At 69.3% G+C, this 57,671-nt stretch carries 48 protein-coding genes, 1 tRNA gene and 2 pseudogenes (1 of these 51 cut by a window edge); 31 read left to right on the top strand and 20 right to left on the bottom strand.

The features are described from left to right. Nucleotides 1-1,026: the final stretch of a hypothetical protein gene (locus tag V3N99_08195; protein ID MEO3936727.1), read on the top strand. 1,983 nt of this gene lie to the left of the window's left edge; 1,026 of the gene's 3,009 nt are visible here — the last part of the coding sequence; its start codon lies beyond the left edge, outside the window; the stop codon is at nucleotides 1,024-1,026. A 4-nt stretch (nucleotides 1,027-1,030) separates the two neighbouring features. Then, on the top strand, nucleotides 1,031-6,100 hold the full coding sequence (locus V3N99_08190) for a hypothetical protein (protein MEO3936726.1): 5,070 nt from the start codon (nucleotides 1,031-1,033) through the stop codon (nucleotides 6,098-6,100). A gap of 26 nt (nucleotides 6,101-6,126) precedes the next feature. On the opposite strand, the gene V3N99_08185 is transcribed toward V3N99_08190, so the two are convergent. After that, the gene (locus tag V3N99_08185; GenBank protein ID MEO3936725.1) at nucleotides 6,127-7,155 is read right to left on the bottom strand and encodes a DUF3892 domain-containing protein; all 1,029 of its coding nucleotides are present in this window, start codon (nucleotides 7,153-7,155) and stop codon (nucleotides 6,127-6,129) included. Between the two features lie 3 nt (nucleotides 7,156-7,158). After that, the gene (locus V3N99_08180) at nucleotides 7,159-7,395 is read right to left on the bottom strand and encodes a hypothetical protein (GenBank protein ID MEO3936724.1); all 237 of its coding nucleotides are present in this window, start codon (nucleotides 7,393-7,395) and stop codon (nucleotides 7,159-7,161) included. A 1,348-nt stretch (nucleotides 7,396-8,743) separates the two neighbouring features. On the opposite strand from V3N99_08180, the gene V3N99_08175 reads away from it, so the two are divergent. After that, on the top strand, nucleotides 8,744-10,816 hold the full coding sequence (locus tag V3N99_08175; GenBank protein ID MEO3936723.1) for a potassium transporter Kup: 2,073 nt from the start codon (nucleotides 8,744-8,746) through the stop codon (nucleotides 10,814-10,816). Nucleotides 10,817-10,981: 165 nt separating this feature from the next. Here V3N99_08175 and V3N99_08170 read toward each other — a convergent pair whose 3' ends face one another. Beyond that, nucleotides 10,982-11,311, bottom strand: coding sequence for a VOC family protein (locus V3N99_08170; GenBank protein ID MEO3936722.1), 330 nt, complete (start codon nucleotides 11,309-11,311; stop codon nucleotides 10,982-10,984). 385 nt (nucleotides 11,312-11,696) lie between these two features. Between V3N99_08170 and V3N99_08165 the strand changes: the two genes are divergently transcribed. Next, entirely contained in the window at nucleotides 11,697-11,957 is a 261-nt protein-coding gene (locus tag V3N99_08165) for a hypothetical protein (GenBank protein MEO3936721.1), read from the top strand. A 349-nt stretch (nucleotides 11,958-12,306) separates the two neighbouring features. Here V3N99_08165 and V3N99_08160 read toward each other — a convergent pair whose 3' ends face one another. Continuing rightward, nucleotides 12,307-13,002, bottom strand: a complete 696-nt coding sequence (locus V3N99_08160) for a hypothetical protein (GenBank protein ID MEO3936720.1) — start codon at nucleotides 13,000-13,002, stop codon at nucleotides 12,307-12,309. 112 nt (nucleotides 13,003-13,114) lie between these two features. On the opposite strand from V3N99_08160, the gene V3N99_08155 reads away from it, so the two are divergent. Next, nucleotides 13,115-13,438: a hypothetical protein gene (locus V3N99_08155; GenBank protein MEO3936719.1), complete on the top strand. Its 324-nt coding sequence runs from the start codon at nucleotides 13,115-13,117 to the stop codon at nucleotides 13,436-13,438. 89 nt (nucleotides 13,439-13,527) lie between these two features. Here the strand turns inward: V3N99_08155 and V3N99_08150 are convergent, their stop codons facing one another. Both V3N99_08150 and V3N99_08145 read right to left on the bottom strand, forming a co-directional pair. Next, nucleotides 13,528-14,409, bottom strand: coding sequence for a PRC and DUF2382 domain-containing protein (locus V3N99_08150; protein MEO3936718.1), 882 nt, complete (start codon nucleotides 14,407-14,409; stop codon nucleotides 13,528-13,530). A gap of 99 nt (nucleotides 14,410-14,508) precedes the next feature. Continuing rightward, complete coding sequence (locus V3N99_08145) at nucleotides 14,509-15,285, bottom strand: hypothetical protein (GenBank protein MEO3936717.1); 777 nt, start codon at nucleotides 15,283-15,285, stop codon at nucleotides 14,509-14,511. Between the two features lie 297 nt (nucleotides 15,286-15,582). Here V3N99_08145 and V3N99_08140 point away from each other — a divergent pair, with 297 nt between their 5' ends. Next, complete coding sequence (locus V3N99_08140) at nucleotides 15,583-16,365, top strand: TetR/AcrR family transcriptional regulator C-terminal domain-containing protein (protein MEO3936716.1); 783 nt, start codon at nucleotides 15,583-15,585, stop codon at nucleotides 16,363-16,365. 708 nt (nucleotides 16,366-17,073) lie between these two features. On the opposite strand, the gene V3N99_08135 is transcribed toward V3N99_08140, so the two are convergent. Next, nucleotides 17,074-17,817: an ANTAR domain-containing protein gene (locus tag V3N99_08135; GenBank protein MEO3936715.1), complete on the bottom strand. Its 744-nt coding sequence runs from the start codon at nucleotides 17,815-17,817 to the stop codon at nucleotides 17,074-17,076. Between the two features lie 578 nt (nucleotides 17,818-18,395). Here V3N99_08135 and V3N99_08130 point away from each other — a divergent pair. Continuing rightward, a pseudogene (locus tag V3N99_08130) lies at nucleotides 18,396-18,948 on the top strand (recombinase family protein). A 98-nt stretch (nucleotides 18,949-19,046) separates the two neighbouring features. Further along, nucleotides 19,047-19,388, top strand: a complete 342-nt coding sequence (locus V3N99_08125; protein MEO3936714.1) for a hypothetical protein — start codon at nucleotides 19,047-19,049, stop codon at nucleotides 19,386-19,388. Between the two features lie 249 nt (nucleotides 19,389-19,637). Here V3N99_08125 and V3N99_08120 read toward each other — a convergent pair whose 3' ends face one another. Beyond that, a complete protein-coding gene (locus V3N99_08120) occupies nucleotides 19,638-20,405 on the bottom strand; it encodes a hypothetical protein (GenBank protein ID MEO3936713.1) in 768 nt (255 codons plus the stop codon). A gap of 362 nt (nucleotides 20,406-20,767) precedes the next feature. Here V3N99_08120 and V3N99_08115 point away from each other — a divergent pair, with 362 nt between their 5' ends. The 3 genes from V3N99_08115 (at nucleotide 20,768) to V3N99_08105 (ending at nucleotide 25,354) form a co-directional block, all read left to right on the top strand. Then, nucleotides 20,768-21,118 carry a hypothetical protein gene (locus V3N99_08115; GenBank protein MEO3936712.1) on the top strand — a complete coding sequence of 117 codons (351 nt, stop codon included), beginning with the start codon at nucleotides 20,768-20,770 and terminating at the stop codon, nucleotides 21,116-21,118. Then, the gene (locus tag V3N99_08110) at nucleotides 21,115-22,620 is read left to right on the top strand and encodes a hypothetical protein (GenBank protein MEO3936711.1); all 1,506 of its coding nucleotides are present in this window, start codon (nucleotides 21,115-21,117) and stop codon (nucleotides 22,618-22,620) included. Before V3N99_08115 ends, V3N99_08110 begins: the two co-directional genes overlap by 4 nt. A gap of 1,465 nt (nucleotides 22,621-24,085) precedes the next feature. Next, nucleotides 24,086-25,354, top strand: a complete 1,269-nt coding sequence (locus V3N99_08105; GenBank protein MEO3936710.1) for a DUF3761 domain-containing protein — start codon at nucleotides 24,086-24,088, stop codon at nucleotides 25,352-25,354. A gap of 78 nt (nucleotides 25,355-25,432) precedes the next feature. Here the strand turns inward: V3N99_08105 and V3N99_08100 are convergent, their stop codons facing one another. Continuing rightward, complete coding sequence (locus tag V3N99_08100) at nucleotides 25,433-26,080, bottom strand: hypothetical protein (GenBank protein MEO3936709.1); 648 nt, start codon at nucleotides 26,078-26,080, stop codon at nucleotides 25,433-25,435. Between the two features lie 944 nt (nucleotides 26,081-27,024). On the opposite strand from V3N99_08100, the gene V3N99_08095 reads away from it, so the two are divergent. From V3N99_08095 to V3N99_08080, 4 genes are all read left to right on the top strand, one after another. Then, nucleotides 27,025-27,465 carry a hypothetical protein gene (locus tag V3N99_08095; GenBank protein ID MEO3936708.1) on the top strand — a complete coding sequence of 147 codons (441 nt, stop codon included), beginning with the start codon at nucleotides 27,025-27,027 and terminating at the stop codon, nucleotides 27,463-27,465. Between the two features lie 488 nt (nucleotides 27,466-27,953). Continuing rightward, nucleotides 27,954-28,253: a hypothetical protein gene (locus tag V3N99_08090; protein MEO3936707.1), complete on the top strand. Its 300-nt coding sequence runs from the start codon at nucleotides 27,954-27,956 to the stop codon at nucleotides 28,251-28,253. 33 nt (nucleotides 28,254-28,286) lie between these two features. Continuing rightward, entirely contained in the window at nucleotides 28,287-28,520 is a 234-nt protein-coding gene (locus V3N99_08085; protein MEO3936706.1) for a histone-like nucleoid-structuring protein Lsr2, read from the top strand. A gap of 287 nt (nucleotides 28,521-28,807) precedes the next feature. After that, entirely contained in the window at nucleotides 28,808-29,326 is a 519-nt protein-coding gene (locus tag V3N99_08080) for a hypothetical protein (protein ID MEO3936705.1), read from the top strand. 123 nt (nucleotides 29,327-29,449) lie between these two features. On the opposite strand, the gene V3N99_08075 is transcribed toward V3N99_08080, so the two are convergent. Continuing rightward, nucleotides 29,450-30,589 carry an IS630 family transposase gene (locus V3N99_08075; GenBank protein ID MEO3936704.1) on the bottom strand — a complete coding sequence of 380 codons (1,140 nt, stop codon included), beginning with the start codon at nucleotides 30,587-30,589 and terminating at the stop codon, nucleotides 29,450-29,452. A 240-nt stretch (nucleotides 30,590-30,829) separates the two neighbouring features. Between V3N99_08075 and V3N99_08070 the strand changes: the two genes are divergently transcribed. From V3N99_08070 to V3N99_08060, 3 genes are all read left to right on the top strand, one after another. Further along, complete coding sequence (locus V3N99_08070; protein MEO3936703.1) at nucleotides 30,830-32,017, top strand: hypothetical protein; 1,188 nt, start codon at nucleotides 30,830-30,832, stop codon at nucleotides 32,015-32,017. Beyond that, entirely contained in the window at nucleotides 32,005-32,577 is a 573-nt protein-coding gene (locus tag V3N99_08065) for a response regulator transcription factor (GenBank protein MEO3936702.1), read from the top strand. The genes V3N99_08070 and V3N99_08065 overlap by 13 nt, the downstream gene beginning before the upstream one ends. Nucleotides 32,578-33,389: 812 nt before the next feature. Beyond that, nucleotides 33,390-33,818, top strand: a complete 429-nt coding sequence (locus V3N99_08060; GenBank protein ID MEO3936701.1) for a hypothetical protein — start codon at nucleotides 33,390-33,392, stop codon at nucleotides 33,816-33,818. 50 nt (nucleotides 33,819-33,868) lie between these two features. On the opposite strand, the pseudogene V3N99_08055 reads toward V3N99_08060, so the two are convergent. After that, nucleotides 33,869-34,219: pseudogene (locus tag V3N99_08055) on the bottom strand (recombinase family protein). 263 nt (nucleotides 34,220-34,482) lie between these two features. Between V3N99_08055 and V3N99_08050 the strand changes: the two are divergent. Beyond that, nucleotides 34,483-35,244: a class I SAM-dependent methyltransferase gene (locus V3N99_08050; protein ID MEO3936700.1), complete on the top strand. Its 762-nt coding sequence runs from the start codon at nucleotides 34,483-34,485 to the stop codon at nucleotides 35,242-35,244. A gap of 248 nt (nucleotides 35,245-35,492) precedes the next feature. Here V3N99_08050 and V3N99_08045 read toward each other — a convergent pair whose 3' ends face one another. Beyond that, nucleotides 35,493-36,038, bottom strand: a complete 546-nt coding sequence (locus V3N99_08045; GenBank protein MEO3936699.1) for a TetR/AcrR family transcriptional regulator — start codon at nucleotides 36,036-36,038, stop codon at nucleotides 35,493-35,495. A gap of 327 nt (nucleotides 36,039-36,365) precedes the next feature. Between V3N99_08045 and V3N99_08040 the strand changes: the two genes are divergently transcribed. The 6 genes from V3N99_08040 to V3N99_08015 all read left to right on the top strand — a co-directional run bounded on the left by V3N99_08040 (nucleotide 36,366) and on the right by V3N99_08015 (nucleotide 44,084). Next, nucleotides 36,366-37,496, top strand: a complete 1,131-nt coding sequence (locus tag V3N99_08040) for an ISAs1 family transposase (GenBank protein ID MEO3936698.1) — start codon at nucleotides 36,366-36,368, stop codon at nucleotides 37,494-37,496. A gap of 37 nt (nucleotides 37,497-37,533) precedes the next feature. Continuing rightward, nucleotides 37,534-38,316 carry an alpha/beta hydrolase gene (locus V3N99_08035; protein MEO3936697.1) on the top strand — a complete coding sequence of 261 codons (783 nt, stop codon included), beginning with the start codon at nucleotides 37,534-37,536 and terminating at the stop codon, nucleotides 38,314-38,316. A 525-nt stretch (nucleotides 38,317-38,841) separates the two neighbouring features. Then, the gene (locus tag V3N99_08030; protein ID MEO3936696.1) at nucleotides 38,842-39,231 is read left to right on the top strand and encodes a hypothetical protein; all 390 of its coding nucleotides are present in this window, start codon (nucleotides 38,842-38,844) and stop codon (nucleotides 39,229-39,231) included. Between the two features lie 1,805 nt (nucleotides 39,232-41,036). Continuing rightward, the gene (locus V3N99_08025; GenBank protein MEO3936695.1) at nucleotides 41,037-41,366 is read left to right on the top strand and encodes an Lsr2 family protein; all 330 of its coding nucleotides are present in this window, start codon (nucleotides 41,037-41,039) and stop codon (nucleotides 41,364-41,366) included. A 238-nt stretch (nucleotides 41,367-41,604) separates the two neighbouring features. Beyond that, on the top strand, nucleotides 41,605-42,741 hold the full coding sequence (locus V3N99_08020; protein ID MEO3936694.1) for an alkaline phosphatase family protein: 1,137 nt from the start codon (nucleotides 41,605-41,607) through the stop codon (nucleotides 42,739-42,741). Between the two features lie 95 nt (nucleotides 42,742-42,836). After that, nucleotides 42,837-44,084: an ATP-binding protein gene (locus tag V3N99_08015; GenBank protein MEO3936693.1), complete on the top strand. Its 1,248-nt coding sequence runs from the start codon at nucleotides 42,837-42,839 to the stop codon at nucleotides 44,082-44,084. Nucleotides 44,085-44,223: 139 nt separating this feature from the next. On the opposite strand, the gene V3N99_08010 is transcribed toward V3N99_08015, so the two are convergent. From V3N99_08010 to V3N99_07990, 5 genes are all read right to left on the bottom strand, one after another. Then, the gene (locus V3N99_08010; GenBank protein ID MEO3936692.1) at nucleotides 44,224-45,435 is read right to left on the bottom strand and encodes a site-specific integrase; all 1,212 of its coding nucleotides are present in this window, start codon (nucleotides 45,433-45,435) and stop codon (nucleotides 44,224-44,226) included. Continuing rightward, nucleotides 45,432-45,674: a helix-turn-helix domain-containing protein gene (locus tag V3N99_08005; protein MEO3936691.1), complete on the bottom strand. Its 243-nt coding sequence runs from the start codon at nucleotides 45,672-45,674 to the stop codon at nucleotides 45,432-45,434. The genes V3N99_08010 and V3N99_08005 overlap by 4 nt, the downstream gene beginning before the upstream one ends. Before the next feature lie 292 nt (nucleotides 45,675-45,966). After that, nucleotides 45,967-46,039, bottom strand: a tRNA-Lys gene (locus V3N99_08000). Nucleotides 46,040-46,276: 237 nt separating this feature from the next. Further along, complete coding sequence (locus V3N99_07995; GenBank protein MEO3936690.1) at nucleotides 46,277-46,576, bottom strand: hypothetical protein; 300 nt, start codon at nucleotides 46,574-46,576, stop codon at nucleotides 46,277-46,279. Continuing rightward, nucleotides 46,549-46,980, bottom strand: coding sequence for a zinc-binding dehydrogenase (locus V3N99_07990; protein MEO3936689.1), 432 nt, complete (start codon nucleotides 46,978-46,980; stop codon nucleotides 46,549-46,551). Before V3N99_07990 ends, V3N99_07995 begins: the two co-directional genes overlap by 28 nt. Nucleotides 46,981-47,212: 232 nt before the next feature. Between V3N99_07990 and V3N99_07985 the strand changes: the two genes are divergently transcribed. After that, nucleotides 47,213-48,013: a hypothetical protein gene (locus tag V3N99_07985; protein MEO3936688.1), complete on the top strand. Its 801-nt coding sequence runs from the start codon at nucleotides 47,213-47,215 to the stop codon at nucleotides 48,011-48,013. 37 nt (nucleotides 48,014-48,050) lie between these two features. Here the strand turns inward: V3N99_07985 and V3N99_07980 are convergent, their stop codons facing one another. Then, nucleotides 48,051-48,440 carry a hypothetical protein gene (locus tag V3N99_07980; GenBank protein MEO3936687.1) on the bottom strand — a complete coding sequence of 130 codons (390 nt, stop codon included), beginning with the start codon at nucleotides 48,438-48,440 and terminating at the stop codon, nucleotides 48,051-48,053. A 72-nt stretch (nucleotides 48,441-48,512) separates the two neighbouring features. Next, nucleotides 48,513-49,187 carry a Pr6Pr family membrane protein gene (locus tag V3N99_07975; protein ID MEO3936686.1) on the bottom strand — a complete coding sequence of 225 codons (675 nt, stop codon included), beginning with the start codon at nucleotides 49,185-49,187 and terminating at the stop codon, nucleotides 48,513-48,515. Between the two features lie 107 nt (nucleotides 49,188-49,294). Between V3N99_07975 and V3N99_07970 the strand changes: the two genes are divergently transcribed. Next, the gene (locus V3N99_07970) at nucleotides 49,295-49,819 is read left to right on the top strand and encodes a PspC domain-containing protein (protein MEO3936685.1); all 525 of its coding nucleotides are present in this window, start codon (nucleotides 49,295-49,297) and stop codon (nucleotides 49,817-49,819) included. Nucleotides 49,820-49,828: 9 nt separating this feature from the next. On the opposite strand, the gene eccCa is transcribed toward V3N99_07970, so the two are convergent. Then, complete coding sequence (gene eccCa / locus V3N99_07965) at nucleotides 49,829-53,854, bottom strand: type VII secretion protein EccCa (GenBank protein MEO3936684.1); 4,026 nt, start codon at nucleotides 53,852-53,854, stop codon at nucleotides 49,829-49,831. Between the two features lie 211 nt (nucleotides 53,855-54,065). Here eccCa and V3N99_07960 point away from each other — a divergent pair, with 211 nt between their 5' ends. Genes V3N99_07960 through eccB form a run of 4 tightly spaced genes read left to right on the top strand, consistent with a single transcriptional unit; the run spans nucleotide 54,066 to nucleotide 57,582 of the window. Then, the gene (locus tag V3N99_07960) at nucleotides 54,066-54,383 is read left to right on the top strand and encodes a WXG100 family type VII secretion target (GenBank protein MEO3936683.1); all 318 of its coding nucleotides are present in this window, start codon (nucleotides 54,066-54,068) and stop codon (nucleotides 54,381-54,383) included. A 33-nt stretch (nucleotides 54,384-54,416) separates the two neighbouring features. Then, nucleotides 54,417-54,725 (top strand): hypothetical protein, encoded by a 309-nt coding sequence (locus V3N99_07955; GenBank protein ID MEO3936682.1) that lies wholly within the window; start codon nucleotides 54,417-54,419, stop codon nucleotides 54,723-54,725. Between the two features lie 8 nt (nucleotides 54,726-54,733). Further along, a complete protein-coding gene (gene eccD / locus V3N99_07950; GenBank protein MEO3936681.1) occupies nucleotides 54,734-56,200 on the top strand; it encodes a type VII secretion integral membrane protein EccD in 1,467 nt (488 codons plus the stop codon). Then, entirely contained in the window at nucleotides 56,197-57,582 is a 1,386-nt protein-coding gene (gene eccB / locus V3N99_07945; GenBank protein ID MEO3936680.1) for a type VII secretion protein EccB, read from the top strand. Before eccD ends, eccB begins: the two co-directional genes overlap by 4 nt. The last annotated feature ends 89 nt before the right edge of the window (nucleotides 57,583-57,671 follow it).

The following is a 57,671-nucleotide window of genomic DNA, read 5'->3' as shown; positions in this document are numbered from 1 at the left end:
CAGCAGGTCGACGTGGCCTTCCACTCGGCGTTCAAGGTCACCGTTCCCGAGGGCTACAAGGCCGTCCGCGGCTATGTCCAGCACGTCAACATCAACAGGCTCGGCGACCAGCCGGGGGCCACCCTGGAACTGGTCGTCGCCGACCACGACCGGGTGCGCCTGCGTAGCGCAGAGAACCCCTACATCAATGCCTTCTTCGACATGGCGGGGGAGACGGGCGAAGTCCCGATGACCGTGCGCACGTTCGAGCGCATCGTCTCGCTCGCGTTCGCTGTCGCACTCGTCTGTCAGCGCACCGACTCGGCGTACGCGCAGTGGCAGCTGCGGACCCACGCCGCCATCGTCGCCGGCTACCAGCGGCAGCTGGCCTCCTACGAGGACCGCCTGGCGCGTTACGTGGCCTCGGTCCGCACCCAGTTGTCGGCGGCCGGCAACTTTGCCCACGACCCGTCGGTGACCCGGGACGAGATCAAGCGGGCGTTCATCGGCCTCTTGCTCGGTGAGCATCCGGCGGCGTGGCTGCCGACCCCGGTGCCGGCGCCGATGCCGCCGACGGCCACGCTGCCGGATCCGGTTGCCGTGAAGGCGTGGGGTGCGATGGTCGCGTTCTTCGAGCGCGCCTTCGAGTGGGAGAACCTGATGTTCACCTGTTACCCCTACTACTGGGGGCGTCCGGAGCGCTGGGAAGAGATGGCGCTGACGCAGGACCTCGACCCGCAGTTCGAGGAGTTCCTCAAGGCCGGCGCGGTCAGGGTCGTCGTACCGGCGCGGCCGGGGTTCGAGGCCGCACTTGCGCACTATCAGGAGACCGGCGACGTGTGGATGGGGGAGGAGATTCCCGACATGTACGGCGACAACTACCTCTCGATCATCGCCGAGATCAAGTCCGCCAACTTCGCGCCCGGTGACGAGGTGTGCCTCGAACAGTGGGAGGTCACGCTGCCCACGACGCTGGTCCTGCTGAGGGACGACGCGACGCTGCCGACATGGGCCGCGACACCATGTGCCCCTTTGGCCCAGCCGTAGCGCGGTGGCCGACCTCCGGAAAGAGATGGCGTCGCGCGTCGCCTGGTTCTACGAGACACAGCTGCGCCACCTCAACCTCGAGGGTTTTCAGGCAGTGCGCCCCGACAAACCCGGGCGGATGCTCGAGCTGGTCTCCGAGGAGGAGCAGCCTGGGGTCGTGCCGGGGCAGTTCGGCCGGACAACGGGCGGCGGGCGGGTGTACCGAGGCAGCCGGCGCCCGGTGTGGACCGACGACGACGCGGCCCGCCACGGCGCTTTCGCTGCGTCACTTGTCGGCCTGAACGCCGATTTCCTGGCCGGCAAGGAGCCACGCGAACTGTCAGCCGGACTGTCCGCGCTGAAGCAGGACTACGAGGCGAGCGCGTACGGATCGGTGACGGAGCCGCTCGGTGTGCTCGCAGGGCTGCCGCGACCGGAGCCCATTGACACCATGAGCATGGCAGTCAGCAGGGCGGAGCTGGCGGCGGCCAAACCGTGGCTCGTCCCGGAGCTGTACAACTTCGCCGAGCAGGAGGTGTCGGATCCCCGGAAATGGTTGACCAACCTCGAGGCATATGTCGCCGATTTCGAGACCGAGTTGCGGCTGAGCCTGGGAACGGCAGCCCCCGCGGTCGTTCTCGACCTCGATGCACCTGGGCCCTACCGGAGCGCCCTCGCCGCGATGCTCGCCGACAGCTCGGCCCGACGCGTCGCGGACTCCGTGCCCGTGCGGCTGGTTGAACTACGCAGGGACAAACCGCAGGACACGGAGGAGAAGTACTTTTACGAGCCGTCCCTCGCCACGGTGCAGTCGGCGATGGCCAAGGCAGAGGACTTTGCGCTCTCCCGCCGAACGAAGTATTGGACGCACGTGCTCCAGGACGCGCTCAAGGAGTGCGTGGTCCTCAAGCCGAACTCCGACATGGGCCAGTGCCTGCTGGTGCGGCTCTGCTACCGCTACGGAACGCTGCCCGCCGACCTCGGGGGCGGAGCCGATCTCACCTGGCGCCGTCGAACGGCGCCGGACGAGACCTTCACCAAGTTCCTCGCCGCTCGTGCGGAGGCACTGGGAGATGACGCCGAATCGAGGCGGCGACTGTCGGTCACCGGGACGAAGCTGCGCATCATCCTGGAGGAGTCCGCCGCCCATCCGCGCAGCGCCGACCCGAGCTTCTCCCCGCTGGCCGGCGCCATCCTGCAGCGGGGCCTGCTCTCGGCCAAGTACTGGCTCGACGAAATGCCACGGGCCACGGGCAACGACCGGCTCAACAAGCTCAAGCGTGACCTCGACTACGGCGACGACGAGGTCGACCACGAGATGGAGTTCTGGTCGGAGAACCACTACATCATGTTCGCGTCGTCGGAGTATCTACTCGGCCAACTGTGGGCGGCGGAGTCCTTCCAGCCTTGCGGGGTGATCGCGGACGACGGTGACACCATCGGACTACGGACGGGAGCCCAGCGCCGTGACCGCGGACGGGCCCGTGTCCTCAAGTGGCTGAACAACCGGCTGATGTTCGGGTGGATGGAGTTCAACTCCTCCGGCTACTACACGGAGCACCTGTGGGCGCTGCTCAACCTCGTCGACTTTGCCCTCGACGAAGAGGTGCGCACCAAGGCCGCGATGGCGGTGGACCTGATGCTCTTCGACGTGATCCGGTTCTCCCATCGGGGGTCCATGGGAGCGGCTGGTGGGCGGAGCCAGTTCAAGTCGAAGAGCTGCGGCTTCGACAACGGTCTATCCGACGTCGTAGAGATCCTGCTCGGCGTCAAGGAAGTGTTCGCCGAACAGGACGCGAAGATCGCTGCCAGTTTCGCGTCCTCGACGTACGTGACTCCGCTGGTACTACTGGAGATCGGAGCGAATCCACCGAACTATCCGTTCACGGACCGCTCACGGGTGTCGATCACCTTCGAGGAGTCGGGCAAGTACGGCATCACGTGGTCGCAGCACTCAACAGTGCGCGCCTCCCTGACGGCAGGTTACGCGAGCAAGCGCGCCCGATATTCCCCCTTCCTCGCCGAGGTCAACGCCGACATCGCCCGCGTGCACGACGGCTACGGGGCGCGGGAGGACGACACCGTCTTCTTCTGGGGCATGTCCGCGTTCTTCAACAAGCAAGTCGCGCGCAACACGGCCCATGTGGTGAAGGCGTTCGGGCTCGGGACCGCCGATGCGTTCTCAACACCCGGCACGCTGGTGAAGCTGGTCGGCTTCTTCCGCGCCCCTGAAAGCGCGCTGACGGGTTTCAGTGTCGCCGACCTGTCGGACGATGCCCTCGGCGCGTTGAGCGGTGAAGGCTCAGACACGGTCGACGAGAAGACCGCCGACGACCTGTCTCTCGTCCTGGAAGGCTCGACCCGCACCCGCGTGAACATGGTGACCTACTGCTCGCCCGGGGCGATGCAGTCCAGCATCCAGAACTTCAGGTATGGCCAGCTCAACTTTCAATCGAGCATCCAGCAGGTCACGCTTAACGGCGCCCTAAATGTGTTCGTCAACGCCGGCTTCGGGGGGCTCGACATCTCCGACCTCGCGTCGTTCGGAGCCGGATTCCTGGTCGGCGGACTGGTCGGCGGGCTCTTCCTGGGGCCCCTCGGCGCGTTGGGCGGCTCGATCGGCGGGGGGATCGCCGCGGTCTCCGAGGTCGAGGACCTGAAGGGCACCAACCCGTTGAACAAGAACCACCAGGACGGCCCCGAGTGGTGGACGGGCAACTGGGCGTTGCCGCGGGTGCTGGCTCACCGGGGCGCGGTCATCATGCTGTCCGAGTTCTACGACATCCAGGATTTCCTTGCGGAGACCGGATCTCACGCCTGGTTCCCGAAATCGGGCTTCGACCGGGTCGTGGAACGGCGCACGTCGGCGTACGACGATGCGAATTTCGCTTTGCTGGACATCGGTCACGTCGGCCCGAAGGGCTTCTGGCTGTTCGGCAAGGTCGTCCATCCGGCTACGCCGGGCTCGCAGGGGCCTCCGGAGGAGGGCTACGTCGGGGTCTTCTCCAACAAGCGGCCCACGTGGCTCACCCGGGACGACGACCCCTACCCGTACCGCATGAAGGAGGTAACCGGGGACGACGCCGGCAAGCGTCTGTGGAAGGACGCGCCGGACCCGTTCGTCGACCGCGACTGGTACGTCAACGGCAAGAACATATGGATCGTGCAGGTCGGCAGCCGCTCGGAGTTCGGCAGCTTCGAGGACTTCATGGACCGCGTCTCCTCCGCCCGCGTGCATGCGGACGACGTCGGAGACCTCGAGTGCACGTACGACGTCCCGATCCCGGGTGGCGGATCCGATCGGCTGCGTCTCACCAATGGGGACTCTCCCGAGTTCGAGCTGAACGGCGCGCCCCTCGCCACCGATCTGTTCCCGCGGTTCGAGAACCCGTTCGTGCGGAGCGGCCGTGTCGAGTGGGGGCAGCGCACGTATTGCCTCGATTGGAACGGCGCGAGCCTGCTGCACGACTTCTCCGACGCATCCCATCCGGTGCGAGTCGAGGCCCCACCCGTCGGGCCCGGGGATGCCGAGACCGTCGTGGCCCTGGTGCTGCACCTGCGGACCACCGACGAGGCGATGGAGGCGTTCACCGTTGTTACGGCCACTGTCGACATCGGCTGCCGCCGGGCGACCACGGACCAGGTGGTTGCCGCTGGCCCCGTGTCGGAGGACACCGACCATGACGCCGAGTGGGTGTTCTTCGACCTTTCGCTGCCACGCAGTTCCGACATGGTCCTGGAGCTGACGCACCCGCCTGGCGGCGGCGACCCGGCTGACCTGTCGTTCCTGGATCCTGAGCAGGCGTTCGAACCGGCACGGTTGCTCAACCCCCTGGCGGGGCCGCTCGGTCTGCTGGGTGACGTTGACCCGGCCTGGCACGGGACCTACTCGGTGCGGGCGCTGATGGGGGACCACCGTCTCCTCGACGCGTCGGTGGCCTTCCCGAACGTGGCGCTGGAGGGCGATCGGCGCGCCGGCGGCAAGCGGGCGTTCACGGTGCCGCTCAAGCTTTGGGCACCGTGGGCGGCAGTGGGAGGCGCGCTGGAGCCGGCCTCCTGGCTCCTCGGCACGCATCCGCCGGCTGCCTCGCAGTGGCAGGACCACCACGACGTGTTCGTCCGCGACGCGCAGCACCGTCTGTGGCACCGGCGAATGTCCTGCGGCGGCACGGTGGGATTCTGGCGCGAACTCGACACCGCGGGCGCCGCGCCGGGCAGGCGACAAGCGCCGTGGGACGCGGTCACCGACCCCAAGGGGGGGGGTTGCGTGTTCGTCGTCTCCGACGGCGCGTTGCTTGCCCGCGTCGGGGACGCGGACGGCGGTTGGTCACAGCCGTGGTCCGACCTCACGCCGACCACCCTCGAGGGGCCGCCCCCGTTCGGTCAGGTTTCCGTCGGCGTCCCGCTCGACGCCGGCAGCACGGTGACCGCGGTGCCGGCCACCGGCCCTTTCAGCGGAAGCGCCGACCTGTACGTGACCGGCAGCGACGGTGCGGTGTACTACCGCCTCGGCTGGACCCTCGGAGACAGCGGGCCCTGGCAGCAGTTGGGCAACGTCGACTTCGCGCCGGCGCCGGGCGCGCAGGTCCGGGTGGTCGGCCGACAGGTGGTCGCCCGTTCGACTGACGGGCGGTTGTGGGCGCGCGACCGCGAGCCGACGGCGCTGTTCGGCGGAAGCTGGCAGACCATCGACGGCCCCGGGTTCTTCGTCGAGCACGTCGCGGCTGGCGGGGACGACGGCAACCAGCTGCTAGCGGTGCGCGGACCGGGAGGTCGCGTGAGCGTGGGCACGCGGACCGCGAACGCGGCGGTCACCTGGGTGTCGCCCGGCGCGACCGACGACTGGGTGCCCGGGGTGCGCACCGACCTGGCGTGGGCGGTGACTGGGCCGGGGGATCAATGGCTGTTCGCCGGCGGGGCTGACGGCACCGTGCGCGCGCTGACGGCCGCTGCGCCCGTGTGGACGGTGGTGGGCGGCGCGTCGCATGCCGCCGCCGCCGGGTCGCTGCTGGCGGCCACCTCGCGCGCCCCCGGCCAGGTCGAGGTGTTCACCCAAGGCCCGGACGGCTCACTGTCCTGGACGTGGTGGTCCTAGCCGCCGGCCGTTGCCCGGTGACGCGCTCAGAGCTCGTCGGTGTAAGTGGGGCACAGCGGCAGTCGCGAGAGGTTGTCGGCCGTGGTGTCGTCCGGCACGGTCGCGATGTAGGGGTAGTAGTAGATGTCGTCGGCTGTCCGGTGAGGTTCGACGATCACCACCTCCGCCACGGTCCCGTCGGGGGCCTTCGTGAAGAAGGTCTTCTGCTTGCTGCGCAGGAGAAAGATGACAGTGTCGCGCGTGAGCTTCCAGAAGGTCGCGCCGTCGTAGCCGCCGACCACCGAGATGAAGCGGGCATGGTTGGGGCCTCGCTGACTGCGGTGGTAGGTGTACTCGACGCTGGAGATCTGCAGTCGGTCATTGGGCGGGATGACGTCGACCGGGATGAACTTCGGGATTGCGTCATAGCTCAGATACAGCCGCCCGATGTAGACGCCGTGTCCCTCGCCGGCTGTGCCGGTGTGCACCAGGCCCCGGAGCACGGGGATGTGGACACCGTCGTCCTCGATCCAGAAATTGACTGAGCGGGCGTAGCTCTTGGCCATCTGGATCTCGAACTTGGGCCGGTAGTCGTAGTGCGGTGCCGTCGGCCTGTCCGCGAACAGGACGCGGAAGTCCGCCACCCGGCTCTCACCCGAGTGCGGGACGTTGGCCGGGAAGCGGCCCGAGTCGTCGGCCAGTGCGGTCAGATACACGGTTTTGGCATGCTGGAACTCCGACTCCGTGACCACCGAGGTCACGGGGTGGATCTCCGTCTTGTCCGAATGCGACTTGTCCTCCGACCAGGTGCCGACCACCGTCACGTGACGACCGTTCAGGCTGCCGAAGTAGATTTGCTCGTGGAGGTTGTCATCGAAGTAGTCGCTGGGCTCGACCTCGCACTCGACCTGGCCGTTCTCGTTGCGCGTCCCGTGCGAGTTGGTCAAGAGCCACTCGCTGCCGGCGTCCGGGCGCACCATGAGGATCCAGTCGCCGTCCATGGCCCTGTCGGTGTTGGTGACGGTGCCGTGCAGGACGGCGTAGTCGGCCAGTTCGTTCCACCCGAGGACGCCCATGCGTCAGGCCGCCCGGAGAAGCACGCGTCGGTGTCTGCGGGCGACGATCGCGAGCAGAGTCGCGGCCACGAGGAGCCCGAGCACGATGCCCGCCTCCACCGCACCGTTGCCGTGGTCGGGATCCCATCCGAACACCTCGAGCCAGCCGTGAAACACGGCGGTGAGGACACCGAGCAGTCCGGAGACGACCGCAAGAGCGGTCTCGATGTGCACGCGCGCAGCTGTCGGCGTCGATCTCATCGATCCGTCCCTTTCGTCTCAGGCCAACGGTCCAGTCACTCGATTTTGGCCCGCAACCGGAGGTCCAGTCAATCCTTGTCGATGATAATTTGCGCGAGGCCTGCGCATTCATGCGGTACGCCGGAAGTTGCGGATACGCGGCGCGCCGTCACCCTTCCGATGATGCGAGACGGTCGCGGGCCCCACGTGCCGCGGAGCGAGCCGCTTAGCGGAAAGAACAGAAGGTCCTCGCCTGCGCCTGGCGCGACGCAACCCGGGGCGAGATCACCTTCATCAGTCCGCACGACCAGAACTTTCGGTTTCCGGTCATCATCGCCGGTGGGCTGGCCGCCTTCGTCAGTGGCATCAACCGTGGGTAGGGGGTGACGACTCGAGCTTGGAGGTCGGCGTCGATAAGTGCGAGGACGGTTGTCTTGTGCTTCCCCACGGTCCGGAGAGCTCTATGGACAGCGGGTCCAATGCGTCGTCGAGGACCGCGTCGGCGATCGCCTAAGCCTCGATCCAAGTGGGCCGTGAGGCGCTGACAACTAGAATGGAGGTGAAAGACCTTCATCGCCGTCCTGTCGCAGCATGGCGGTGCAGCTGAGGGCAGCCGATCCCGGGAGGGACCGTGATCGTTGGGGAGCAGCCCTCAGAAAGCCGGGACATCCCAGTACTGCCAGATGGTGTGGGTTCAGCGAGCGTGACGGCGAGGAGTACGCGAGGAACCAGCGCCAGTACGTCCCTTAGCTTAGAAGTGAAGTGCATGGTCGTGCCTTTCGGGAGTGCTCATGGACGGCGCTCCCGGACGACCGATCGCCCGACCGTGGCCCCGGAGGGGAACACCCATGTCGATACCTTCACCGGTACCACCTCCTCGTTCTCCCGCACGGCCTTGAGAAGGCTAGTAATCGCCCTTTTCCTGTTGCGTCTTATCGCCGCGAGAGCGGCCGTCCCACACCGCCGCGAGTGCGGCCGTCCCACACCGCCGCGAGTGCGGCCGTCCCACACCGCCGCGAGTGCGGCTATCCCACACCGCCGCGAGCCGGCGCACCAGAGTGCACGCTCAAGGAGCCGGGCGCCGGGCGCCGGGGAGCCGGGAGCCGGGAGCCGGGCGGCGGGGAGCGCCAACTAGTTCAGCTGCTCTATCAATGTAGGATAGGAGACGGTATGGCCCGATATTGCCGCCCACGGAGCTGACGCCCGTGCCTTCCAATGTCTACGCTGTTTCTTCAGTGACGGTCCACGGTGGCGGGGCCAGTTGCATGCCGATCTGCGCGCGGCTCGTCCCCTGTGTCAAGTCACTGGAACACGCTGGGGCGTGCCACGCCCGACCGGCTTGTGGGGCCTGCTCTCCCTATACTCAGGTGTGACCAGCTCAGCGTCATCGCCCGCCTCCTCGGCCGCCTCCTCGCCCGGCTCCGGTCCGGGGCACGGTTCCGAACCGGACCAGCAGCACGGGCGGGTTCGCGGCGCGGACCGGAACCGGGCCGCCCGGACCTCGGGGGACAAGACGGGGCGTCCGCCCGAGGGGCCAACGGGGCCCGAACACGGCGGCCCCGTCCGGCCCGCTACCGCGGGGCTCGTCCTCGGTGCGCTCGGCGTCGTCTTCGGGGACATCGGCACGAGCCCCCTGTATGCGCTCCAGACGGTCTTCTCCCTCGACCAGGGTGAGGTCAAGCCGACGCCCGACGACGTCTACGGCGTCATCTCGCTCGTCTTCTGGTCGGTCACCCTCATCGTCTCGGTGAAGTACGTCCTCGTCGTCATGCGCGCCGACAACGACGGCGAGGGTGGGGTCATGGCCCTGGCCGCGCTCGCACGACGTCTGCTCAGCCCCACCTCGAAGCGCACGAAGGTCGTCATGACCCTCGGTGTCCTCGGCGCGTCCCTCTTCTACGGCGACTCGGTCATCACCCCCGCGATCTCGGTGCTCTCGGCGGTCGAGGGAATCACCGTCAGTAACCCCGGTCTGGCGTCCTTCGTCGTCCCAATCGCGGCGACGATCCTTACCGTCCTCTTCGCGGCTCAACGGTTCGGCACGGGCCGGGTCGGGTCGCTGTTCGGTCCGGTCATGCTGGTGTGGTTCGCGGCCATCGCGCTGGCCGGGCTCACCCACGTCGTCGGCGACCCAGCCATCATCCGGGGCCTCTCGCCGTCCTACGCAATCAGCTTCGTCGTCTCGCACCCCGGCATCGCCCTCATCGCCCTGGGGGCCGTCGTCCTGTCGATCACCGGTGCCGAGGCGCTGTACGCCGACATGGGCCACTTCGGACGGCCGGCCATCAGCCGGGCGTGGTTCTGGGTCGCCTTCCCCGCCCTGGTCCTCAACTACCTCGGGCAGGGGGCGCTGATCCTGAAGGACCCCAAGGCGATCAGCAACCCGTTCTTCCTCCTCGTGCCGGGCTGGGCGACGATCCCCATGGTGGTCCTGGCCACCGCAGCCACCGTCATCGCCTCGCAAGCGGTCATCTCCGGCGCCTTCTCCATGTCACGGCAGGCCGTGCAGCTCGGGTTCCTGCCACCGCTCACCGTCAAGCAGACGTCCGACGAGGAGCAGGGACAGATCTACCTGCCGTTCGTCAACGCCGCGCTGTTCGTCGTCGTCCTCGTGCTCATGGTCACCTTCGGCTCGTCGGCGAAACTGGCCACGGCCTACGGCGTCTCGGTCACCGGGGCGCTACTCATCGACACCCTCCTGCTGCTCAGCGTCGCCCGCATCCTCTTCGGCTGGTCGACGTCGAAGCTCGTGCTCGCCGGTGTGGCGTTCGGCGGCACGGAGGCCGCGTTCCTCAGCGCCAACTTCACGAAGATCATCCACGGCGGCTGGCTCCCGCTGCTCATCGCTGCGGTCATGTTCACGGTGATGACGACGTGGCAGCGCGGCCGGGAGCTCATCATCCGCAACCGCACCGAAGTCGAAGGCTCCCTCATGGAGTTCATCCGGCAGCTGCCGGACCAACATCTCGTCCGGGTTCCCGGCACCGCCGTCTTCCCGCACCCCTCGAGCGCGACGACCCCGCTCGCCCTGCGCGCGAACGTCGAGCACAACGGCGTGCTGCACGAGCACGTCGTCATCGTCTCGGCGCAGGCCCAGAACGTGCCGCACGTGCCACTGGACCAGCAGGTCACGGTCGACGACCTCGGCAACCCCGACGACGGCATCATCTTCGTCAGCATCAAGTACGGCTTCGCTGACCGCCCCGACCTGCCGGAAGGCCTCACCATGGCGGCAGGCCAGCACCCCGAGACGCACTACGACGCCGACACCGCGTCCTACTTCCTCTCCCGCGCCACCCTGCGGGCGGGCCGCGAGCCAGGGATGCAACGGTGGCGCAAGCTACTGTTCATCGGCCTGGCCCACAACGCCGCCGACCCGTCGGTACGCTTCCACCTGCCCCCCGACCGCACCGTCGTCATGGGCTCCCGCGTCGACCTCTAAAAAGAAGGTGCCCACACCTACGCGTGCAAGCGCCGACCGCGTCACACCGCCGCGAGTGCGGCCGTCCCACACCGCCGCGAGTGCGGCTGTCCCACACCGCCGCAAGGCGCGGCCGAGGGCCACCTCGATCGAGCAACGCTTGCCACGGGGACCGCAGCACGTTCGTCACTTCCCGCGCAGGCCGATCGGGTTGCCTTCGGCGTCGACCAGGACGCACACCCGGGCATCCGGACCGACCTGCCGCGGCGCGTCGCGCTCGGTGGCTCCGGCCGCCAACAGGGTCGCGCGGGTCGCGTCGAGGTCCTCGACGTCGGCAAACGCCACCGGCCCCCCGCCTGCGCCGGACGGATTGAGAGCGACCTCGAAGCCGTTGACGTTGAACCCCACGTAGTACGGCTCGTCAGTATGCGGCGTCCCGAAGAGCGCCGTGTACACGGCCTTGGCGGCACCCAGATCGGACACCGGGACCACCAGACTACGAATCGTGGCACTCATCGTCGTTCCTCCTTGGTAGCCGTCATCTCGGTGACCGCTGTTCTGATCCCTGACCGACATGCTACGAGCCAGTCGTCGGTCAGGTTCGCGAATCCTGACCAGTGACCAGCGGGGTGGGTACAGCCGCACGTCGAGGCGGACCGTCCTTATCCCCGGATGACCTAAGGCGAGATCAGGATGGCCAAGAACCGTCCGAACCACAAGGGCGGCCGACCCAGAAGAGATGCCCCGTCAGCCGGAGAGGCGGCATCGAGGAGGTCCTTCCGCCGCGAGGGCGGCTGTCCCACCTCGCCGCCTGTCGACCACGGACGACCGAGGGCGGTGGCGTGCACAGGTCGCTGCCTGACCGCCACACTGCAGCGCAATCCCGGCGCACACTCGAGGAGTGGTCCTGTCGAGTGAGGCACGCGGTGCGCTGGAGTGGGTCGGCGCGGACTTCGAGATGCTCGCCTCCAGCGCACCGCTCGGGGCCTTGGGCGCACCCAGCAAGGGGACCAGGTGGACGAACCGCGAGCTGCTGTTCCACATGTGGTTCGTCCAGCGCATCGCCCGGGTCTTCATCCCCATGATCGGGGGCTTCTCGCGTCTCCCCCCGCCCGTGGGGAAACGCTACGCGCAACTCCTCGCCGCGATGAGCAGCCCGTAGGAGTGGGTCAACTACGCCGGGTCAAGTCCCAGGGGCTGCTCGACCGCCGGTGGAGCCCGAAGCAGGTCGCTCAAGAGCTGAGGGTCAGGCAAGCCGGACCGTGTCTGTGGAACGATCTACCCACCTGACGGGCGACAGGCCAGTGGTCGCTCCGTCGATAAGGTCTCATCAGGCTAGGGGATCACCCAGCGGCGGGAGCAGGTTCCGTCGACGACAAGGTCGCATCGGCGGACCACGGGCCGACGCCGTCACCCCTGCGGTCAAGCAAGACGCAGGGGTGACGGGTGAAGGGCGCACCTGGGGGTGCGGACCTCGCAAACCGCCCGTACGGAGGTTCTCGGCAAGATGGTCAGGGTCGCAGGCCGGCTTTGTCGACCTTGCGGTGGAAGCGCATTCCGGCCAGACCGCCGAGCAGTGCGCCGACGAGGCTGGCCACCGCGACGATGGCCAGGGCGACGAGGCCGCCCTTGGTCAGAGTGCCGCCGTCCGCCGGTATCCGGGGGAAGCTGTTCAGCTTGGACAGCACGTCGTACTTGCTGCCGGCGATGGCCGCGATGACGGCGACGATGACGGCGATGACGACGGCCCACACCCAGACGGCGAGGCCCTGTTTGAGGCCGTTGAACCGGGCCATCCGCCCGGCGACGTACCCGCCGCAGTAGTAGGCGACGAACAAGATCACGAGCAGGATGACGGCGCCGGCGATACCGACGGTCTGGGCATTCGCTGTGGCTGCGCCGACGGTGGCGCTCGGGTCGGTGTTGGTGCTGACCCCGACAGCGGCGCCGGCCGCGGCCACGAGTGCGGTCAGCAGGACCGCGGCCGCGGTGGCGGTGAGCCATCCGAAGAAGGCCGAGCCGATCTTGACGCCTCCGTACGCTTCCTTCTGCCGCTCGACGGCTTCGCCGACCCCGACGGCGCCGCGGTCGTCGAGGTTGGTGTCGTTCACGGGCTCACCCCGGGTGACAAAGCGGGTCTCGGGAGTGTCGGGATGGGTGTCACCGGTGTCGGTGCGGCGCGGGTACTGCGGGTCTACGGTGCTCATGGCGTGTGCTCCTGGGATGGTGGTCGGCGGGATGGGCCCCGACGAGGCGAGGCGGTTTCCTTCGCTGGGCCGAACCTGGCAGGGACGGCCCGGGGGCGTCCTGTTCGCATCTATGCGGTCGGTCAGCGGTGGGAGCGGCGCAGTCGCCGACTGCGTCGCGCGCCGTCGGTCGCGGGGGTACTCCCCACGCTCGGCTCAGCCGTTACAGGCCGAGCTTGCCACCGAGGCCGCTGAGCCCGCCGCCGCCCAGCTTGCCGAGCAGGTCTTGCGGGTTGATGCCGAGCTTGCCGAGCAGGTCGGCGTGCTGGTCGGTGTCGACCTGGTCCGGCAGCTCCGTCTGCGCCTGGCCGGCGGTCTCGGCGTCGCCGGGGTTACCGCGGCTCTAGAGGAGCTCGATGATCTGCTGCTTGTCGATCTGCATGACGTGATCCTTTGATCGGGAGAGGGAGAGAAGGGGCGGAGACCAGTGGCGGGGCGGGCGACACCTGTGGGGTGCCCGCCCCGCCGCTCGATGCCAGCCTGGTGTCAGCGCTGGGTGGTCGGGTCGACCTGATCGCCCGTGCTGCCCTCGACACCGGCGTCGGTGCTGGTCTCGATCTGCTCCTTGCGGACCTCTTCGGTGACCTGACGGTCCTCCGTGACGGTCTCCGTTCCCAGCTTGACCCGCTCGACCGGTACGGCCTGCTTCTCGACCACGACCTGCTCCTCGTGCAGGACCAGCTCGTGCTCCTCCTCCGAGATCGCGGGGCCGTCCATCGCCTTCCCGATGGTGGCCTGGTCGGCCTCGGTGATCGGCTCGCGCTCGACCCGGACCTCCTCGCGGGTCACCGGGACAGTCACGGTCTGCTGCTCGGTGACGACGTACTTGCGCAGCCGTGCCTTGCCGGTGGCCACCTTCTCGGTGCCGACCTTGAGCTGCTCCTCCGAGCGGGTCGTGGCCTCGTCCGTGGTCAGCCCCGAGGTGTCCTGACCCTCGGTGCGGCCCTCGACGTCGTCGTACACGCCGTCGCCGTCACGGTCCCCACGACCCGACCCCGCGGCGCTGCGGTCTGACTCCTGGTCGTACAACGCCGTTTCCTCCGACTGGGCGGGCTGGGTGAGGCCGTAGTGGCGGTAGAGCTCGGCCTCCTCGTCGGGGGTGATGCGACCGTCGGCCTCGACCTGCGGTGCGTCCTTGACCTGGTCCTTGCCGTAGGGCACCTGCAGGCCCTGCGAGGTCAGCTGCGCCTGGTCGACCGGGACGAAGGACTCCTTCGTGCCGAACATCCCCGTCTTGACGGTGACCCAGGACGGCTGCCCGCTCTGGTCGTCGAGGTAGACCTGTCCGACGCCGCCGATCTTCTCGCCGTCCGTGCCGTAGACGTCCTTGTCGAGGACGTCGTTGACGTTGCTCTGGTCAAAGCTCATGTGCTCACTCCTGGTGTGGTAGTCGAGACGGGCTGGTGGTCGTGCTGGTGCAACTTGGTCGTGCTGGTCGTGCTTGGTGGTGCTGGTCGAGCTGTGGGCTCAGGCCCGGTGGGCGCCGGAGGCGGAGGTGTCGGGCTGCGCCTGGTCGTAGGCGCCCTGGGCGCGGCTCTTGGCCTCGACGGCCTGGTCCTTGACGCTGGGGGCGTTCTTGACCTGCTCCTTGACCTTCGGGGCCTCAGCCTCAGCCGTGGTCAGGTATGACTCCCACCGCGACTGCATGGGCTTGATCAGCCCGCCCCCGACACCGACGATGATGACGCCGGCGAGGGTGGCGAGGACCGCGACGAGCACGGGAGTGGTGACGGTGGTCGCGATGCCGACCTGGTTGAGGGCGGCGATGATGCCCAGACCGAGGATGAAGACCGCAGCGATGTTGGCCAGGGTCTTGCCGTAGGACAGACCGCCGAGGCTGCCCTGGATGAGGGTCTTCGCGGCGGCGGCGATCGCCGAGGCGATGACGATGATGATGATCGCGACGAACACCTGCGGCAGGAACGCGATGATCGCCGCGAGCAGGTCACTGATCGGGTTCGGACCGAATGCGGAGAACGCGAGCTGAAGGGTGAAGAGCATGACCGCGTAGTAGACGAGCTTGGCCAGGATGTCGCTCGGGTCGTACTCGCTCTTCGCGAGAGCCTTGCCCACCCCGCCCCGCTCGATGGCCCGGTCGAACCCGACCCGGGTCAGGACCGCGCTCACAGCCTTGGCCAGCGCCTTCGCGATCAACCAGCCGATCAGCAGGATCACCAGGAACAGCACCAGTTTTGGCACGAACGTGGCGATCGAGGTCAGGGCACTGGTCAGTGCGTCTTGCATCAGAAATCTCCTTCATGAGGTCGGTAGCGGGATCCGCGGCGATCGCAGCGGGTCCCGCCCGGGCCAGCCAGGCAACCCCCCACGGGTCAGGCGGCGCTTACACCGTATACCCCGCCGTGTACGACGTAAACTGATCATGATGGGGACTGTCTCTGCCGGCGCTGTCCCCATCCGGGGCATACGGTCGGAAGACGGAGCACCCCGGACAAGCGTCGTAAACTGCGACCAATGCGAACCGGAGGATGTGCCTTCTCACGAGACATTCCCTCGGAGGCCACCCCCAAAACGTAGGACGCCATGCACCCGAACTCAGATCCTGCGCCGACGTCGACCGATCGGCCCGCGCCGACGGAGCCCACCGTCGACGGCCGGGGGGAAGGCCGGGTGCGCCTGTCGCGGGCAGCGATCATCACCGCCGCGATCGGCATGATCGACGACAGCGGCAGCCTCGAGTCGCTGACCATGCGCTCCCTCGGGTCCCATCTGGGGTTCGAGGCCATGGCGCTCTACCGTTACATCAACGGCCGGGAAGACCTGCTCGAGGGGATCGTGGACACCCTGGTCGAACAGATCGGGACCCACCCGCAGGACGACGGCGAGCACGGGCCCGCCCTGACCGACGAGTGGCAGGGAATGCTGCAGTGGACGGCCCACTGCGTGCGCCAGATTGTCCTCGACCACCCGGCGATCTTCCCCCTCATCGCGACCCGGAACCCCGCTGCCCCGTGGCTGCGCCCGCCGCTGCGCAGCCTGCGCGTGGTCGAGGACCTCCTCGCTGGGCTGACCCAGTGCGGCCTCTCCGATCGTCAGGCCGTGGCCACGTACCGGATCTTCTCCAGCTTCCTGCTCGGACACCTGCTCCTTGAGGCGGCTACCCGGGGCGCCTCGACCGCGCCGGTGGACGAGCCCCTCAACGAGGGAGATGCCGAGATCGCGCCACCCAGCCAGGACCTGGAAGTCTCCAGCTACCCCACCCTCGCCCGTACCGCCACCCTCCTCGCCGAGGACCACACGCAGGCCGAGTTCGAGAGCGCCCTCGAGGCCCTCCTCGACCGTCTAGACCGCGAGCTCTCCCGATAGGACCCCTGGCCCACCCGTCGACACCGACTACCCTGAGCGATCTTCACCCGGGGGACAAGCAGCCGCACGACCACCCGCTTCGTTTGGTCGCACCTTCGGGACCTCGTCTTGCGAACTACCGGGGACACTGTTACGGGGACGGAGGGGGACCACACCGACGGCCACGCCTTCGCCTCTTTTTGAATCAGCGAAGCCGATCTCATGACGCGGTTGATGTCCACCACACCAGTGACGCGATCGTGGCCTTCCGGATCAGAACCGTCGCCGCCTTTGCACCTCCGCCGTTGCGAACTGCCTCCACGATTCGACCGGGTTGAGCATCCGCGCACCCCTGCGGATGTTGCGGCCCGCTCAGCAGATCGCCGTCGGCATCCCCAGTCATGGACACCTCGACCGTCACCCTCTCATTTACATCGCCGAACCCATCCCTGCCGCCCCCTGGCCGACCCACCCTGGCGGTCCGAGTCGAACAGTGGCCCCGAGCCGTGCGCGTGGGTAAATGGGGTGGTGGATCACGGCGTGAGCGCGGGTCAGCGCCGGTCTCTTGGGGTAGGACCGTCTCAAGACCATCCTCGGCGCGGCCGTGGCGAGGTGGTCCAGAGCCAGGGAGTCCAAACACGGGCTCCCCGGCTTGGCCCTTACACCGTTATCTCGCTGCCCGAACTAAGCGGCATCCAGGGGGGCAGCGCGGCGAGCCCAGGGTCATGACTACGGGGCGTCGGGGGCTTGTCTGCGGATGGTGTAGTTCGGCACTACACCGGTGTCCGTGATCTCGATGGCGAGGTGATGCAGCTTGCGGTTGCTGTGCTGGCTAGCGACCCGCAAGACGTTGAACGCGTCGTCCCGGCTCAGCTTGCGGTGCGCCATGATGATGCCGACCGCGATGCCGATCTCCCGGTTGCTGTGTAAGGCCTTCTGGAGATTCTCGACGGTGTCTGCGGCGTCGACCCGGTTGATCACGTCGACGGCGTGGGTAGCGAAGACGAGGCCCGTGACGAGAGCGTCCTGATAGAACACCCCGGCCTCGTCACCGTAGATGTTGAGACTCGAGCGGTGCTTGTCACACGCGAGCTGGTAGGACAGGCAGCTGTTGATGCCCAGGCTGGCCGAGACCTGGGGACCGAACTGGGGCCACCGTTCGTCGTGGAGCAAGTCCTGGGGGTTGTAGAGGTCCTCCAGGACCGTGGCTTGCAGACACGGCCCGGACTGCAGGTCGTACTGGATCTGGTCGGCGGCCAGCGCCCGCGGGGTGGAGGCCGCGTCAGTGACGAACCGACCACGACGCAGAGTGGTGATGCTGACCGCGGACGCGCCGGGGATCTGCTCGTGGGCAGCCACGACCAGCGCCTCCAACGGCGCCCCGGGCGCGGCCATGAGGGACTCATCCAGTCGTCGCAACCGCTCGGCGACGTCACGAAAGTCAAGCGAGCCAGCGACGGCTTCGTACGCCATGGGGCCCTTCTCTTCCGTCTCAGCTGGTCTGAACGTCACGAGCGAACCCATCCTACGAGCACCACCGATGACAGGCGACCACGAGTGCGGGGTCATTCGATGGGTTTGCTGCGCCAGTTGGCGAAAAGCGGGGTCCCACGCCTGAGGGCCGGTGTCGTCAGGCTGGTCTCGTGCTCGATGCGGGTCAACCCGAGGGGGCTGGCCCAGACAGCGACGACGGTGGTGGGTCGTTCGATCACACCAGGAGGCAGCTCACCGAAGGCGAGGCGGCAACCCCCGCGGGTGGCCCACCTGCGGCGATCCGCTCCCCGTCCCCCCGCGAGTAGAACACTCTTCGGCCTGAGAGTGAAATGGACCTGCCCCACTCCGCCGCGAGAGCGGCTGTCCCACACCGCCGCGTGTGGACCACTGAGCACACTGGCGGCAACGTTCGTGCCATGTCGGTCGTCCGCACTCGGGTGTCTGTCTGGGGTGCACCCCAGACAGACATCGGTTGGACGAGCCGGGGGAGCGTACGGACGAGTCTGAATCGGCATTCCTGGACGGTTCTGCCGTAAGATCTAGACATGTCTGGATAGATGGTCGGCTACGTGCGGGTCAGCAGTGTCGACCAGCACCTGGACCGGCAGCTGGCCGCGATCGGGTAGGTCGACGAGGTATTCGAGAACCGCCTCAGTGGCAAGAGCCGGGCCGAGCGGACGGACCTGACGTCGTTGTTGCGGGACGTGCGCGCCGGTGACACGGTCCGGGTCGCGTCGATGGATCGGCTGGCCCGCTCGGTGGTCGACCTTGCCCAGCGTCGAGGAGCTCACCGCCCGCGGCGTCGTCGTGGAGTTCGTGACCGAAGGGCTGACGTTCAAGCCCCCCGAGGCGACCGGTGCTGGCCGCGGGGGAGAGCATCTAGCCACATTCCAGCTGCACATTCTCGGCGCGGTCGCGCAGCTCGAGCGAGCCCTGATCCGGGAGCGACAGCGTGAGGGCATCGAGCTGGCGAAGGCGCGTGGCGTCTACCGGGGGCGGACCCGAGCACTGAGCGAAGACCAGGTCTCTCAGGCCCGACGCCTCGTCGACGAGGGGGTCCCCAAGGCGAAGGTCGCGCGGGACCTGGGCTGCTCGCGGCAGTCGCTGTACGACGCCTCGACGGCCGCCGGGCGTACGCCGACGTCATCGCTCCCGCGGCCACTTTGTCAGCGCCTCGACCTCGCGGGGGGCGAGCGAGCAGACCGGCGATGGACACGCCGGCGCCCGCCACCGACGGACCCACCCTGGCGACGGCTGGGACGGGGCTGCCCCACACCAGCGGGCCCAGCCGTCGCCCGCGTCCCGGTAGCCGTCCTCGCTGGTGGGTGGTGCAGGTCGGGGCCGACTCACCCGACGACGCCGTCGTCCTGCTCGGCTCCTACGCCAGCGAGGCCTCCGCACGGAAAGCCCTCTACCGGCAGAACCAACACCAGCGCGAACCGTCGGTGGTCCACCAGGTCCGGACCCCCGCCGAGATCACCAGATACCTGGAGTGGGACCCCGAGGTCGGGCACGGCGTGATCCGCCACGGACCACCACCGCCACGATGACCGCAAGCCCCCTCCAGCACCGGATGGCCAACAGCAGGCCACGATGGTCGCGGATGACTCCAGAGTTCGCCGTCTCTGGACGTGGGGTGGACGTCGGTGGACGTGGGGTGGACGTGGTCCGGAGGTGGGTTGGGCCGGGGTCGTGAGCGCTGCACGGACAGCCATGGGACGAGGAGGAGATGAGCGCCATGCCGGTGCGCGCCGGAGCTGCGGGCCGGGCGCCCAACTTAACGGTCAAGGGCGTTGGCGTCAGCGACCGACGACGAGCCCGACCGGTCGCCCGGCAGGGGTCGCCTCCTCGAGCCCCCGCAGCCGGGTCCGTAGCGTCGGCGTCGGCGGGCAGCGGCGCAGGAACGCGGCCCAGGGCGCCGCGAGACCGGCGTCGGCCAGGGCTGCGTCGCCGGCGTTGAGCATCGTCTGCTCCCAGCGCCCCTCCCAGATCGGGATCGCGTAGCTGAGTGCTCCGACGGCGCCGATGCCGAGCGCCAGCCACGGCTGACCCTCCTGGACGTTCTGCACTGTCGCGATCACCACCACGACGACCCGCCCCCGCCAGGCGAGCGAGGTCAGCGGGAGCCGCCGCCCGACCCGGGCCGCGGCCAGGGCCACAGCCCGCAGCAGCTGCCACGGCAGGGACCAGAACTTGATCACCGGATCGGACCGCACCCAGCCGCCCCGGGTCAGCGCCGCCGCGTGGCCGATCACCGCAGCCGCCTGCGCCTGGGGGAGGGCACCGTCGACGACCGCCTCCAGCAGCCCGGCGGAGACGACGACCGTGCGCCGGCCCATCCCGGCCGCAACCACCGCCGCCTCGCCCTCCCGTACGCGCAGCTCGACCAGGGGCGGACCGAGCCCGGCCCGGCACAGGATGGTCACCGCCGGCGCCAGCAGGCGCAGCTCGTCGTCCCGGGCGGGACGCGACATCAGAAGCAGCCGCGCACCGACGGCCTCGCCTCGACCGGACAGCAGCGCCGCCGCAGCCAGCAGCCCACCGACGAACAGGGCAGCCCCAACCACAGGGGGAAGGACGGACCCCCCCTCGACGTCACCACCGTGCTGACCAGCAGGCCAGGGGTCACCGCTAGCGCCTTCGCGATCCGCCGCGTCATCGACACCCACCTCCCCTCCCAGAGAGTCTAGCCCGAGTGGAACCGAAATTCGGTCCCGAACGGTCCGAGTGACCACCAGCAGCCGGGCCTCGGCTTTCGGGTGATGACGCCAGTGTCCACACCCGCACTGACACCTATCGCTTCTCCACCGCCGCCAGGACGCGGCAGCGCACCCAGCGTCGGGGCTGGCTCGATGAGGGACGAGACCCACGCCCAAGCCCACGGCACCCGACTGTGACCCCGAGGGCACTGCAACGAAGGAGCATGCACATGACCGGCCAGGACACCTTTCCCGCCCACGACACGTGGCGGGAGGTCATCGCGCTGCTGGTCGAGGCGGCCGACCGCGGCTACCGACAGGCCGCCACCACCCCGGCCCTGCACTCCACCGCCCTGTGGGCGCACAGCATCGCCGCGGCCGCGACCGGACTGCTGCCGCCCGAGCTGGACCACCTCCTCGACGACGTCGTGCTGGGCGCGCAGACCACCGGGCTCGACATGGTCGGCCTCATCCAGGTCGCGGAGACCGCAACCCGACGCCACCCCATCGAGCAGTTCCCTCCCGGTGCCACCGGCGTGGTCATCGCCCTGTGCGACCTCGTCAGGGAGGCACGCGCATGACCAGGCCGGGTGACGTCCCCGCAGGCGCCGCCGCTGCGGGGGTGGATGGCCGCAGTGTGGGCGAGCTGCTCCTCGACGCCGACCTGACCGCCCGGGCCGCGCTGTGGGACCCCGACCCCGACCGGGCCATGGCGCGGGTGCGCAGCTGGGGCGAGGTCGTCGACGCCGCCGCCGACCTGTGGTCGGCCATTCCCGACCGCACCGGTGACCCGAGTATGCGCCGCATCCACGGCATCACCCAGGGGCTGCACCACACCCACCGACAGGCCCGCTGGCCCGGCGCGGGCGACGGCGACCCGGCACTGGAGGCGGTGGCCACGGCCCTGGCCCGCGCGGCCGAGCTCGTCAGGGCCCGCCGCCACCCCACCGCAGCCCTGTCGGCGGTAGGGCACGCCGACGCTGAGGCAGCCCGGACCAGGGTGATGCACGTGCTGTCCGTCTCCGGGCACGCCGTCGCGGTGTCGCTGGACCGGCACGCCCGGGACCTGCAGCGACGCCTCGACGCCCGCCACACCCTCCCGCCCGGCGAGTCCCTCCAGCGGGCCCGCGACGCCAGCCGCCGCATCGCCACCACCGAACGGCTCGCCGCCTCCTACCTCGACACCCGCTGGCCCACCGCCCTGACCAGGCAGCATCGCGAGAGCCGGGGCGGGCCGGACAGCCCAGCCAGCACTGGGCACCCCGACCGTGGGCAGGTCACCCGCCTTGAGCAGGCCCTGGCCCGCTGGAACCTCCAGGCGCACCGCACCCTCACCGGGCCCCCCACCGCAGCGAACCTTGACTGGATCGCGCAGGTCCAAAGAACTGTCACGGCCGCCACCGGCATCATCGGCTCAGCCGCCGCCAGCCGTGGCCTGCTCGACCCCCAGCAGCACACCCACCGGCTCCTGCCGGCCCTGACGGACCTCGAGCACGCCTGGGGCAGACTCGCCGCCGACCTCGAGCCCATGCTCGGCCGGCACCGACGTCTCGACCCCGATCTCCTGCTCGCTGGCAACGACGTCCACGCCGCCCTGCGGGACATCACCCACCACCACGCCAGCCTCGCCAGCCCCGCCGCGATGGCCACCCGGGTTGACCTCGCGGCCGTCACCGGCGCCCTCCACCGCGACGTGAGCGTCGCCGTCGACCTGGCCCACGTCGTCCGCGACACGCTCCAGGACCCCGCCCTCTCGGTGGCCGCGCGAGGCGCCCAGGCCATGGCCGCCGCCAGCAGCGCCGCCCCCACCCTCGCCGCCTGGGTCAACGCCGGCGATGTCCACCACGACCGTCAGATACCCCCGCCCCCACCCGTCCGTGCCGTCATCACCCGCCACGCCCAGCAGATCATCGGCCACGCCATGACAGCAGACTCCGCCAGCGCCGCCCTCCACGCCGCAGCCACCCGCAATACCCCTCCTACGCCCACCGGGGAGCCGCGCCCGTCCAGCGGCCGGGGGCACGAGGACCGCAGCCGTACAGTCCCCCGAATATCGGCGCTCAACATCGGATGCGAACGCTAGGTGTTGCGAGGCTGACTGCTCTCTGCCACACCGGCAACGTGAGCAGCTGTACGGACCTCACCCGACGTAGTCGCGAACGGCGCCGCAGTCGGGCGAGACCACCCCGGGTGCGCAGGAGGTGCAGGACATCGGCATCGGCTGGTCCGCGACGTCGGTCCCCGACCACACCCTGCACGACTACGCTGCCCAGGTCGACGACCTCGGCCGCGGGATCCGCGCCTACCGGCGCGCCGAGGGCGGCCGACCCCTCAGCACTACTGGACCTGACGGACCTGTCGGACGGGGTGCCCCCGACAGCGAGACGGGCCCACCGCTGATGACATCTACGACTAATGGGATGCGAAGAATCGCCGCAGCGGGGTCGCGCTGGTCTGCGGATGTGCGAGTCCGAGGAGGATCTGGGTCGCGCTGTCCGTCGCGCAGGCGGGGCCCATCAGCCGCCCTCTGTGCGGGACCGACCTCCACGACCCCCACACCACCACCTCAGCGAGGTAGCTACTCGAGGTAGACCGATGGTGACGCACCTGGCTCGGGGGGAACAGGCGCGCCACCATTGACTGTCTGAACGCCAACATTGCGCTCCGCAGGCGACCGCGCAACATCGGTGCGGCGTCACCAACGCGCCACCGTGACCTTGGGGGGACGCGGACGTGTCAACGCCGCTCCCGGGACGGCCGCAGTCAGGCACCGAACCCGCAGCGGAGACCACACACGCTCACCTCGGCGGGATCCGGATCGGCGCTCGCACAGCGCCAGCCCCTCTACGACCTGATCGTGGTGTCCAGGGGAGACCGTGGTCACAAGCGGCGCCAGCCTCGACACGCAGGGGGACGAGCGCCGTGCACAGTGCACCGAATGGATTCTTTGTCAGCCCGAGGTCTTAGCGAGCAACTCCTGGGACTGCGCCACGAGTGTAGGGTCGAGCGCTGTTCGTTGTTGACGACTACCCGCGCTAGAAGCCGCACTTGCTCAAGGCTGAGCGACGGGTGGGAGCTTCTGGTTGGGTCGTAGCCGGCGACGTGATCTGCCACCTTCACGGCCCTTTGACATTCCGCGCTGGCGGTGGGCGTGGTGGTCATGACAACCTCAGGTGCCTTGTCCGAGCAAGCGGAGACGAGGAGCATCACCACACAGCAACCGACGTACGGGACCAGGCCGGGAACTGGACCCCTCTGGGCTTCCGACGGCGCCGGCGACCAGGAGGAGCGTAGAAGCTGAGAGGTCCGATCCCGCTGCTCAAACCAACGCCGCGTGTGCTGACGTGGACGCTGGAGAGCGCCGCCCCCAAGCCGATTCCAAAGCCCATACGGCGAAGACTAGGGGCAGCAAGCAATCTGTTCGACAAGCGAGCCACAGCTGCGGCGCACTCCTTCAGGGGGCCTGGTGCGTTGCGGTGGTTCCTCGCGCTCCACAACCGTCGCGGCTACGCTCCGGGTGAAAAGCACGGTCTAGGGTCGGGGGCGTCGTGAGTGTTCAGGCTGGTTGGTATGGCCACCCTCAGGGTGGGATGCGCTACTGGGACGGTCAGCAGTGGACGCCCTATACGGACCCGGCCGTCATCGTCTCGAGTGCCGCTGCCGGCCCACAGGACACGACTGCGGAATGGTCGCCGTTGATCGCGGCCTCGACGCCGTCACGCACCGGCTACTTACCTCGTCCCCTCCAGGGCCTGGGGTGGGGTGGGCTGGTAGCGACGCTTGCCCTGGGCCTGGCCAGCAGCGGAGTCAGTGGTGGTCTGACGCTCGTGGGCCTTTTCGGGCTCGTGGTGGCGATGGTCGTCCTGATCCGCGGTTCCGTGGGCTGGGCCCGCCTGCACGGACGAAGAGCGGGGATCGCCACCATGGCCGTGGCACTGCTGGCCATGTTCACAGGCGGGGCGATCGCGGCCCCGCCCTCACCCGGTAGCGGCACGGCCGTAGCGCCCACCTCGGCGTCGACCACGACATCAACGACGATGGCGGGGCCGGTGGAGACGACGGCGCCTCCGACGACGACCGCGACGACGGCCACGACGGCGCCGGCCGGTACGGGCGTCGGCACGGTGGTGGTGATGGCGTCGGGGGTGGTTCTGCCGAACCCGCATCGCACGCCGGGCGCGTTGAATCCCAGAGTCACTCAGGCGAGCATCCAGCAGACGATCTGCGTCGCTGGGTGGGCGGACACGGTCCGTCCGGCCACCAACGTGACGCAAGCGATCAAGTCCGCCCAGCTCGCCTCCGGGTACGGCTACCACGGTGACGTCAACGCTGGCGACTACCAAGAGGACCACCTCATCCCGTTGGAGCTGGGTGGAGCACCCGCCTCAGCCGCGAACCTGTGGCCGCAGCCGTCTCAGACGCCTACGAGTGCTCAGGGTGCGGGGGTCCTGGTGGGAGCGACGAGCAAGGACCGACTGGAGGACCAGCTTCACACTTTGGTCTGTGCGGGACAACTTACTCTCGCGTCGGCGCAAAAAGCGATCGCGAGTAACTGGTGGACCGCATATCAGAGGTACGCAACGATCACGCCAACAGCGAAACCGGCGCCGCGTCCACTGGCAAGCATCCCGCCGAAAGCTCCTGCTCGGACCACCCCGCCTGCCCTTGCTCCAGCACCTGCACCACCGCCGCCGGCCCCGCCAGTGCTGCCAGGTGGTGGCGCGACCGCCCAATGCAACGACGGCACGTACTCCTACGCGGCCCACCATCAGGGTGCGTGCTCCCACCACGGCGGGGTGCGGGTGTTCTACAAGTAGCTCCCCACCAGTGCCGCGTGCCTACGGTGAGAACTCGGCCCGACGCTGCAGCTCCGTGACCCACGCCGCCCGCCGCGTTCAGTGTGTCCTTGGTGTCGCGTCGGCCAACTCATCGATGTCGACGGCGTTCAGGACGGTAGCGATCTGGGGGTGAGCGTTCAGATCGATGGGAACGAGCTCGTGGGATGGGCCCTTCTGCTGCCAGACCAGCTCGGTTGCGACGTCGTTGACGGCATGCGCGGCGTCGGCGTCAGCCCACCGGACCCCCGCCAGCCGGGAGCGCTCGACCCGGGCCGCCATCACCGCTTCGGCCTGGACCCGGCCGTAGGTGTCGACGGGGGTGGCGCGTACGGCGACCACCCGAACTGAGTGCAGCCCGGGGACGACCGCGAACGCTTCCTTGAGGGTGACCAGGAGGTACCCGCACACCATCTGCAGGTAGAGGTCCGACGACTGACGCTTCGTCAGCTTCTTCAAGGACAGGTTCCCGGAGTCGGTCAGGGTGGGACGCCGCTCGGGAACCGCCGACGGCGGTGGCACCAACACCACCAACGTCGCCTCGCGGCCTTCGACCCCCAGTGGTGCGGCCGCGGCCTCGTTGTCCTCGAACGCTGTGGCTAGGGCTGCCATCACGGTCTGTGGCTCGCCCCCGTTGAGCGCGGTCCACCAGTGGTCCGCATCGCGATGCCACTGCTCGAACTCGTCCCGCCAGCGCGCGGCGACCACGTCGGCCTCCGCCTGCGCGGAGACGTCAGCGGCCGCGACCGCGGCCTTACGCTGCGCGGAAAACGGCCGGGTACCGGTCCGTGCCGCAGCCCGGTGCCGGGCCCGGATCGGCGTGAGATCTACCTGCGGTGGAGGTGTGGGCGTCTGCGGGGTCGCTGCGTCGAACTCGGCCCGGTGCAGGTCCAGGATCTGCTGCAGCGAGTCCGCGAGAGCCTTGGCCTGTTCCGCCTTCTCCGCCCGGCGTCCCGCAGCCGCCAGCTGACGAGACGCTGCCGCACTGCCCGTCCCTTGTGGACGTCCCGACCCTCCTGAGCGTCCACGCCTGCTCGTCCCACCCACGCTCGTGTAGTACGACACCGGCCCGACCCCCGTCGAGATGCCGGTACGCCCAGAGCCGGCATGCACCCGCAACGCGCGCGGGCCGACGCTGGCCCGCACCCCCCGCGAAGAAGCCCGAACACGCACCCCCGGCATCACCCGGATCGAGAACCCCATCGACTACCTCCACGACTCGACACAACTTCAAGACCTCCCCCAGCCCCCAGCCTCGACTGGGCAAACCTAGACCGCAAGACGGCCTGGCAGTCAAGATCAGGCATAATCCTGCCTCAACCAGGCGCCTTCGGTTCGCGCCGGTCCCGACTCCAGCGGGGAGCACCAAAGCGCAGATAGCCCGAGCAGGTCCGGGCAGGGCAGGGGAGGCGAAGCCGAGAAGTATTGGGACGCGGCGAAGCCGTTGTAACAGGGAGGCTCTGGTCTGTGTGTGAGCGAGTCCGCGCCGGATCCGGGTCCGGGTCCGGCGTGTCCGCCGTTCCGACAGGGCCACGCCCAACTCGACAGGCGGCCACACCACCCGCGTCAGCTTCTAGGCCCGCGCTGCAAGGACACCATCACCGCGGCCGCTCCTGCTGCGTCTCGCGCTCGGCGCCACCCACAAAATTATCGTGCCTACCCGGCCCGGGCGCACCAGCATCGACGGCCAGCGTGCCCTCGCCAACGAAGTCCTCGCCGTCCGCAGCACCAATCCCGACATCGAGCTGCTCGGGGCACTGTTGTACGACGTCGAGACCAACGCCACCGTCATCCGCCGCAACGCCATCGACGACATCACCACCGTCCTCGGAGGAGCCGCCCCCGTCTTCAGCCACGTCATCCGCCACGCCCTGTCCCCGGTGGTGGAGTCCGAGGAGAAGGGCCTCCTCATCCACGAGGTCGCCGAACAGGTCGACATTTCCGAGCCCTACTGGAAAGCCCGCAAGGAAGGCCGCCGCCCCGACCGGGTCCCCGGCTCCGCCCCCGCCCTCGCCGAAGACTTCGTCCTCCTCACCCAGGAGATCCTCACCAGCATCGACCAGCACGAGAAGACCACCGAGGTCTCCGCATGACCACCCCCGACGCTGCTCACCCGACACCAGCTGTCACCCCTCCACGCGCCAGCGACCCAGACCACCCCTGGAGGCTGGATAACCCGAGCGGGAAGCCACCGCAGACCGCGTCACTCCCTTCGCCCTCCCGACGACCACCACTGACAGCCGTGCCTGGCCTGGCCCGCGTCGACTCCACCACCGGGACCCCTCGCACCGCGCGACTCCCCGGCCCGCCAGTGCGCCGCCCATTGCCAGCCCCAAACCCGGCACTCACGCCGAACGCCAACCACCCCACACCTGATGATGCCGACGTTGCAACCCCTCACCACGACGCCGTCCTGGCCGCCTCACAGGCACGGGCAACTGTCGGCCGGGTGGGCGAGGTCGCCGGCCACAGCAGGGGAGGGGACCCCTCGAATCGTGGGATACGTCCCGGGCGTCGGCCCACCAACGCCGAGGCTCATGTCCCCCGTCCCATCACCCTTTCCCTGCCAGCCGCCCTGGTCGTGCAGCTCAAGACCCATGCCCGCGCTGAGCGTCTCTCCCAGCCGGAGGTCCTGCTCGACGCCCTCGCCGCCACGCAGGACCACCTGGGCGACCTCATGGCCGTCCGCACCCCCGCAGCATCGTCAGACGGTCTGTTCCTTCGCCGCGCGACACCACGCACCTCAACTGAGCCCATGGCCACCCTCTCGATGCGGATGCTGGGGTCCAACGTCGACGTCATTGACCAGCTCGTCACCACCCACGACGCCCCCTCACGATCCGCACTCTGCGCAGCAGCCCTACGCGACTACCTGGCTTAGCTCCCGCCGGGGTCATCTCCACCACAATGGGGCATGGCCCAACGCACCATCGTCACGATCACCGACGACCTCGACGGCAGCGACGACGCGGAGACCGTGGTGTTCTCCTTCAAGGACACCGTCTACTCCGTCGACCTCTCTAGCCGGAACCAACAGAAGATGCTGAAGGCGCTCGAGCCCTTCATCACCGCCGGCGCTCTCGTGTCCCGCCCCTCACGCGTCGCTGCGCGATCCACTCGATCACACGCCCGGCGTCGACCCCGCTGACCCACGCCACACCCCGGCCGCACCGGACAGGCACACCTAGTAGATTCCGGCGCCTGTCGAGGTCCTGAGTACACATCGCAGCAGAGGAGGCTGTCGGTCGAGATGGCGTCACAAACTCATTCCGGGCCGGCCGAGCCGGCCGGGCCGGCGGCGACTCACGGCCACAGCAGCGCCGGTGAGCGCGGCTCGTGAACGGGGCTGACCCGCGACACGACCAGTCCGACCAGGCCGACCTGGCCGACCAGGCCGACCGGGACGGGAGCCAGACCGATCAGCGGGAGTCTGGGATGCGGCAAGTCGGTGACGTTGACGGGTGCGGCCGGTACGGGATCCTCGAGGCGACCCCCGACGGGCTCCTTCTTTGCTCGGACTGTGGGGGAGCGTTCGCCCACCTGGGCCTGCACGTGGCCCGAGCCCACGGCTCCACCGCCGCGGCGTACCGGCTCGAGCACGGTCTGTCCCGTAGCCGCGGCTTGGTCAGTACCGAGATCCGTGTGAAGCAGGCCGCGAACGCGGCCGGAAGCACGGCCACGCAGCAGGCACTGGCCGGATCGCGGGACGCTGCCCGGGCGGCCGCGGCCCGGATCGCGGGAGGGCTGCCGGTTTCGCCGGCGGCCGCCGCGCAGCGGAACGCCCGGATCGCCGCGGCCGGTCGGGCGACCCGGACGGGGCGGGTCACGACCTGCACCGGGTGCGGGGTGGAGTTCTGTGCGCTGGTCGGGTCGGCCCGCCGCCGGTTCTGCAGCCGCTCCTGCGCCAGCCGCACCACCCGGGCGACCACCCGTCAGGCCCCCCAACAACCCTGACTGTGAGCCCCCGGGGGTGAGCTGACCGCCGCCACGGCAAAAGTTGCCCGCGGGCGACGTGGCCACGTCCGGGCGGCGCCCACACCGGCTCGGGTTGGGACGATGTGGACGCCAGAGATCACCCTAAGGGCCAACCTCCCACCGGTCGGGCGTGCCCGATATTGCCTCCCGATAGTGTCCTGCACCGGAAATACGTGTTAGAAGTCGTCCGATGGATTCGAGGATCTCTTCAGCGGGTTTGGTCCAGATGAAGGGGCGGGGGTTGTCGTTCCTTGCCGTGGCCCAGGCGCGGATGTCGGTCTCGAGGGCGCGGACCGAGGTGTGGCTGCCGCGGCGGATGAGCTCGTCGGTGATGAACCCGAACCAGCGTTCTACTTGGTTGAGCCAACTGGAGCTGGTGGGGGTGAAATGCATGTGGAAGCGGGGGTGCCGGGCCAGCCAGGCGGTGATGGCCGGTGTTTTATGGGTGCCGTAGTTGTCACAGACCACGTGCACGTCGAGGTCGTCGGGGATCTCGGTGTCGATCTTGGCCAGGAACTTCTTGAACTCGATCGCCCGGTGGCGTCGGTGGATCGAGGTGATGACGGTGCCGTCGGCGATGTTGAACGCGGCGAACAGGCTGGTCACCCCGTGTCGGACGTAGTCGTGGGTGCGGCGCTCGGGCATCCCGGGCATCATCGGCAGCACCGGGCTGCTGCAAGCCAAGGCCTGGACCTGGCTCTTCTCGTCGACGCACAAGACGACCGCGCTCTCCGGAGGATCGAGGTAGAGGCCGACCACGTCGTAGACCTTCTCCACAAACAACGGGTCCTTCGACAGCTTGAACCCGTCGACCCGGTGGGGCTTGAGCTCGAAGGCCTTCCAGATCCGCCCGATCGTGGTCTTGGACAGGCCTGAGCGTTGGGCCATCGAGGCCCGCGACCAGTGCGTGGCGTTCGTCGGGGTCTGCTCCAACGTGGCGATCACGATCTCCTCCACCTGATCGACGCTGATCGACGGTGGTCGACCCGGTCGCGGCTCGTCGACGAGCCCGTCCAGGCGCTCCGCGACGAAACGGCGACGCCACTTCCCGACCGTCGCTTCCGAGCAGTTCAGCTGTGCCGCAACGGTTTTGTTGTTCGCCCCAGCCGCACACGACAGCACGATCTTAGATCGCAACGCCAACGCCTGGGACGACTTCGCCCGCCTTGACCATCGCACCAGCTGCTCACGCTCGTCCTGCGCCAGAGTCAGCTCGCTCATGGGTCGGCCCGTTCTCGCCATGGGTGAAAGTCTACTACTTATCTTGCGAATTTCCGGTGCAGGACACTAGCTAGCAGGGATGTTGCGGAGCGGCCGCTGCAGATCGTCGCTCGCCGGCTCGGTCGCTCGCCGAGCATGCTGCGGAGCCGTTCTCCCTACGCACGGACAAGTTGGCACGCGTAGCGAGATGGCAGCCGCAGGCAGTCTTCTAATCCCGTAGGGGTAGAGCTTCCTGGGCTGGGTAGCGCCACACTGACGGTGATGGATGCGATGACCGTTGCCGCGCCCCTAGGCGCGCCGGAGGTGGGACCGGCTGAGAAGAACGCGACCCACTGGCTTGTGCGCTCCCTTGCGCTCCTGCGTGTTGCTCAGGTCGTGCCCGCGCTGGTCCCCCTTTTTGCGGCTCCACAGTCCTACCGCTCCTATCCGGCAACGATCTGTGTGTTCGCCCTCGCGGTCGCGTGGAACGTGTCCTTGTTCTGGTCGGCCCTGCGCCGGGGTTGGTTCACGCTGTCGTGGATGCTCGCCGACGCAGGTCTACAAGCGGTGCTGGCGGTCGTCGTTGGTCTTCTGTGTGCGGACGGGCAGGCGACGCAGACAGCGAACTGGTCTCTGGGGCCGGTCATCGGCGCGGCGATCCTGGCCAGCCTCTTCCTGGGGCGGTCTGCCATGGCTGCAGTGACTGGGATGCTGATTGCCGGCTACCTCATTGGTGCCTCTCGCGACTTCAGCGAGCACTGGCCCGACGCTATGAGCAACGTCGGCTTCCTCGCGGCGTTTGCGTGGGCTGGCTTCATGGTGGGCCAGAGGTTGTTGTCCGATGGACGCGCAGCAGACGCTGCGACGAGGGAGGCGTCAGCCGCAGAGGCGGCGCGTGCGCGGAGTGAGGCTCGCTACGACGAGCGGGCGCGCCAGTACCAACGCTTGCACGACACCGTGCTGTCCACTCTGGAGGGTATTTCCCGTGGGGGGCTCGATTACGCCGAAGACAGCGTGCGTCGCCGGTGCTCGTCCGATGCCAACCTTGTGCGGTCGCTCAATGCGGCTGTGGACGATGCCACCGAGCTGTCGCCCCTGCCGGTGGTGTTGGCCGAGGTCGTCCACGAAGTTGAGGCCTTCGGGCTGAAGGTCCACTCCTTCACCGACGCCGTCCCGCATGCGCTTCCAGCGCACGTCGTCGACGCCGCTGCGGGAGCGGTGAGGGAAGCACTCAACAACGTGGTCAAGCACGCCGGGGTGAGGGAGGCGTGGGTGTGGAGCGTGGGTGACGAGACCGGTGGGATCCGGATCCGCGTCACCGACCGCGGCACCGGTTTCGACCCGGGGCAGGTCGCGGCTGATGGTGGAGTCGAGGGATCGATCCGTCGGCGCTGGACGGCCGTCGACGGCACCTTGAGCATTGACAGCGATTCGATGGGCACCATGGTGGAGCTGGCGTGGACCCCGTGATCCGGGTCGCAGCCATCGACGACCACCCACTCATCCTCCAGGGGTTCCGCGGGTGGATCTCGAAGGAGCCGCGGTTCGTCTACGGCGGTGGGTTCCGGACCGTCGCTGAGTGCCTGGTATCAGGCCCGCAGCCGGACGTGGTGGTCCTCGACGTGCACCTGGATGACGGCTCCCTCCCGGTGGCCAACGTCCGGGCACTGACCCAGGCCGGTGCCGTCGTCGTCATCGTGTCCGCTGACGAGGAGGACACCACTGTGCTCGGTGCCATCGAGGCCGGCGCCGCCGGTTACCTCCGCAAGAGCGCAGATCTCGCGGCCCTGACGCAGGCTGTCCTGCAGGCTGTGGAGGGCGGGCAGCCGATCAGCCCTGAGCTCGCGTTCATCATGAGCCGCGACCGGCGCGCTGGACGACCCGAGCTCACGGACCGGGAGCGAGACGTCCTCGAGTACTTCGGCTCCGGACTCACCTGGGAGCGGGTTGCTGCCCGTCTGGGGATGAAGCACCAGACAGTGAAAGTGCACCTGCGCAACATTCGAGCGAAGTATCGGCGCCTGAGCTGAAAGTTCTGCCGCTGCCAAAAACTAACCCCATAGGGGTAGCGTCGCCGGGGCCCTCCGGGGCCCCTGTGGCGGTAACCTGTGGGAGTGGGTATCAACACGCCACAGCACGTGCTTTCAGCCGTTTGGCTGAGGCCAGCGACAGAAAGGTCGAGGATATGGCAGACGACAAGTACGACAAGATACTCCTAAAAGTTCAAATAAAGGGGGTCAGTTCGCTGAATAATAATGAGGTCGAAGATCTCAAAAAGCTCATGAAGGAATCGAGTTCACGGGGCAATAAAGCCCGCGAGCTCCTCAAGTAGAAAAAGTAGTCACGCCGATGGCCCTCTTGCCCGGACAGTCATGGAATAACTCTTGCCCATATTTGTGGAACCACTGTGGCCGCAACGGAATCCACTGCGACGGTTGTAGTGCTGATGAGGAGCAGCGCAGTGGGTTCTCTGGACCGCCTTGGGTGCGAGGTACCGATGCCGACCATCGGCATCGCGTGGTTCGCGAGACCGCTGATAAGCCAGGTACCGATGCCATGTCGAGACTCCTGGAACGTGGAGATGGTTGGTTTGATTAGTTTTTACAATCATCGCGCAATACTCTGTCTGCATCCTTAGTTAGTTTGCAAGTAAGTAAGCTAATAAATAGTCGGATGGATGGGTGCGCACCCTTACCGCTCATCATTCACCCGCCTGCTTTGAATCCTGCCTGGACGTTTGGCTAACCCCAGCGCGCCACCAGTCAATCGCGTGATGAAAGCGTATGTCATGTCCATATTGAACGGATCACCCTACCCGCCCGATCACCCCTTCAGTTCATATGTGGCTGCACTCCGCCGGGGGTCGAGTGCGCACTGGTTTTCTCGTACTGCAACCGTTGAGGAACTCAGAAACTATTTGTGGGGTGTGATGCGGCTGCGGCACGACAACACCCGTCATAGCAAAGACGGCTTCGCCTACACCAACGCAGGGACGGTCGAGTTCGTCGCAGCACGTAGTCGGCAGGGAGTGATAATTTCGTGCTTCGCGTTGAACGAGATTGGAATCCAGCGCATCAATGACGCAATGTCTGACGAGCGTGCGGCCATGACCGCGCAACTGCAGCGTGGAACCTACGCTGGAAACCCGGTCGGAGCATGGTGTGTTGTTACTGAAAATGGTATTGATACCGAGGGGTCGGAGGTCTTCGACTTTATCAACGGCTCAACCATCTCTTCCCTCGACAAAGGCTTTTCGGCTCAGTACATCTAGCCTCGGCAATTCACCGGGGTGGGTGAGGTCGGGCTGCTGGTGTCGAGCTCCATGAGCCGGCCGACCGGGTCTGTGGGGTCGTGCACGGACCCGCCGATGTTGAGCTTGACCTCGCCGGCGGTGAGCTCCTCGACGATGTTGCGCACGTCGGTCAGGGACCGTGCGAGGCGATCGAGCTTGGTCACGACGAGAGTGTCGCCGGCGTGGCAGGCAGCTGGCAGGCAGTCAGGCCTCGCGCAGGCCGGGTCGGGCCCGGTTGGTGCCGGTCAGGCCGTGGTAGACGTAGACCCGTTCGGGCCCCACCCCGAGTGCCTCGAGGGCGCCTCGAGGGCGTTGCGCTGGGCGGTGAGGTCCCGGTCGTCGGTCGAGCAGCGGGCGTACCCTACGAACAAGGTTGCCATGCCGTGAACTGTACCGGTGGAGGTACCTTCACCGGGCTTTAAATCAGGCGGGTCTTACGGGATCGGATGAGGGGTCGGCCTGTGCTGAGCCAAAGCCGACGGGCGCCGCTGCTGTGGTGTCCCGGTGAGGGTTCCTCCTGTGACACAAGCAAGAGTAGGTGGCGTGGCTTAGATCTCGCCGGCTCTCGCGGTCTTCGTGCTGTCCGACGGTGGTCGCCGCGCCGTCGCTGCTGGCAGCCGCGGATGCGTGGCAGGGTCGATGCATGACGTCGCGGGCGCTAAGTTTCGGTGAGGTGGCAGTGCGGTACGAGCGCTTCCGCCCCGGGTACCCCGACGAGCTCGTCCACGCGGTGCTGGACTACGCCGGCCGGCCCGTGCGGCAGGCCCTCGAGATCGGTGCCGGCACCGGCAAGGCCACCCGCGCCTTCGCCGCCCGGGGTGTCGACGTCACGGCCACCGACCCGGACGGCGCCATGTTCGGCGAACTGCGCCGGCACGTGCCGGCCGGCGTGGTGACCATGCAGGCATCCCTCGAGGACCTTGGACCGACCGGCCGCTTCGATCTGGTGTTCGCGGCGGCCTCGCTGCACTGGACGGAGCCGTCTGGCCGGTGGCCGCGTATCGCCGCGCGGCTTGAGCCGGCTGGGGTCGTCGCGTCGTTCGGCGGCCCGGTCGAGCTGGCCGACGAGCCCCTGCAGGACGCCGTCCGGGCCGCCCGCGCGCCCTTCCTTAGCGACGACGGTGTGCCCTCACCCGACGGCACTCCACCTGACAGGGTGATGCAGTGGCCGGGGACGGAGTTGGAGCAGTCGCCCCTGTTCACCGACGTCCGCCAGCTCGTCATCGAGCGGCGGCTGCGGTGGCCGGCGCAGGCGTGGGTCGGCTACCTCTCGACAGTGTCGGCGTACCTGCAACTACCTGGAGTGCAGCGCGAGCAGGTGTTCACCCGCACCCTCCAGGTGCTGCCCGAGCAGGTCGAGGTCCACGCCGACGTCATCCTGCACCTCGCCCGTCGCCCGTCCTGACCCGCGAGTAACCACCCCCGGCCACGGGCTCCGCGCCCGGGGCGTTCCAGGTCAACCGCCGTAACCGTCCCGCTCGACGCTGGTCTTCGACGCAAGATCGTCGACGGGCGGTCCGGCCCTCGAGTGTGCCGATAGCCCTTCGGCCATCGGACGCGGATACTGGGTTGCTCCGCGCACGCGGGTCGCTGGGTTCGCCCATCTTTCAGCTTCTGTGACGCCGGTCCGGCCCGCAGTGCCGGCTGGTCGACTCACTCGACCTCCGCTGCGGTGAGCGCGCTGAACGCTCGTGCGGCTGGTTGTGGCCCGAGGAGCTGTCGCAGCAGCAGCAGGCCGTCGATCAGGGCGATGGCAGCCTCGGCCTCGCGGGTTCGGTGCGGCGCGCTGCCGGGTAGCAGTTCCGCGGCCCAGCTCACCCACGACCTGACGAGCTCTGGCACCAGGGTGTGGAACGGGGCGTGGCCGCCCACAGCCATCCCGGCGGCTTCGAAGTACAGCGCGAACACGGGGTCGGCGTCAGGGTGAGCCAGGACCGGCCAGGCCGTTCGTATGAGGTCCAGGTGGTCGGTGACCGGGGTGGCGAACGCCGACAGCAGCACTGTCTGCAGCCGGGCGGCGACCTGGGAGAACACCTCGGTGACGAGCACTTCCCGGCTCGGGAAGTAGTAAACGACGATGCGGTCGCTGACGCCCGCACGCCTGGCGACCCGACCGAAGCTCAGGTGGGCGAGCCCCTCTTCAAGGGCCAGCGCGACCGCGCCGTCGAGCAGATCCTGCTTGCTATGACGGTGGCCCATTTAGCGAGCCTAGGCGGAAGCCGCTATGTTGTAGTGACTACTACAACAAGCCCGGGAGAGACCATGCGTGCACCCACCTCCGCTGAAGCCGCCGAGCTGTTCCGCCGTGACCCTGACCGGTTCCTCGACGTCGGTCAGGGTGAGGTCGCCTACCGCCGGATCGGCGAGGGCCCCAGGGCACCGGAAAGGTCGGTGAGTAGGGCTGTGACCAGCGGGTTTGCGGGAGTGTGACCGGCGTGGCGTGTGGGACGGGTGTGGCCCGAGGGGCTGAGATGGAAGTTCTTCAGGCCACCGTCTCAGCAAGGACCACACCCGCCGATGTCATCTTTGCCGATCACCCCTGTCAAGGCGCAACCCGGCCGGGCCTCACGTGCCGGCCATCTGCTGGAGCTGCTCGCGACGGTGCCCGACCCGCGGGACCCGCGCGGGGTGCGCTACCCCCTGGCCGGGGTCCTGGCGGTCGCAGTGACCGCGGTCCTGGCCGGGGCCCGCTCGTTCGCCGCGATCGGGGAGTGGGCGGCCGACCTGCCCGGGGAGCACCGGACCCGGATCGGGCTCAGCCCCTCCAGCGCGTCCAGCCCCGATGAGTCCACACTCCGCAAGCTGTTCGGCCGCCTCGACGCCGACCACCTCGACCGGGCCCTCGGGGCATGGCTCTGGACCCGCAGCGCCGTCGTCAACGGGCAGCGGGTGATCGCCCTCGACGGCAAGACCGTACGCGGTGCCCGCACCGCGACGACGTCCGCGCCGCATCTGGTCGCCGCGTTCGACCACGCGACCGGCACCGTCCTCGGACAGGTCCAGGTCGCCGCGAAGAGCAACGAGATCCCTGCGGTACGAGACCTCCTCGCGTGTTTCGACCTGACCGGTGTTGTGGTCACCGTCGATGCCATGCACACCCAAACTGACACCGCCTTGGCCATCACGACCGCCGGTGGCCAGTACGTGTTCACCGTCAAGGGGAACACCCCGACCCTGCACCGCCAGCTCAAGACGCTGCCCTGGGCGGACGTGCCCGCGCACTCGTCCACCACCACCAGCCACGGTCGCCGCACGACCCGCACCATCAAGGCGGTCGCCGCCCCCGCCGGGGTCGGCTTCGTCGGTGCGGCGCAGGTCGCCCAGATCCGCCGCACCGTCACCCGGGCCGGCAAGAAGAGCGTCGAGGTCGTCTACGTCATCACCTCCGCCGATCACCACGACGCACCGCCGGCAGTCCTCGCCGCCTGGGTCCGCGGACACTGGGGCATCGAGGATCGCCTTCATTGGGTGCGTGACGTCTCCTTCGACGAAGACCGCTCCCAGGTCCGCACCGGACACACGCCCCGGGTCATGGCCACCCTGCGCAACACCGCCATCAGCCTCCTGCGACTGACCGGCTGGAACAACATCGCCCAAGCGCTACGACACCACGCCCGCGACCCAGAACGAGCCCTCACATGCCTGCTGACCTGCTAACACACGACCTTTCCGGTGCCCTGGCGAGGGCCCTGATGTGCTGTTCGTGCACGGCTGGCCCGTCAGCGGCGCCACGTTCCGGACCCTGCTGCCGCACCTCGCGTCGCAGCTCACCTGTCACGTCATCGACCTGCCCGGTGCCGGCTCGAGCCGGTTCAGCCCGACCACGACGCTCTCGGTGCAGCAGCACGTCGTCAGTGTTCGGCGCGTCGTGGACCTGCTGGGCCTGCAGGACGTCGCGGTCGTGGGTCATGACAGCGGCGGCCTCATCGCCCGGCACGCGATGGTCGAGGACCCGCGCTTGCGCTCCCTGGCCTTGATCGACACCGAGCAGTCGACCGGCCTCAGCCTGCGGTTTACGTCGTTCCTCGCCGCAGGCAAGCTCCCCGGGATCAGCGGCGCGCTCGGACACATCGCCGGGCACCGCAGCCTGCGCCAGCAGGCTTTCCGGGGCACGTTCGTCGACCGGTCGTTGCTCGACGGGGAGTTCTGCGAGTTCTTCCTCGCACCGCTCAGTGTGAACCGCGACCGGCGCGACGCCGCCGCCAGGCTGCTGCGCACCTTCGACACCGGCCTGGTTCACCAGCTGGCCGCGCTTCACGCCCGCCTGCAGGTCCCGGTCGGGCTCATCTGGGGCGCCAAGGACCCGTTCTTCCCGCTGGAGCGCACCCACGACATGCTCGGGACCTTCCCCAACGCCTCCCTCACGATCATCGAGAACGCCGCCCTGTTCTCCCACGAAGAGCAACCCGCCGCCGTCGCCCACAACCTGCTACCGCTACTGCTCGGCAAGGACACCAGCCCCGCGGCGGCCACCTGAGCAGATCCCCGCCGAGATCGAACAACCCACCGCTCATCACAGCCACCCGAGCCGCTGCCGGGGTTCTACCTCATCTGATTCTACTCCTGGGTCGAAGTCGCCGGAGCCAGCGTGCTCATGATCGCTGCAATCCCCAACGGTCCGTAGAGGGATCCCCTAAGGACAAGATCGCGGAGGGACAGCGCCGGCGAAAGCTGCACCACTGCGCCCACGCCCTGAGGTCGCCGGTGTAGGCCTTGGCCAATGTTGTCGCGTAGCCGGCCAAGAAGGCGGCCGCCAACCGCTCGAAGGGGTCACGGCCAGCGAGGGGGAGTCACTCAACGGCGACGTCTCTGTCGTCGACCACGACGACGGCGGGCTGCCATGCCACGAGGCTCACCGAGGTCGACCGTGCAGCGAGGGGGCGAGGTCGTGGGCGTCGGTCATGGCACCAGTCTGGCCCGAGGGTGTGACACCTGAGTGAGTGATAGATGGCCCATTCTATCCGTCAGTGAACGGGTCAGACAGAGGTGTCAGGCTTCACCCATGAACGCCGACGACTTCTTCAACACCAAGCTCGTTTCTGACATCGACTTCTCGCCATGGTCGACGGGCGGGACGGTGCCCGGCCGTGAGGGCCTGAATGAAACCCTCCTCGACGACCTTCGACGAGGCCCCAGCCCAACGCACCCCGACGTGGAGGTTGCCCTGGCTCTCGGGGGGACTCATTCACGACGACCTCATGGCCTTCGGCACCGGGGGAGGCGAGACATGACGGACGCCGAGATGCAAAGAGCTCTCACCACGATTATCGTCGTCACGCTCCGGCTCGAGATCCGTATCGACATCCCGTTCCGCAACTTCACGACGTTCAAGTGGTACTGGCTGCGCAACGACGGCTACGGGTCTTGGCAGGCTCGACGGTTGATTGCTTGAAGCGACCTTCGAACCGCTGTTCGCCGAGCTTTTCGTCCAGAACAGCACTCTCTCGACGCCCTGCCCGGTCCGATCACCTCACACGACGTCCTGGGCTGGCCCGACGTCGCGAGGCCATCCGAGAGCTGAGACGTCGCTTTGAGGGGGCTTCCACACCGGCCAACTACAAGGACACTGGCCACCGATGCGTCACGGTGCTCGAGGCTATAAGCGGAGTGGCGTTCGATCCTTCACACCTCGACGCTGGCGAGAACGAGTTGCCAGTCGACAAGACCAAGAGCCGCATCGGCCGCTACGTCGAGCGCAACCTACGGGGGCGCCGAGCACGCCGAGCTGCGGAGCCTTGTCACGGCCACGGTCAATTACGCCCAGCGGGTCAGGCACGGCTCAGGCAGTCGACGTGACGCTGGGATGGCGGCCGACTCGGTGATTCTGCTGCGCCGGCTGCAGGAGCCCACTGACCGGTAAAGATCGCCCGCTGTAGGTGAAGGTCTACAGAGCTGAGCTCAAGCGGCGGTGCCTGGCCAGGCGACGCCGCACCGGCGCGTCTTCCGCAACGTCACTAGTCCGACGACGCCCTTGGCGTACCGTACGGCCTACCCCGGCAACACCGCCGAGCCACCGCCCTACTGCTTGGGATGGTCCACCTCAAGTTCGAGGCCGCTGCAGCCCCGAAGCAGCGAGATCGAGGGCTGACCAGCGTCACCACAGTGCCTACCAATCGGGAGTCAACAAATGGTCGAGCTTGTCCCAGGCGATCCCAACATGATCCGTACGTTCGTTGTGCTGCAGCGGGGCAAAGTCCCTTTTGGGCTGGCTTTCGATGTACTAACGGCCATCGAACAGGCAGAGCCCTTTACCCAAGCGGCTGGGGGCCCTTGGCGTGAGAAGCGCTGGATTTCCGTAGCCTGGGATTCTTCCCGCATGGTGCGCACTGTAACCGACGACCTAGTCTGTGAGATTCTGGTCCGGTCGATGCCACGGTCCGTTCAAGAACTCATGTGGTCTGGTGACCCCCGTCGGGACGACATGGCTGCGGCATATCAAAAGACTGTTGCCGAAGGGGAAGAACATATGCGGAGAGAGAATCCAAACTACGATTGGCTTCCTGTGCCGGAGGACGATGACGATGAGAGTTAGCAGAGATCAATGTGAAGATCACAGGCCAAGCCCGTCATCGGGGATTTTCCTCTGAGGCAGGGTCAGGGAGATGGACATCATCGCAAACATGACGTGCGGCAACCTGCCAGAGTAGCTCAAGCACCGAGCCCGCAACGGGCTCGATTGCTGTTGCAAGCACCGCCGGAACCCTCGCGATCCCGCATGGCCATTGCAAAAGGTGCGGTTCCGGTCGGCGCCATGTTACGGACCCGGCATGGACCGTCGGGTGGTGGCCGAACGGGTCGGCGCGTCGCAGAGCACCCCTTGGCGGCGGCCCGCAGGGGAGTGCTCAAGGCGGGCAAGGTGCCGCGCGCCGACCTGGAGCGCGGTTACCAGGGCGGCGGTGACGCCGAGGACGAGGGCCACCGGCGTGCAGGCCGGGATCAACGAAGAGGCGGGTGCCGGTGATTCATCTGGTGCAGTACGCAGACTAGTTTCTGACATAAGGTGGACTATCGGCGATAGATGCACATTCGTGCCATCCTTCCCGATACAGACGACGAGATCTGGCCTGCCGTCGTCATTGTGTCTTGACCAGCCAGGCACTGATGAGCCTTGACGCCGCCGCCGAGGGGTTGGGGGGTGCTCCGGGGCCGGCGGCGTTGCGTGCTCGCGTCGACCACGCGGCAGGGGACACTTGGGGCATGGCCCGCACTGTGATCGAGCAGATTACCGATGACCTCGACGGCTCGGCTGACGCTTCCGCTGTCACCTTCACCTACGACGGCACCGAGTACACGATTGATCTGAGCACCAAGAACAAGACCGCGTTCGACAAGCTGATGAAGCCGTATATCGGCGCGGCGACCAAGGTCGTAGGGCGTCGCGGCAGTCCCCGTAAGGGCCCCCGCTCGGCGGGAAAGCGCGTCGACCTGAGCGCGGTCCGGGAGTGGGCCGCGGCCAACGGGTACGAGGTCTCCGCTCGAGGTCGCGTCAAGGCGGAGATCGTCGACGCGTACGCCGCCGCCCACTGATCCAGGCGGCTCCTCGAGCCGCGGCCGCAGGGTCAGGCCGGCCGGCCAAAAGCTGGTCGGTGCTCAAGCCGGTCCCCGGGGCGGGGTGGTCCGCCCTGGGGCAGGTAGGCGAACTTGGCCGTGGCCCCGACCAGCCCCGACCAGCCCCGACCAGCCCCGACCAGCCCCGACCAAACGCGCACCAGCATCGTGAAGTGTTTGCTTGCCGTGGCCACCGTGTGGGCGCCATGGTGGGTTCATGGCCAAGATCGTCGAGCGGGTGGTGGTGTTCACGCAGGAGAACCACACCACCGACCACTACTTCACCTCGATGCGGGCCTGGGGGGCGAACGTAGCGACCGGCTGGCCGACCCAGCCGAACCCGCCGGCGCACGACCAGGCGCACACCCGCGCGGCGTACGCGAAATGGCTGCACGCCCAAGCGAACAGGGCTGCGACCCCGGCAGCGCACACCCAGATCGACACCGACGCGGTCCTCCCGTACTACGCCTGGCTGGCCAAGACCGGAGCCTTCTGCGAGAACCACTGCTCCGGGTTCGGCACGAACTCCACCCCGAACCACCTGCTCATCATCGGCGGGCAGAGCCCCACGCTGCGCAACCCGCCGCGCGCCCAGACCGACCCCGTATGGGACATGCCCTCCCTGCCCGGGCACGCCGGCGACCACGGCCTCACCTGGAAGGCCTACACCGGCTCGTCCGGCTACCCGGTGAACTTCTACCAGCAACTGACCGGCTCAAAGAACATCGTGCGGTCCGACGACTTCGTGACCGACGCCACGAACGGTGGGCTGCCGGAGCTGTCGATGGTGTGGCATGACAGCCCCTACGACGAGCACCCCGTAGCCGACGTCACCCGGGGCCAGGACAAGATCTGGCAGGCCGTCGACGCCGTCGTCACCGCCGGACTGTGGGACACCACCGTGTTCCTGCTCAGCTGGGACGACTGGGGCGGGTACGACGACCACGTCATCACCCCGAACCTGGAACAAACCCCCGACGGGGTCCAGCTCGCCTACGGGCCGCGGGTGCCGCTGCTGATGTTCGGCGGGCCGGTCCGGTCCGGGATCGACTCCCGCTGGAACGGCCACCCCAGCATCGGCAAGACCGTCCTCGACCTCCTTGGTCTGCCACCCCTGGGTGTGCCCCGTCTCGACGATGCCCCGACCCTGGCCGACCTCGTCGACCCCACTGCGAAGCCGTCGCCCACCCCACCGGCGTACGGCACCACGATCACCCAGCCGACGCCGCCGTCACCGGCGCCCATCCCGACACCCCTCCCACCGCCACCCGCACCCCACTCCGCAGCCGTCGGCCCCGTGATCCTGCGCGACGGCAGCACCCTGCCCCCACCCAACGACCAACCCGTCACCTAGCCGGCGACACAGGGCTCGGTACCTCGGCCGTGATCAGAGTCTAAGCCAATGATTGCGATCTAAGTAACATTCCTAGAACGCGTTAGAGTCTGCTCATGCACTTAGAACTGAACCCCTACACCCCCGGGTCGGGTCGGCAGCCTCCGGCGTTGACGGGCCGGGAGGCCTTGATCGACGCGTTCGACCTCGTCGTCGCTCGGAGCGCGCGCGGGCTCTCGGACCGGGGGGTGATGCTGTCGGGGCTGCGGGGAGTGGGTAAGACGGCGTTGCTGAACTACTTGCGAACCACGGTGGCGGAGCCTGCGGACTGGGTGACGATCTCGTTGGAGGCGCAGACCTCGCGGTCGGGGGCCGCGGCGGTGCGTCACCAGTTCGGGCGGGAGCTGCTGGCGGCGGTGCGCCGGTTCAGCCACCGCCGCCGGGCCGAGCATGTGCTGCGGACGCTGCAGGAGGTGATCGGGTCGTTCACCGTCTCGGTGGGGCCCGTCGCGATGAGCCGGGAGGCGCCGGCGACGAGCATGGAGCGGGCCGGGACGGGAACGTTGGAGATTGACCTGCCGGAGCTGGTCGAGGACGTGTGCACCGTCTTGAAGCAAGAGGGGTCGGCGTTGGCGGTATTCATCGACGAGCTGCAGGACCTCGACGTGGAACTGCTGGCCGCGTTGCTGTCGGTGCAGCACATGGCCAACCAGCGCGAGCTGCCGTTCTTCCTGATCGGGGCCGGGCTGCCGAACCTACCGGCCGTCCTCAGCTCGGCCCGTTCCTACGCTGAGCGGCTCTTCACGTACACCACGATCGGGCCGCTGTCCCCGGCTGACGCCGCTGACGCTCTGGCGGAGCCGGCCCGCCGCTTCGGTGCGGACTACGCCCCGGACGCGCTGGCCGAGCTGGTGCAGGTCAGCAACGGCTACCCGTACTTCCTGCAGACCTTCGGGGCCGCGATCTGGGACCTCGCCCCCGACGCCGTCTTCACCGTCGCCGACGCGCGGCTCGCGATCACCGTCGGGTGGGAGCAGCTCGACGCCGGCTTCTTCCCCTCGAGGTGGGAACGAGCCACCCCCACTGAGCGGGCCTACCTGCACGCGATGGCCAACCTCGTCCGGGGCGGGCAACCGCGACACCCGGGGGCCACGGTGGGCAATGACACGGCCGCGGTCGCGACCGCCGACGTGGTGTCCGCCCTGTCGTCGTCGCAGAAAGCCACCAGCGTCGCCCGCGGCCAGCTCATCGACAAGGGCCTGATCTACTCACCCGAGTACGGCCGGATCGCGTTTACCGTCCCCGGAATGGCCGACTACCTCGCCCGCCAAGACCCCAGCATCATTCCAGGACAACGGTCCTGAGGGTCTGAATGAGCTCCTTCAACGGAGGGCGCGTCTTCGTGCGCGGGAGGGCGCATCCGTTCACCGGCCGAGCCTGACGGTTCGCACCTGACGCTTTTCGCTGCCGCTCGGGTGCGTGGTCCCGCAGGCCCCTCTCAAGTCAGAAGCCGGCGTCGCCCCAGATCGCATGGCCGACTCTCTCGGCGGCGTCGATCCGCATCGAGTCCATGACGTGTTGGTACCGGGTGAGCAGCACCGCTTGACTCCAGCCCATGAGGCTCATGACGACGCGGCCGTCGACACCTTGGGCGAGCAGCAGGGTGGCCGCAGTGTGGCGGGCGTCGTGCAGCCGGGCGGCACGGACGCCAGCGGTGGCCAGCAGCGTCTTCCACGTTTGGTAGTCGGTGCGGGGGTCGATGGGAGAGCCGTCGGGTCGCGCGAAGACGAGCTCGAGGTCGCGCCATCCTGAGCCTGCCCTGAGCCGCTCCTCGGCTTGTGCTCTTCGGTGGTCCAGCATGTGGGGAAGCATCTGCGGGGGGATCGCCAGCCGGCGCCGACCGGCCCCGCTCTTGGTGTCGTCGAAGCGCAGCCCGCCACCGTGACGGTGGGGACAGCGAGCGGGGGTGTGTGCGGGCGCGGCCTCGCTGCAGCCGTGTTCCCATGGGTGGCGCTGGAGTTGGCGGCGGACGGTGAGCGTGCCGGCGTCGAGGTCGAGGTCGCTCCACTTCAGCGCGAGGGCCTCGCCCTGGCGAAGTCCGAGGGCGAGCGCGACCGACCATCTCGGGGCGTTGCGCTGGCATTTCGCGGCCGTCAGGATCTGGTGTACGTCGGGCACGGTCAGGGGTTGGACCTCGACGTGGTGCACCCGGGCAACAGTGGCGTACCGGCAGGGGTTGGCGGGGATGAGCCCGCGTCGGACCGCTGTCGAGAACGCGGCCCGCAGGGTGCGGTGCACGTTGCCGGCAGTGGTCGGGCTGACCGTCGTCGCGACGTGGTCGAGGAGGTCGTCAATCTGACGCACGGTGACGGTGTTCAGCTGGGTGTCCCGCAGACCCGCGCAGTGGGTGCGCACCAGTGACTCGTAGGTGGTGAACGTCCTCGTCTTGCGGCTGCGCTTGATGTGCACGAGCCACTCGTCGAGCCATTGGCCGAGGGTTTGGCGCGAGTTGGTGGCGGCGAGCTGTGCGGTGCTGCGGCGCTGGCCTTCGAGCTCGGTGACGCGATCGGTCGCGGCCGCCTTGGTGCGGGCGCGGACGTGGCGGCGGACGGCCCGACCGTTCTCATCGCGCCCCATCGTGACCCACCCGTGCCACGTCCCACCGGTGTCCCGGTAGATCGAGGATCGGCCGTTGGCCGACCGGGTCGGGCTCATGACTCCGCCAGACGGGCGGCATAGCCACGCAGGTCCTCGGGTCGGAACAGGGTGCGCTTACCGACCTTCACGTGACGCAGCTGAGGGTCGTTGCGGATGAGGCGAAACATCGTGGCCCTGGAGACCCCCAGCCAGCTCGCGGCGGCGGCGACGTCGAGGAGGTGGTCATCGGCAGCGGGCAGGGTCAGGGACGACAGTGCCTGGAGGTCGGCCCTGATGGCGGCTTCGTGTTCGGCCATGGACCGGAGCCGCTGGTCAATGCGCTCGGCAATGGAGCGGACATCGTCGAAAGTCATCTCGGTCACGCCTACCGAAAGCGGGGCAGGGGGCTGTGGGGGCTCACCCGCGCAGGGACCGTGCGAGCGCCTGCGACGGGGTGAGACGTACTGAGTCAGCGGCAGCCGGTGAGCGCTACAGCGACCGGATGAGCCGCCCAACTGCACCACCAACTGCACCACTGGGGGCGTCGAACTAGGCATACGACCTCTCGATTCCCGACCGAGAGCGCGCCTGACCTGCGGGGATACGTAGTGGGCCCCGTGGGACTCGAACCCACAACCTACGGATTAAAAGTCCGCAGCTCTAACCATTGAGCTAGAGGCCCCGAACGGCCCCTTCCACGCATGGCGCGAGCCGGGACCGATCTGGCGGCGAGCCTACCCGAGCCCCAGGAGACGGTCCTCGTTGTGGCCGGGTGACGGCGAGGCCGTTGTCGCCGTCGTGTGGTGCCAGCCCTCACCCCCGATGAAGTGGCATTACCTCGGCTTGAGGTCGAGATGCTGCCGTGATCACCCAATCGGATGTCGCGCCGGGACGACGTGGCTGCCGTGCGCGTGGCTGGTCAAGATCGGCCCGCCGCGCTGACGAGCCGAGGGGCCGCAACGCGGCCGGTCTCGACGGCCACGACCACGGGGAGGTCTGCTGCCGGCTCGAACTCGAAGACGAGACGCGCCGTCACGGCACCCGAGAGGACCTCGGCGATCGCGTCGTTGACCTGCTCGATCGTGCGGGTCTCGGCGACGACCCGGGTGCGTCCTGCCGCATGCAGGGCGAAGACCTCCGCGAGATCCTGGCGGGTGCCGACGATGGAGCCGATGACCGAGATGCCCTTGATCACCGTGTCGAAGATCGAGATGGCCATGGTGCCCTTCGGCGGGAGGGCAACGCAGACGAGACGACCGCGCGGCGCAGTGACGCGAAGGCTTGCTCGAAGACGACCGGTGACGCGGCCAGCACCAGGGCGACGTCGAGCCCGCCCTCCGCCTGGATGGCGGCAACCGGGTCGGTCTCGGCGGCGTTGACCACCTGGCTGGCGCCGAGCTCTCGGGCCAGTGCCAGCTTGGTGTCCTCGATGTCGACCGCCACGACGGTGCCGCCCATGATGTGCGCGTACTGCACCGCGAGATGCCCCAGGCCCCCGATGCCGAAGATGCCGACCCGCTCGGCGGGCTCGACGTGCGCGACCTTCAGCGCCTTGTAGGTGGTGAGGCCGGCGCAGGTGAGCGGCGCTGCGTCGAGCGCACTGATGCCGTGGGGCACGGTCACGACGTAGGTCGAGCTGGCGACGGCGTACTCGGCGAAGGCCCCGTCGATGGAGTAGCCGCTGTCCAGCTGCTCCTGTGGGGACCGACGTCACAGGTCACGCTTAGACAGGCGCCGTATCGTGGAGGGGTCCGACCAAGCGGACGACGAGACGAGACGCGAGACGACCGCCGGCAGTGCCGACGGTGGCCTCCAGCGTGACCGAACCATGAAACACGAAGGCCCTTCTCTCCGTATGCCCCTCACGTCCAGCACGTCCTCCTCCGACACACTGACCCCGCAGACCCCGCCGCCGCCGAGTGGTCCCGCCGAGAGCGGGCCGCCGCGCCCGAGGCTCGGGCTGAGCCTGCCGCAGGTGCTCGGGAGCGCCCTGGCCAGCGCGACCGCGGCCGTGGCCGCCTCCTACCTCGGAGTCGCCGGCACCCTCATCGGCGCCGTCGTGGGCTCCTTGGTGGCGACCACCGGCACGGCGGTCTACGCCCACTCGATCCGCACGGCCGGAGGGCGCCTCACGACGCGGCGTGTCGCGGGTGCTCTTCCACCACTGGCGACCCGGGTGTCGCCGGTGTCCCCGGTGACCACGTCGGAGCCGGTTCCTGACGACCCAGCGGCGGCTCGCCGGCGCCGGCTTCGGCTCGCCGGAGGCCTCGTCCTGGGAATCGTCGTCGCGCTCGGCGCCATCACCGGGGTCGAGCGCGTGCTCGGTCACCCGATCTCCGACTCAACCTCGACGGGCACCTCCATCGGGGAGGCCGTCACGGGGTCTGGTGCCTCGAGCAGTCCTGTCGCGCCGACCGTTCCGTCACTTCCGCTCGTGCCGACCACCGGCCCGACCGCGTCGCTCCCGACCGGGATCGCCAGCGGCACGGCCTCGCCCACGCCGTCGTCCAGCTGGACCACGACGCCGACGGAGCCCAGCGCGAGCCCCACCGCCACGCCGGACCCCACCTCGACCGCACAGGTCCCCGGTGCTGTGCCCACCGCTCCCACGACGGCGGCTCCCACCGCTCCGGCAGCTGGCCCGGCTCAGCCCTGAATCCGCGACCACCGCGGCCGTTGGACCGCGGTGCGGGTCAACGCAGGGCGGAGGCCAGTCCGGGGCAGTCCTGCGGGGTCAGGGTGAGGTTGGAGTGCCGGATCCAGCCACGCGGGTCAATCCCCCGGATGCGCTCGTGCAGCACCAGGCAGACGCCCTCGCGCGAGTTCGTGGCGAAGGTCAGGCCCAGATCGGTGATGCCGAGGTGGGCTGGTCCGGCGGTCTTGAGGAACGCGTAGGGGCCGGTGATGGTCACCGAGGCGATGTTGGCCAACGGGGTGTCGACGTGCCACGGACCGAAGTGCGCGACCAGTCGCCCGGCCTCCACGACGATCGACGTGGAGGCCGGCGTCACGCCGAAGAGTCGAGCGGGCGCGACGTAGCGGTCCTCGAAGGCGAACGGGAAGCTGGTGCGCTCAGGGCTCATGGGCCTGTCATACCCGTTGGTTCTCTGCCCACCCATCCCGCCGCGCCTCACGCCGTCCAGAGGCGTACGACGTCACACCGCGCCTGGGTGTCCTGGAGTGGACGGTCGGGACCTCCCCGAGAGGCGGGCGTCGAGCCCGACGGCCAGGGCGCACAGCGCCACGAAGAACACCGCCACCAGCAGGCACGTCACCAGCACGCGGGGCAGCCCGAGGGTGCCCACGTCGAGGAACGGGTAGGGATACCAGTTGACGACGGGGCCGAGCGACAGGGTGGCCACCAGCCACACGACCGGCCAGGCGAGCGCCGGCGGGATGTCGCGCACCGCGGCTCGATCGCGGGGGCCGAACGCCACCCAGCCGACCACGGTCAGCACCGGTACGGCGACGTGCAGCAGCCGGTCGCAGAGCAGGTTGGCCGTGGTGTAGGTCGGCGACGGGGGCAGGGCCACCGCGGCGACGACCCCGGTGACCGCGATGCCGACGAGCGACGCCAGCCGCACCACGCGGAAGGCCCGACTGTCACAACGCCCGCTCACGATGAGGAAGGTCGACACGGCCACGAGGAGGTTGGACTGGATGGTGAAGTACGAGAAGTAGCGCCGCACGGCCTCGCCCCCGGTGCTGGCGACGACGCCGTCGACCGTGGTCTGCCCCTGGAGGATCAGCACGAGCTGGAGGACCAGCGCGACCACCGCCGCACTGAGGGTGAGCAGGTGCCAGGGGCGGGCAAGCCGCAGCATCGACATGTCCCCACGGTAGCGGTCGGCCTCAGGACCGCGCCGGGGTGCGTTCAGGGTCGGGTCAGGGTCTCACCCACTGACCGGGGGGTGCCGCACGGATGCACAGTCGAGACATGACCACCACACCTCAGTCCCAGTCCAGCGGCACGGGCCTCGACCGGCTCTTCGCCACCCTTCGTCGCAGCCCCGTGAGCCGGTCCTCCGACCACGTCATCGCCGGCGTCTGCTCCGGCCTCGCCCAGCGGTTGGGGGTCTCCGTCAAGGTCGTGCGGATCCTCGCGGTCGTCGCCGCCCTCCTCGGCCCCGCCCTCGTGCTCTACCTCGCGGCCTGGCTGATGCTGCCTGACGGCGAGGGTCGCGTGCACCTCGAGCAGGCCCTCAAGGGCGGTCGGACGTCCTCCATCCTGCTCCTGGTCGCCACCGTGCTCGTGCTGGTGCCCGACGCCGGGCTCCACGCCCGAGTCGGATGGATCGTCCCCCTGGCCGTGGCCGGCGTCGTCGGCTGGTTCGTCTGGAACCGTCGCCGGTCGGCCCCCGCCTCGGCGCCGACCACCGCACCGGATGCCGCTGCGCCGCAGTCGCCCTCCCTCGTCAAGCCCTCGCAGACCCCGCCGCCCCAGGACTCCTGGCTCTCGTGAGCGTGGCGCTCACCCGGCCACAGGCGCCGACCAGGCGACCTGCAGCGACTCCACCCCGTCGCGGGTGAGCAGGCGTCCGCGCCCGGCCGGAGCCGGGCCGGGGCGCAGGTTGCCCAGGACGGAACCCTCGGACGGGTCTCCGCTGAGCACCAGCGCCGGCTGGGCCAGGTCGCGCAGGGCGGTGAGCAGCCCGTCGTGCACACGGCCGAACCCACCGCTGCGGCGGGCGACGACCACGTGCAGGCCCACGTCGGTCGCGCGCGCGAGCAGGGGGACGAGAGGCTCGAGGGGGTTGGTGTGGGACGCGGTGACCAGCTCGTGGTCGTCGACCACGACGTAGGCCTCACGACCCTGCCACCACGACCTGGCCCGCAGCTGCGCCGGTGAGACGTCTGGGCCGGGGAGTCGCTCCGCGAGGAAGGCCGCCAGGCCTCGGGCCAGCTCGGCCGTGCGGTCAGCGGTCGTCGCGCAGTCAGCGACCCACTCGTCGGGGACCTCGCCCAAGTGGCTGCGCCGGTAGTCGACGAGGAACACCTGCGCCGACTCCGGAGTATGGAGCCGTCGCACCTCGTTCAGGTAGGTGCGCAGGGTCGCCGACTTGCCTGACCGGGCCTCCCCGAGGACCAGCAGGTGCGGGTCCTGCGCCACGTCGAGACCGACCGGGCGCAGATCGCGCTCGCCGAGCCCCAGCAGCAGCAGGGGGCAGGTGGGTGCCAGGCGCCGCGTCTGCTCGAGGTCGACGCTGACGGGCAGCAGCCGCAGCCGTGGTGCAGGCGGTCCGGTTGCGGTCCCGGCGACCTGGGCGACCACGTCGCAGATCCCGGCGGCTAGTGTCGCCGTCGAGGGGTCGGCGTCGATGCGGGGGAGCGCCGCAAGGAAGTGGTGACCCGACGTGACGAGCCCGCGGCCCGGCCGACCAGCGGGCACCGTGGCCGCGAGCCGTCGGTCGATCTCGGAGTCCATCGGGTCGCCGAGGCGCAGCTCCACCCGGGTGCCGAGGACGTCGCGCAGGCTCGCCCGGTAGTCCATCCACCGGGTCGCGCTCGTCACCAGGTGCACACCGAAGGTCAGGCCGCGCTGGCCGATCGACTGCAGCTGCGGCTCGAGGTCGGGGAGCTCGGTGCGCAGCGTCCCCCACCCGTCGATGACGAGGACGACATCGCCCCAGCCGTCGTCGAGCCCACCGAGCCCGCCGACCGCCCGCCGCGCGCGGTAGCCCTCGATGCCGTCGACCCCGTGGGCCCGGAAGAACCGCTCCCGGTCGTCGAGCACCGTCGTGACCTCGGCGACGATCCGCGAGACCACCTCGGGCTCCGTCCGGGTGCCCACACCGGCCACATGGGGCAGGTCGCGCAACGCGGTGAAGGAGCCGCCACCGAAGTCGAGCACGTAGACCTGCACCTCGGCGGCGGTGTGGGTGAGGGCGAGCCCGACGACGATCGTGCGCAGCACTGTCGACCGCCCAGACCGCGGAGCGCCGACGACGGCGACGTGACCGTCCGGCCCCGACAGGTCGGCCCACAGCACCTCCCGTCGCTGCTCGCGCGGACGGTCGAGGGTGCCCAGCGGGATACGCAGCGACGGGGATCTCTGGGGGAGCGGTGAACCGGCGCGACGACCGTCCGGTCCCCGGTGCGGTAGCAGGGCATCGAGGGTGTCGGGGACGTCGAGGGGCGGGAGCCAGATGCGGTGGGCCGGTGGCCCGTGCCCGGCCATCGCCGCGACGGCGACGTCGAGCAGGGACGGCGGCGCTGCCGGGACCATCGCGGCCCCGGCCCCGCCCGCCGCCAGCGGTCCGATCCCGGTCGTCGCCTCCCCACGCACGGACTGGGCCACCGTCCCGGTGACGAAGGGGACGATCGGCGGGTGGGCCCTGCGCCCGTGCCCCCCGCCGGCGCCGTCCGACGGTGTGACGGCGCGGCTCGCCGGGCCCGAGACGTAGGCCGCGGTGAAGGGCCTCAGCGAGGTCGGGTCGTCACGCAGCAGACCGATCCCGGGGACGGCCGGTAGCTCGTAGGCGTCGGGGACGCCGATGACGGCTCGTGACTCCGCCGCCGAGAAGGTGCGCAGGGCCAGACGGTAGGACAGGTGGCTGTCGAGGCCTCGTAGTCGGCCCTCCTCGAGTCGCTGCGACGCCAGCAGGAGGTGCACCCCCAGGGACCGACCGAGCCGCCCGACGGCGACGAACAGGTCGACGAGCTCGGGCTTGGCGCTCAGCAGCTCGGAGAACTCGTCGCAGACGACGAGCAGCGTCGGCAGCGGGGCCAGGTCGGGAGACTCCCCGCTCGTGCGGGCCCGCTCGTAGTCACGCTGCGAGCTGTGCCCGCCGCTGGCCCGCAGCAGCTCCTGGCGACGGGTGAGCTCGCCCGACAGCGCGTCCTGCATCCGGTCGACGAGGGTCAGCTCGTCGGAGAGGTTCGTGATCATGGCCGACACGTGCGGCAGGCGTGACATCCCCGCGAAGGTGGCCCCGCCCTTGAAGTCGACCAGCACCAGGTTGAGCACCTCGGGAGAATGGGTCAGGGCCAGGCCGAGGACCAGCGTGCGCAGCAGCTCCGACTTGCCGGAGCCCGTGGCCCCGATGAGCAGGCCGTGCGGCCCGGCGCCCTGCTCGGCCGACTCCTTGAGGTCGAGGTGCACCACCTCACCATTGGGGCCCGTGCCGAGGGGCACCCGCAACAGGTCGCGGGTCGGGCGAGACCGCCAGGACCGTGCGGGGTCGAGGGCCCTGACGTCGCCGAGACCGAGCAGGTCGGTGAGCCCTCGACCGGGCAGCGTGCCCGGGTCGCCGGACCGGAGCCTGCGGGCCCAGGCTCCGAGGAGCCGACGGGCCGTGGCCTCTGCCCCCGTCAGGCCCAGCAGGTCCGCCTGGCCGTGGGTGGTGACCCCGTCAGCCGTCGTGGTGACGTCCGTGCTGACCGCACCGCGACCCGATGGGCGCAGGTCCAGTGAGACCGCAGGCACCCGGCAGTCGCCGGCGTCGTCGCGGTCGCCGACGGGCACCCGAGGCTTCTCGAGACGCAGGACCGTCAGCCCCGGCCGTCCACCGCTGGGTAGCAGCGGGTGGTCCCACGCGGCTTCCGCGCCGTCGACGACCAGCACGAGATGAGGCGGACGTCCGGTGGCACGAGGGTCTTGGGCGAAGAGCAGGGGAGCCAGCTCGTCGATCGTGGCGGCGACCAGGCGAGTGCCGCCGCCCGCGTCCCGCAGCTGCCGGCTTGAGCTGTGGGGGAGCCACTTCACCCAGTCCCAGTGCTCCAGCGTGCGGTGCCCGGCGACCACGGCCACGACCAGCCGGTCTGGACAGTGGAAGGTCGCGGCGTGGACGATCATCGCCCGGGCCACGGCCCGGACGTCATCAGGCCGACCGGTGACCTCGATGTCGGTCAGGTCGTCCAGGGCCACGACGCTCGGCAGGTGGGGCTGCTCGCGGTGAACCGCCACCAGTCGCCGCACCGCCTCGTCGCAGAGGGGGTCGACCTCGTCGAGCGCGTCGCTCTCGGCGATGTGCAGCACCGGGGACGACGGCTGCGTCGACCGGCCGTAGCGGACCACGACTCGGGGTGCCTCGGTGCGCTCCCAGAGGCGCGCACCGTCCTCGACCAGCACGGCGAGGGCGGCGGGCTCGGGATGGCTCCACGTGAGCTGCTGGCGCTGGGCGTCTGCACCGGCCCGGGCCTGCGCCCGGATGCGAGCGAGGTATCCGAGGTAGTCGCGGCGGACGGCCCTGCACCGGCCCCGCCCGCCTGAGCGGGTGCGCCACAGGTTGGCCGCCACGAAGCCGAGCGAGGCCACGAGGAACATCCCGGCCGCGGCATAGCTCTGCGTGGAGCCGTGGCCACTCGTCGCGACGAAGGCGACCGAGCCCAGGGAGCCGACCATCGGCAGGGCCGACAGGGCCAGCCCCTGGAGCAGGCTCTCACCGGGTGGCAGCGCCGGCGCAGGGCGCAGCTCGATGACCTCGGACGGCGCGCCGGGCGGGACCCCAGGTGGGCCGTCTCGGTCGGTCGAGGGTCTCGTGGTCGTCGCCGTCATGGGGTCGAAGACTAGATCGCTCCCGGTCGGTCCGAGCGCTGACCACGGCTTGCCTGTGGACAACTGCGACGGGCGGAGGACGGGAGGGCCTCGGTGCGAAAACGTCCTGTGGACAACGGTTTTGGGGTCACCCGTTCTGCCTAGGCTCGGGCTGTCGACATCCACTGGGGGTGTCAGCGCCGGGTCTCCCGGCCACTGACGAGGAGGATCTGTGACCACGCAACAACAACGTGCCGGTGCCCAGAGGGCGGCGGCAGGAGCGGTCCGAGACCGCGAGGCGCAGTTCCAGGGCGACCTGCGCCGCCTGATGACCGAGGCCGAGGCGCTGCGGCGCGACTACCAGGGTCCGGCTGCGGCAGCGTTCTTCGTGCTGATCGGTCACTGGCTCGACGACGCGCAGGCCATCGTGCGCGACATGGAGGGCTTCGCGGGCCGACTCGACCGTCAGGAGTCGGAGGTCGCCGCCCAGCAGGACGCGTCGGCCGCCACCTTCAGCCGGGCGGCGACCCGGCTCTCGACGAGGGCCTGAGGCCCTCATGACCACCACGAAAGAGGCAGCACGATGACGAACGACGGTGGACTCATCCGGGTCGGGGCCGAGCAGCTCGACGGCATGGCCGACCACATTCGCACCATCCACGGGTCGATGAGCAGTGGCTTCGAGGCCCTCTCGACCGACCTGCTGAACACCATGGCCGACTGGGGGGAGGGCACCGCGTCCCGCGAGGCCTACGACGGCTTCAAGGGCCGTGTGGACCGCACCTTCGCCGACATGCTCGTCGCCGTGAACGCCATGCCCCCGCTCGTCGCCCAGGCGGCCGAGGAGGCCCGTAGCGGCGAGGTGCGCCGAGCCGGTATGTGGGGCGGCTGAGACCCCGGATGGCTCTGGTCACGCGCTCGCCGGCCGCACCGCACACCGTCTCCGCACGCCGCCCCAGCTCCCTGCTCGACACCTCTCACCCGTCGGGAGCCGACTCGGCCGTGGGGCGCGAACCGCACCACGACCTGGTCCGGATCACGGTGACGGCACGCGGTGGGCGCCGTGACCTCGTCCTGCCCGCACGGATCCCCGTCGTCGAGCTGGTCCCGCAGATCGTCACGCTCCTCGCCGTCGCCGGCGCCGATGCCTGGGGTGGCTGGACACTTGTCGGGCTGGACGGCCGACAGCTCGATCCTGGAGTGAGCCTGCTCTCGCAGGCCGTGGACGACGGTGCGGTCCTCGCGCTCGTCCCCACGCCCGAGCTCCGGGCGGTCACCGGTGGCCCCGGCGCGGTGGGTTGGCGCGACGACGACGTGGCGCAGACGGTCGCCGATGTCGTGGACGACCTGGGAGCCCGGTGGGGACCGGGCCTGACGGCGGTGGCGACCAGGGTCGCTGCGGGGGTTGCGATCCTCCTGGTCCTCGCCGGGCTGGTGGCCCGGACGGTGGATGACCCGTCCGGGCCCACGGCAGCCCTGGCCGCCACCGCTGCCGCCTGTCTGGTCGTGGTCGCCATGCTGCTCGGCCGCACCCGGCGCGCCTACGCCACCACGGTAGCTGTCCTCCTCGCGGCCGGGCCTTATGCCGCGCTGTCGGTGCTGGCCCTGCGGTCCGACGACCGACTCGGCTGGCCACTGGTGGGGGCCGGAGCCGCTGTGGTGGTGCTGGGGCGGGTCGGCCCGCTGGCGCTGCGGCAGCGTCACTGGCTCTTCCATGCGCCGGTCGTCGTCGGCGTCGTCGCCGCGACCCTCGGTGCCACCCACGCCCTCACCGGGGTGGACGCCGCCGCCATCGCCGCCGTCCTCGTCGTGAGCACGAGCGTCGGCGCGCGGTTCGCGCCCTGGTGGGGCCTGGCGGCGGCCGGCTCGGTGCTGGCGGGTGCCCCGGCACCCGAGCTCGCGGTGGTGCGCGCCGACGTGGCTCGCTCGGTGACGCGCGCCCGGCACCTCGTGCTCGGGGTCACCGTGGGGGTCTGCGTCGTGATCGTCGTGAGCTCGCCTCTCCTGGTGGGGCTCGGTCCGGCCGGTCTCGGCATCGTCTGCGCGTGCGGGACGACCGCGGCGCTGCGGGCCCGTCGGCTGGCCCTGCGGCTCGAGATCCTGGTCGGTCTCGCCGGAGGCGCCGCGATCGTCGTCTCGGGGATCGTGTCCTCCCTCCTGCTCCACCCCGAGTGGGCGGCCGGGCTCACGGGCGCCGCCGGCGCAGCCGCCGTCCTGGCCCTGGCGTCGGTGGTCGTGCCGCCACGGCCGGGCCCGCGGTGGGAGCAGGTCCTCGACCTCGTCGAAGGGCTTGCCCTGGGCGCGCTCCTGCCGTTGCTCGTCGTGACCGTGGGCCTCATGGCGGCGGTGCGGGGGGCGGGGCGTTGACGGCGTCGAGCACGCGGGTCCTGCTCGAGGCGCAGGCCCACCGAAGGCGCCGGGTCCTCATCGCGTTCCTCACCGCCGACGCCGAGGGACAGGAACGGGCCCTCCCTCGACCCGGGCCGCTGCTCGGGGGTCTGGCCGTCGCGGTGTGCCTGCTCGTGGGTGCCCTCGTCTCAGGGCTGCTCACGACCTCAGAGCCCGAGGGTTGGCACGACGGGCAGCTGGTGGTGGGGCGAGGGTCGGGCGCGCGCCTCGTCAGCATCCGGGGCACTCTCTACCCGGTGCTCAACGCCACGTCGGCGCGGCTCGCCCTGCCCGCGACCGACACGCGCAGGGTGCAGGTCGTCGACGACGCGACGATCGCGGCCGCCCCGCACGGACCGGTGCTGGGCATCCCCGGCGCTCCCGAAGAGCTGCCGACCCGGGCCAGCCTGCTGCCGACAGGATGGGTGGCCTGTCCCGACGGCTCACGGGTGCAGACGACCATCACGTCGCGGCCACAGCCGCCCGCGTCGACGGGGCTGGCCCTGACTGCTCGCGTCGCCGACCGACCCGCCGTCGAGGGGCACCTGCTGGTGTCGGGCCGTCGGTATGCCCTCCCGGTGGGCCACGAGGAAGCCGTCACCCGCTATCTCGGCCTGTCGGCGCCCCCGGTGACCGTCCCCCGGCGGTGGGTCGACCTCTTCAGCGTCGGCACCGCCCTCGACCTCAGCGCGTTCCGGCTTCCTGCAGGGACGTCCCTGGGGCAGTCGCTCCCGCCGGGTGCGAGGATGGCGGGTCGGGCCCGTCGGGTGGGGCAGCTGCTGTCCGCCACCGACCACGGTGGCGCGATATCGGTCGTGCTCGCCGACGGTACCGCCCCGCTCACGCCCTTCGCGGCGGCCGTCTTTCGGGCGACGGCACCTCACCCGCTCGGGCAACCGCAGGCGGTCAGCGACGCCGATCTGGTCGCGACCCCCATCAGCGCAGTCCGGGGCCTCGTCCCGGACGACTGGCCCTCCGCCCTCCCCGCAGCGGCGAGCGGCACCCCGTGTGCCCGCCTGGACGCGGGAGCAGGGCGGGCGTCGCTCACGGAGCTGGTGCTGATCAGTGGCGACTCGATGCTGGCGCGCCCGACCGGGGCGCCGGAGACCGTCGTCGAGCCGGGTCACGGTGCTCTGGTCAGGGCAGGCTCGTTGCCGGGTAAGGGTCGGGTGGTCCTGGTCGACGCCACGGGCACGGCCAGCACGGTCGTCGACCCGTCGCCGGAGACCCTGGCCCGGCTGGGTCTGGCGCAGGTCGACCCGCCGTCCGTCCCCTCGGCCTGGGTCGGTCTGCTCCGATCGGGGCCCGACCTCGCGCAGCTGGTTGCGGGTCCCCGCTTGCCGAGGCAGGCACCGCTGTGATCCGCTTGGACGATCGTGTCTCCTTTGCACCGCGCCCCGTGCGCCACCACCTCGCCCCCGCGTCGGACCCCCCGCACCGGTGCCACCCC

The sequence above is a fragment of the Dermatophilaceae bacterium Soc4.6 genome (genome assembly GCA_039889245.1).
Classification (GTDB): Bacteria; Actinomycetota; Actinomycetes; order Actinomycetales; family Dermatophilaceae; genus Lapillicoccus.
Note: the sequence above shows the minus strand (reverse complement) of the source record. Positions and strands in the feature narration are given on the sequence as shown.

Excerpts from the sequence above, each read along its gene's own strand:
- eccCa (MEO3936684.1), bottom strand. The coding sequence starts at position 53,854 with ATGACGGCGACGACCACGAGACCCTCGACCGACCGAGACGGCCCACCT.
- V3N99_08010 (MEO3936692.1), bottom strand. The coding sequence starts at position 45,435 with ATGAGCCCGACCCGGTCGGCCAACGGCCGATCCTCGATCTACCGGGAC.
- V3N99_07975 (MEO3936686.1), bottom strand. The coding sequence starts at position 49,187 with ATGTCGATGCTGCGGCTTGCCCGCCCCTGGCACCTGCTCACCCTCAGT.
- V3N99_08045 (MEO3936699.1), bottom strand. The coding sequence starts at position 36,038 with ATGGGCCACCGTCATAGCAAGCAGGATCTGCTCGACGGCGCGGTCGCG.
- V3N99_08020 (MEO3936694.1), top strand. The coding sequence starts at position 41,605 with ATGGCCAAGATCGTCGAGCGGGTGGTGGTGTTCACGCAGGAGAACCAC.
- V3N99_08025 (MEO3936695.1), top strand. The coding sequence starts at position 41,037 with ATGGCCCGCACTGTGATCGAGCAGATTACCGATGACCTCGACGGCTCG.
- eccD (MEO3936681.1), top strand. The coding sequence starts at position 54,734 with ATGGCTCTGGTCACGCGCTCGCCGGCCGCACCGCACACCGTCTCCGCA.
- V3N99_08180 (MEO3936724.1), bottom strand. The coding sequence starts at position 7,395 with ATGAGATCGACGCCGACAGCTGCGCGCGTGCACATCGAGACCGCTCTT.
- V3N99_08170 (MEO3936722.1), bottom strand. The coding sequence starts at position 11,311 with ATGAGTGCCACGATTCGTAGTCTGGTGGTCCCGGTGTCCGATCTGGGT.
- V3N99_08145 (MEO3936717.1), bottom strand. The coding sequence starts at position 15,285 with ATGCAAGACGCACTGACCAGTGCCCTGACCTCGATCGCCACGTTCGTG.
- V3N99_07985 (MEO3936688.1), top strand. The coding sequence starts at position 47,213 with ATGCCCCTCACGTCCAGCACGTCCTCCTCCGACACACTGACCCCGCAG.
- V3N99_08015 (MEO3936693.1), top strand. The coding sequence starts at position 42,837 with ATGCACTTAGAACTGAACCCCTACACCCCCGGGTCGGGTCGGCAGCCT.
- V3N99_08160 (MEO3936720.1), bottom strand. The coding sequence starts at position 13,002 with ATGAGCACCGTAGACCCGCAGTACCCGCGCCGCACCGACACCGGTGAC.
- V3N99_07955 (MEO3936682.1), top strand. The coding sequence starts at position 54,417 with ATGACGAACGACGGTGGACTCATCCGGGTCGGGGCCGAGCAGCTCGAC.
- V3N99_08030 (MEO3936696.1), top strand. The coding sequence starts at position 38,842 with ATGAACGCCGACGACTTCTTCAACACCAAGCTCGTTTCTGACATCGAC.
- V3N99_07980 (MEO3936687.1), bottom strand. The coding sequence starts at position 48,440 with ATGAGCCCTGAGCGCACCAGCTTCCCGTTCGCCTTCGAGGACCGCTAC.
- V3N99_08075 (MEO3936704.1), bottom strand. The coding sequence starts at position 30,589 with ATGGCGAGAACGGGCCGACCCATGAGCGAGCTGACTCTGGCGCAGGAC.
- V3N99_07970 (MEO3936685.1), top strand. The coding sequence starts at position 49,295 with ATGACCACCACACCTCAGTCCCAGTCCAGCGGCACGGGCCTCGACCGG.
- V3N99_08050 (MEO3936700.1), top strand. The coding sequence starts at position 34,483 with ATGACGTCGCGGGCGCTAAGTTTCGGTGAGGTGGCAGTGCGGTACGAG.
- V3N99_08135 (MEO3936715.1), bottom strand. The coding sequence starts at position 17,817 with ATGGCGTACGAAGCCGTCGCTGGCTCGCTTGACTTTCGTGACGTCGCC.
- V3N99_08185 (MEO3936725.1), bottom strand. The coding sequence starts at position 7,155 with ATGGGCGTCCTCGGGTGGAACGAACTGGCCGACTACGCCGTCCTGCAC.
- V3N99_08155 (MEO3936719.1), top strand. The coding sequence starts at position 13,115 with ATGCGGTCGGTCAGCGGTGGGAGCGGCGCAGTCGCCGACTGCGTCGCG.
- V3N99_08110 (MEO3936711.1), top strand. The coding sequence starts at position 21,115 with ATGACCAGGCCGGGTGACGTCCCCGCAGGCGCCGCCGCTGCGGGGGTG.
- V3N99_08080 (MEO3936705.1), top strand. The coding sequence starts at position 28,808 with ATGCGGCAAGTCGGTGACGTTGACGGGTGCGGCCGGTACGGGATCCTC.
- V3N99_08125 (MEO3936714.1), top strand. The coding sequence starts at position 19,047 with ATGGACACGCCGGCGCCCGCCACCGACGGACCCACCCTGGCGACGGCT.
- V3N99_08115 (MEO3936712.1), top strand. The coding sequence starts at position 20,768 with ATGACCGGCCAGGACACCTTTCCCGCCCACGACACGTGGCGGGAGGTC.
- V3N99_07995 (MEO3936690.1), bottom strand. The coding sequence starts at position 46,576 with ATGGCCATCTCGATCTTCGACACGGTGATCAAGGGCATCTCGGTCATC.
- V3N99_08150 (MEO3936718.1), bottom strand. The coding sequence starts at position 14,409 with ATGAGCTTTGACCAGAGCAACGTCAACGACGTCCTCGACAAGGACGTC.
- V3N99_08085 (MEO3936706.1), top strand. The coding sequence starts at position 28,287 with ATGGCCCAACGCACCATCGTCACGATCACCGACGACCTCGACGGCAGC.
- V3N99_08070 (MEO3936703.1), top strand. The coding sequence starts at position 30,830 with ATGGATGCGATGACCGTTGCCGCGCCCCTAGGCGCGCCGGAGGTGGGA.
- V3N99_08005 (MEO3936691.1), bottom strand. The coding sequence starts at position 45,674 with ATGGCCGAACACGAAGCCGCCATCAGGGCCGACCTCCAGGCACTGTCG.
- V3N99_08140 (MEO3936716.1), top strand. The coding sequence starts at position 15,583 with ATGCACCCGAACTCAGATCCTGCGCCGACGTCGACCGATCGGCCCGCG.